This is a genomic window from Candidatus Chlorohelix allophototropha, assembly GCF_030389965.1.
Classification (GTDB): Bacteria; Chloroflexota; Chloroflexia; order Chloroheliales; family Chloroheliaceae; genus Chlorohelix; species Chlorohelix allophototropha.
On sequence record NZ_CP128399.1, the window covers coordinates 1,841,016 to 1,897,269 of the forward strand.

The 56,254-nt window shown below is 46.5% G+C and carries 67 protein-coding genes and 1 tRNA gene (2 of these 68 only partly in view); 51 read left to right on the top strand and 17 right to left on the bottom strand.

What is annotated here, in order from left to right:
- The 31 genes from OZ401_RS08060 to OZ401_RS08210 form a co-directional block, all read left to right on the top strand.
- On the top strand, positions 1-464 hold the 3' portion of the coding sequence (locus OZ401_RS08060) for a hypothetical protein (protein ID WP_341467713.1). The gene continues 295 nt to the left of window position 1, outside the view; 464 of the gene's 759 nt are visible here — the last part of the coding sequence; its start codon lies beyond the left edge, outside the window; the stop codon is at positions 462-464.
- Positions 465-536: 72 nt separating this feature from the next.
- A complete protein-coding gene (locus tag OZ401_RS08065) occupies positions 537-1,553 on the top strand; it encodes a major capsid protein (RefSeq protein WP_341467714.1) in 1,017 nt (338 codons plus the stop codon).
- 54 nt (positions 1,554-1,607) lie between these two features.
- Positions 1,608-1,931, top strand: a complete 324-nt coding sequence (locus tag OZ401_RS08070; protein WP_341467715.1) for a hypothetical protein — start codon at positions 1,608-1,610, stop codon at positions 1,929-1,931.
- On the top strand, positions 1,903-2,130 hold the full coding sequence (locus OZ401_RS08075; RefSeq protein WP_341467716.1) for a hypothetical protein: 228 nt from the start codon (positions 1,903-1,905) through the stop codon (positions 2,128-2,130). The genes OZ401_RS08070 and OZ401_RS08075 overlap by 29 nt, the downstream gene beginning before the upstream one ends.
- A 79-nt stretch (positions 2,131-2,209) precedes the next feature.
- Positions 2,210-3,088 (top strand): hypothetical protein, encoded by an 879-nt coding sequence (locus tag OZ401_RS08080; RefSeq protein ID WP_341467717.1) that lies wholly within the window; start codon positions 2,210-2,212, stop codon positions 3,086-3,088.
- A 13-nt stretch (positions 3,089-3,101) separates the two neighbouring features.
- A complete protein-coding gene (locus OZ401_RS08085) occupies positions 3,102-3,332 on the top strand; it encodes a hypothetical protein (RefSeq protein WP_341467718.1) in 231 nt (76 codons plus the stop codon).
- A gap of 2 nt (positions 3,333-3,334) precedes the next feature.
- Positions 3,335-3,874, top strand: a complete 540-nt coding sequence (locus OZ401_RS08090) for a hypothetical protein (RefSeq protein WP_341467719.1) — start codon at positions 3,335-3,337, stop codon at positions 3,872-3,874.
- Positions 3,874-4,521 (top strand): hypothetical protein, encoded by a 648-nt coding sequence (locus OZ401_RS08095; RefSeq protein WP_341467720.1) that lies wholly within the window; start codon positions 3,874-3,876, stop codon positions 4,519-4,521. The genes OZ401_RS08090 and OZ401_RS08095 overlap by 1 nt, the downstream gene beginning before the upstream one ends.
- Before the next feature lie 3 nt (positions 4,522-4,524).
- A complete protein-coding gene (locus OZ401_RS08100) occupies positions 4,525-4,974 on the top strand; it encodes a hypothetical protein (RefSeq protein ID WP_341467721.1) in 450 nt (149 codons plus the stop codon).
- 17 nt (positions 4,975-4,991) lie between these two features.
- Positions 4,992-6,467, top strand: a complete 1,476-nt coding sequence (locus OZ401_RS08105) for a hypothetical protein (protein ID WP_341467722.1) — start codon at positions 4,992-4,994, stop codon at positions 6,465-6,467.
- A complete protein-coding gene (locus tag OZ401_RS08110) occupies positions 6,467-6,787 on the top strand; it encodes a hypothetical protein (RefSeq protein ID WP_341467723.1) in 321 nt (106 codons plus the stop codon). The genes OZ401_RS08105 and OZ401_RS08110 overlap by 1 nt, the downstream gene beginning before the upstream one ends.
- Entirely contained in the window at positions 6,784-7,248 is a 465-nt protein-coding gene (locus tag OZ401_RS08115; RefSeq protein WP_341467724.1) for a hypothetical protein, read from the top strand. The genes OZ401_RS08110 and OZ401_RS08115 overlap by 4 nt, the downstream gene beginning before the upstream one ends.
- Positions 7,245-7,676 (top strand): hypothetical protein, encoded by a 432-nt coding sequence (locus tag OZ401_RS08120; RefSeq protein WP_341467725.1) that lies wholly within the window; start codon positions 7,245-7,247, stop codon positions 7,674-7,676. The genes OZ401_RS08115 and OZ401_RS08120 overlap by 4 nt, the downstream gene beginning before the upstream one ends.
- Positions 7,673-8,137 carry a hypothetical protein gene (locus OZ401_RS08125; RefSeq protein ID WP_341467726.1) on the top strand — a complete coding sequence of 155 codons (465 nt, stop codon included), beginning with the start codon at positions 7,673-7,675 and terminating at the stop codon, positions 8,135-8,137. Before OZ401_RS08120 ends, OZ401_RS08125 begins: the two co-directional genes overlap by 4 nt.
- A complete protein-coding gene (locus tag OZ401_RS08130; protein WP_341467727.1) occupies positions 8,134-8,760 on the top strand; it encodes a hypothetical protein in 627 nt (208 codons plus the stop codon). The genes OZ401_RS08125 and OZ401_RS08130 overlap by 4 nt, the downstream gene beginning before the upstream one ends.
- Positions 8,761-8,771: 11 nt before the next feature.
- Positions 8,772-9,026: a hypothetical protein gene (locus OZ401_RS08135; RefSeq protein WP_341467728.1), complete on the top strand. Its 255-nt coding sequence runs from the start codon at positions 8,772-8,774 to the stop codon at positions 9,024-9,026.
- Positions 9,010-10,452: a phage tail tube protein gene (locus tag OZ401_RS08140; protein ID WP_341467729.1), complete on the top strand. Its 1,443-nt coding sequence runs from the start codon at positions 9,010-9,012 to the stop codon at positions 10,450-10,452. Before OZ401_RS08135 ends, OZ401_RS08140 begins: the two co-directional genes overlap by 17 nt.
- A gap of 192 nt (positions 10,453-10,644) precedes the next feature.
- Complete coding sequence (locus OZ401_RS08145; protein WP_341467730.1) at positions 10,645-10,890, top strand: hypothetical protein; 246 nt, start codon at positions 10,645-10,647, stop codon at positions 10,888-10,890.
- A 25-nt stretch (positions 10,891-10,915) separates the two neighbouring features.
- Positions 10,916-11,470 carry a hypothetical protein gene (locus OZ401_RS08150; protein ID WP_341467731.1) on the top strand — a complete coding sequence of 185 codons (555 nt, stop codon included), beginning with the start codon at positions 10,916-10,918 and terminating at the stop codon, positions 11,468-11,470.
- 8 nt (positions 11,471-11,478) lie between these two features.
- A complete protein-coding gene (locus OZ401_RS08155) occupies positions 11,479-11,610 on the top strand; it encodes a hypothetical protein (RefSeq protein WP_341467732.1) in 132 nt (43 codons plus the stop codon).
- Complete coding sequence (locus OZ401_RS08160) at positions 11,603-16,501, top strand: phage tail tape measure protein (RefSeq protein WP_341467733.1); 4,899 nt, start codon at positions 11,603-11,605, stop codon at positions 16,499-16,501. Before OZ401_RS08155 ends, OZ401_RS08160 begins: the two co-directional genes overlap by 8 nt.
- Positions 16,501-18,681 carry a hypothetical protein gene (locus OZ401_RS08165; RefSeq protein WP_341467734.1) on the top strand — a complete coding sequence of 727 codons (2,181 nt, stop codon included), beginning with the start codon at positions 16,501-16,503 and terminating at the stop codon, positions 18,679-18,681. Before OZ401_RS08160 ends, OZ401_RS08165 begins: the two co-directional genes overlap by 1 nt.
- Before the next feature lie 3 nt (positions 18,682-18,684).
- On the top strand, positions 18,685-19,884 hold the full coding sequence (locus OZ401_RS08170) for a hypothetical protein (RefSeq protein ID WP_341467736.1): 1,200 nt from the start codon (positions 18,685-18,687) through the stop codon (positions 19,882-19,884).
- A 1-nt stretch (position 19,885) separates the two neighbouring features.
- The gene (locus tag OZ401_RS08175) at positions 19,886-20,518 is read left to right on the top strand and encodes a hypothetical protein (protein WP_341467737.1); all 633 of its coding nucleotides are present in this window, start codon (positions 19,886-19,888) and stop codon (positions 20,516-20,518) included.
- 23 nt (positions 20,519-20,541) lie between these two features.
- Positions 20,542-20,979 (top strand): hypothetical protein, encoded by a 438-nt coding sequence (locus OZ401_RS08180; protein ID WP_341467738.1) that lies wholly within the window; start codon positions 20,542-20,544, stop codon positions 20,977-20,979.
- Positions 20,972-21,196 (top strand): hypothetical protein, encoded by a 225-nt coding sequence (locus tag OZ401_RS08185; RefSeq protein ID WP_341467739.1) that lies wholly within the window; start codon positions 20,972-20,974, stop codon positions 21,194-21,196. The genes OZ401_RS08180 and OZ401_RS08185 overlap by 8 nt, the downstream gene beginning before the upstream one ends.
- On the top strand, positions 21,197-21,427 hold the full coding sequence (locus tag OZ401_RS08190; protein WP_341467740.1) for a hypothetical protein: 231 nt from the start codon (positions 21,197-21,199) through the stop codon (positions 21,425-21,427).
- 39 nt (positions 21,428-21,466) lie between these two features.
- Positions 21,467-22,261: an N-acetylmuramoyl-L-alanine amidase gene (locus OZ401_RS08195; protein ID WP_341467741.1), complete on the top strand. Its 795-nt coding sequence runs from the start codon at positions 21,467-21,469 to the stop codon at positions 22,259-22,261.
- 464 nt (positions 22,262-22,725) lie between these two features.
- Complete coding sequence (locus OZ401_RS08200; RefSeq protein WP_341467742.1) at positions 22,726-22,947, top strand: hypothetical protein; 222 nt, start codon at positions 22,726-22,728, stop codon at positions 22,945-22,947.
- A gap of 43 nt (positions 22,948-22,990) precedes the next feature.
- The gene (locus tag OZ401_RS08205; RefSeq protein ID WP_341467743.1) at positions 22,991-23,161 is read left to right on the top strand and encodes a hypothetical protein; all 171 of its coding nucleotides are present in this window, start codon (positions 22,991-22,993) and stop codon (positions 23,159-23,161) included.
- 589 nt (positions 23,162-23,750) lie between these two features.
- Complete coding sequence (locus tag OZ401_RS08210) at positions 23,751-24,101, top strand: PleD family two-component system response regulator (RefSeq protein ID WP_341467744.1); 351 nt, start codon at positions 23,751-23,753, stop codon at positions 24,099-24,101.
- Between the two features lie 106 nt (positions 24,102-24,207).
- On the opposite strand, the gene OZ401_RS08215 is transcribed toward OZ401_RS08210, so the two are convergent.
- Positions 24,208-25,860, bottom strand: coding sequence for a hybrid sensor histidine kinase/response regulator (locus tag OZ401_RS08215; RefSeq protein ID WP_341467745.1), 1,653 nt, complete (start codon positions 25,858-25,860; stop codon positions 24,208-24,210).
- A 712-nt stretch (positions 25,861-26,572) separates the two neighbouring features.
- Here OZ401_RS08215 and OZ401_RS08220 point away from each other — a divergent pair.
- Entirely contained in the window at positions 26,573-26,941 is a 369-nt protein-coding gene (locus OZ401_RS08220; RefSeq protein ID WP_341467746.1) for a response regulator, read from the top strand.
- A gap of 48 nt (positions 26,942-26,989) precedes the next feature.
- Here OZ401_RS08220 and OZ401_RS08225 read toward each other — a convergent pair whose 3' ends face one another.
- The 7 genes from OZ401_RS08225 to OZ401_RS08255 are packed head-to-tail and all read right to left on the bottom strand — an operon-like array spanning position 26,990 to position 30,059.
- Positions 26,990-27,160, bottom strand: a complete 171-nt coding sequence (locus tag OZ401_RS08225) for a hypothetical protein (RefSeq protein WP_341467747.1) — start codon at positions 27,158-27,160, stop codon at positions 26,990-26,992.
- Complete coding sequence (locus OZ401_RS08230) at positions 27,144-27,596, bottom strand: hypothetical protein (protein ID WP_341467748.1); 453 nt, start codon at positions 27,594-27,596, stop codon at positions 27,144-27,146. The genes OZ401_RS08225 and OZ401_RS08230 overlap by 17 nt, the downstream gene beginning before the upstream one ends.
- A gap of 1 nt (position 27,597) precedes the next feature.
- A complete protein-coding gene (locus tag OZ401_RS08235; protein ID WP_341467749.1) occupies positions 27,598-28,152 on the bottom strand; it encodes a hypothetical protein in 555 nt (184 codons plus the stop codon).
- 55 nt (positions 28,153-28,207) lie between these two features.
- Positions 28,208-28,882, bottom strand: coding sequence for a hypothetical protein (locus OZ401_RS08240; protein ID WP_341467750.1), 675 nt, complete (start codon positions 28,880-28,882; stop codon positions 28,208-28,210).
- A gap of 10 nt (positions 28,883-28,892) precedes the next feature.
- Positions 28,893-29,609 (bottom strand): helix-turn-helix domain-containing protein, encoded by a 717-nt coding sequence (locus OZ401_RS08245; RefSeq protein WP_341467751.1) that lies wholly within the window; start codon positions 29,607-29,609, stop codon positions 28,893-28,895.
- Positions 29,609-29,857, bottom strand: coding sequence for a hypothetical protein (locus OZ401_RS08250; RefSeq protein WP_341467752.1), 249 nt, complete (start codon positions 29,855-29,857; stop codon positions 29,609-29,611). Before OZ401_RS08250 ends, OZ401_RS08245 begins: the two co-directional genes overlap by 1 nt.
- The gene (locus tag OZ401_RS08255; protein ID WP_341467753.1) at positions 29,850-30,059 is read right to left on the bottom strand and encodes a helix-turn-helix domain-containing protein; all 210 of its coding nucleotides are present in this window, start codon (positions 30,057-30,059) and stop codon (positions 29,850-29,852) included. The genes OZ401_RS08250 and OZ401_RS08255 overlap by 8 nt, the downstream gene beginning before the upstream one ends.
- Before the next feature lie 179 nt (positions 30,060-30,238).
- Here OZ401_RS08255 and OZ401_RS08260 point away from each other — a divergent pair, with 179 nt between their 5' ends.
- The 16 genes from OZ401_RS08260 to OZ401_RS08335 all read left to right on the top strand — a co-directional run bounded on the left by OZ401_RS08260 (position 30,239) and on the right by OZ401_RS08335 (position 39,350).
- Positions 30,239-30,523 carry a hypothetical protein gene (locus tag OZ401_RS08260; RefSeq protein WP_341467754.1) on the top strand — a complete coding sequence of 95 codons (285 nt, stop codon included), beginning with the start codon at positions 30,239-30,241 and terminating at the stop codon, positions 30,521-30,523.
- 14 nt (positions 30,524-30,537) lie between these two features.
- Entirely contained in the window at positions 30,538-30,822 is a 285-nt protein-coding gene (locus tag OZ401_RS08265) for a hypothetical protein (RefSeq protein ID WP_341467755.1), read from the top strand.
- Positions 30,823-31,275: an LPD29 domain-containing protein gene (locus OZ401_RS08270; protein WP_341467756.1), complete on the top strand. Its 453-nt coding sequence runs from the start codon at positions 30,823-30,825 to the stop codon at positions 31,273-31,275. It abuts the gene before it with no gap.
- On the top strand, positions 31,272-31,790 hold the full coding sequence (locus OZ401_RS08275; protein WP_341467757.1) for a hypothetical protein: 519 nt from the start codon (positions 31,272-31,274) through the stop codon (positions 31,788-31,790). The genes OZ401_RS08270 and OZ401_RS08275 overlap by 4 nt, the downstream gene beginning before the upstream one ends.
- Complete coding sequence (locus tag OZ401_RS08280) at positions 31,772-32,050, top strand: hypothetical protein (RefSeq protein ID WP_341467758.1); 279 nt, start codon at positions 31,772-31,774, stop codon at positions 32,048-32,050. Before OZ401_RS08275 ends, OZ401_RS08280 begins: the two co-directional genes overlap by 19 nt.
- A gap of 174 nt (positions 32,051-32,224) precedes the next feature.
- Positions 32,225-32,383: a hypothetical protein gene (locus OZ401_RS08285; RefSeq protein ID WP_341467759.1), complete on the top strand. Its 159-nt coding sequence runs from the start codon at positions 32,225-32,227 to the stop codon at positions 32,381-32,383.
- Positions 32,384-32,536: 153 nt separating this feature from the next.
- Positions 32,537-32,722 (top strand): hypothetical protein, encoded by a 186-nt coding sequence (locus OZ401_RS08290; protein WP_341467760.1) that lies wholly within the window; start codon positions 32,537-32,539, stop codon positions 32,720-32,722.
- On the top strand, positions 32,715-33,221 hold the full coding sequence (locus OZ401_RS08295) for a hypothetical protein (protein ID WP_341467761.1): 507 nt from the start codon (positions 32,715-32,717) through the stop codon (positions 33,219-33,221). The genes OZ401_RS08290 and OZ401_RS08295 overlap by 8 nt, the downstream gene beginning before the upstream one ends.
- A 65-nt stretch (positions 33,222-33,286) precedes the next feature.
- Positions 33,287-33,547 (top strand): hypothetical protein, encoded by a 261-nt coding sequence (locus OZ401_RS08300; RefSeq protein ID WP_341467762.1) that lies wholly within the window; start codon positions 33,287-33,289, stop codon positions 33,545-33,547.
- A 12-nt stretch (positions 33,548-33,559) separates the two neighbouring features.
- On the top strand, positions 33,560-34,216 hold the full coding sequence (locus OZ401_RS08305) for a Rad52/Rad22 family DNA repair protein (RefSeq protein WP_341467763.1): 657 nt from the start codon (positions 33,560-33,562) through the stop codon (positions 34,214-34,216).
- A gap of 149 nt (positions 34,217-34,365) precedes the next feature.
- Entirely contained in the window at positions 34,366-37,143 is a 2,778-nt protein-coding gene (locus OZ401_RS08310; RefSeq protein ID WP_341467764.1) for a class I SAM-dependent DNA methyltransferase, read from the top strand.
- A 159-nt stretch (positions 37,144-37,302) separates the two neighbouring features.
- Positions 37,303-37,785 (top strand): hypothetical protein, encoded by a 483-nt coding sequence (locus OZ401_RS08315; protein WP_341467765.1) that lies wholly within the window; start codon positions 37,303-37,305, stop codon positions 37,783-37,785.
- A 416-nt stretch (positions 37,786-38,201) separates the two neighbouring features.
- Positions 38,202-38,447, top strand: a complete 246-nt coding sequence (locus OZ401_RS08320; protein ID WP_341467766.1) for a PIN domain-containing protein — start codon at positions 38,202-38,204, stop codon at positions 38,445-38,447.
- Positions 38,448-38,462: 15 nt separating this feature from the next.
- On the top strand, positions 38,463-38,675 hold the full coding sequence (locus tag OZ401_RS08325; RefSeq protein ID WP_341467767.1) for a hypothetical protein: 213 nt from the start codon (positions 38,463-38,465) through the stop codon (positions 38,673-38,675).
- Positions 38,676-38,690: 15 nt separating this feature from the next.
- Positions 38,691-38,939, top strand: a complete 249-nt coding sequence (locus OZ401_RS08330) for a hypothetical protein (protein ID WP_341467768.1) — start codon at positions 38,691-38,693, stop codon at positions 38,937-38,939.
- Between the two features lie 24 nt (positions 38,940-38,963).
- On the top strand, positions 38,964-39,350 hold the full coding sequence (locus OZ401_RS08335; RefSeq protein WP_341467769.1) for a hypothetical protein: 387 nt from the start codon (positions 38,964-38,966) through the stop codon (positions 39,348-39,350).
- A gap of 78 nt (positions 39,351-39,428) precedes the next feature.
- Here OZ401_RS08335 and OZ401_RS08340 read toward each other — a convergent pair whose 3' ends face one another.
- From OZ401_RS08340 to OZ401_RS08350, 3 genes are all read right to left on the bottom strand, one after another.
- The gene (locus tag OZ401_RS08340; protein WP_341467770.1) at positions 39,429-40,514 is read right to left on the bottom strand and encodes a tyrosine-type recombinase/integrase; all 1,086 of its coding nucleotides are present in this window, start codon (positions 40,512-40,514) and stop codon (positions 39,429-39,431) included.
- A 59-nt stretch (positions 40,515-40,573) separates the two neighbouring features.
- Positions 40,574-40,646: transfer RNA gene (locus tag OZ401_RS08345), tRNA-Lys, on the bottom strand.
- A gap of 140 nt (positions 40,647-40,786) precedes the next feature.
- Positions 40,787-41,062 (bottom strand): hypothetical protein, encoded by a 276-nt coding sequence (locus tag OZ401_RS08350; protein WP_341467771.1) that lies wholly within the window; start codon positions 41,060-41,062, stop codon positions 40,787-40,789.
- Positions 41,063-41,179: 117 nt separating this feature from the next.
- Here OZ401_RS08350 and OZ401_RS08355 point away from each other — a divergent pair, with 117 nt between their 5' ends.
- The 3 genes from OZ401_RS08355 to OZ401_RS08365 all read left to right on the top strand — a co-directional run bounded on the left by OZ401_RS08355 (position 41,180) and on the right by OZ401_RS08365 (position 48,574).
- On the top strand, positions 41,180-42,334 hold the full coding sequence (locus OZ401_RS08355; RefSeq protein ID WP_341467773.1) for an IS3 family transposase: 1,155 nt from the start codon (positions 41,180-41,182) through the stop codon (positions 42,332-42,334).
- Positions 42,335-42,830: 496 nt separating this feature from the next.
- The gene (locus OZ401_RS08360) at positions 42,831-46,046 is read left to right on the top strand and encodes a polysaccharide deacetylase family protein (RefSeq protein WP_341467774.1); all 3,216 of its coding nucleotides are present in this window, start codon (positions 42,831-42,833) and stop codon (positions 46,044-46,046) included.
- Positions 46,047-46,078: 32 nt separating this feature from the next.
- Positions 46,079-48,574, top strand: coding sequence for a glycosyltransferase family 39 protein (locus OZ401_RS08365; RefSeq protein WP_341467775.1), 2,496 nt, complete (start codon positions 46,079-46,081; stop codon positions 48,572-48,574).
- A gap of 17 nt (positions 48,575-48,591) precedes the next feature.
- Here the strand turns inward: OZ401_RS08365 and OZ401_RS08370 are convergent, their stop codons facing one another.
- From OZ401_RS08370 to OZ401_RS08395, 6 genes are all read right to left on the bottom strand, one after another.
- Complete coding sequence (locus OZ401_RS08370) at positions 48,592-50,868, bottom strand: hypothetical protein (protein WP_341467776.1); 2,277 nt, start codon at positions 50,866-50,868, stop codon at positions 48,592-48,594.
- A gap of 92 nt (positions 50,869-50,960) precedes the next feature.
- Entirely contained in the window at positions 50,961-51,665 is a 705-nt protein-coding gene (locus OZ401_RS08375; protein ID WP_341467777.1) for an HAD family hydrolase, read from the bottom strand.
- A complete protein-coding gene (locus OZ401_RS08380) occupies positions 51,658-51,972 on the bottom strand; it encodes a hypothetical protein (RefSeq protein WP_341467778.1) in 315 nt (104 codons plus the stop codon). Before OZ401_RS08380 ends, OZ401_RS08375 begins: the two co-directional genes overlap by 8 nt.
- Positions 51,973-52,036: 64 nt before the next feature.
- The gene (purF, locus tag OZ401_RS08385) at positions 52,037-53,527 is read right to left on the bottom strand and encodes an amidophosphoribosyltransferase (protein ID WP_341467779.1); all 1,491 of its coding nucleotides are present in this window, start codon (positions 53,525-53,527) and stop codon (positions 52,037-52,039) included.
- Positions 53,528-53,611: 84 nt separating this feature from the next.
- Complete coding sequence (gene purD / locus OZ401_RS08390; RefSeq protein WP_341467780.1) at positions 53,612-54,901, bottom strand: phosphoribosylamine--glycine ligase; 1,290 nt, start codon at positions 54,899-54,901, stop codon at positions 53,612-53,614.
- Between the two features lie 461 nt (positions 54,902-55,362).
- Positions 55,363-56,254, bottom strand: the 3' portion of a protein-coding gene (locus tag OZ401_RS08395; RefSeq protein WP_341467781.1) for a cation diffusion facilitator family transporter. Its footprint extends 68 nt past the window's final position; 892 of the gene's 960 nt are visible here — the last part of the coding sequence; the start codon falls outside the window, past its right edge; the stop codon is at positions 55,363-55,365.

Consider the following 56,254-nt stretch of genomic DNA (forward strand, 5'->3'; position numbering starts at 1 on the left):
GTAATGTGGCTGTAACCGGGACTGGTCCAATCAACCTAACTCCTATCCGGGTCGAGTTGGTAGGCGCATTGGCAAACACTGTGACCACCGCAATCACCGCAACTTCAGCAGGTTTAACAGGTGGCACTTCTCCGACTGTAGTAGTAACCACCGTCCGCAACGGGTCTGTTGGAACACCCGGCACATACAAGCCCTACAACCTTGCAAACACCGATGGAAGTCAGGTAGCCAGAGGCTTCTTGATGTACGACATAACCACTGACGCAAGCGGCAACATAACCATCACCTCGACCAGTGGACAAACCGGGAACGATTTACTGATGACCAGCAAAGCGACCCCTATGTATGTATCTGGCACTTTCTATTCCCAAGACCTAACCGGGTTTGACCCTAATGCAATGTTGACGCTCGGCGCACACCTGATTGAAGGTAACACCTCCAACGGGATTGTACGAATTGGCTAGTAAGTAGCTGAACGACACGAATTACCGGGCGCAAGTAAGTAGCTTGCGCTCTCGCACGAAAAGGAATTTAAGATGGCAACATTTTCTTATCCTACGCAATCGGAGCTAACTTTAGTCGCTCAGAACTTGCTACCCAGACTGACTAAAGACCGACCCATTTTCGATATATTTCCGACCCGTGATGTGGATGCTCACTACATTACGTGGGAGCAGCAAGACAACTATATCGGGCTTCAACAAATACGTGGTCTGAACGGAGACCCGGCTAAGGTGAAGCGAGTCGGCGCAAAACGCTATACCGCAGAACCAATGGTGTTCGGTGAGTTCCTTCGGGTTGATGAAGAAGAACTAACCATACGCCGCAGTTATGGTACGTGGAACCAACCGATTAGCATTGATGACCTTGTGATTGCTGGACAAGAGCAGCTTATGCTTCGCCAACTCGACCAGATTGAAAACATATGCTGGCAGTTGCTAACCACCGGGTCATTCAGCGTAGTTGGTCCAGACAAAGCGATAATAGCGAGTGATAGCTATACCACCCAGACCTTCACGGCTGGTACAACGTGGGCGACCACCGCTACTGCTACACCCTTGCAAAACTTTAGGTCTATCCAACTTTTGAGTCGTGGTTATAGCGTGAACTTCGGTACACAAGCCACAGCTTATATGAACCGCACGACCTTCAACTACTTAGTCGCTAATACCAACAGCGCGGATTTATACGGCAAGAGAACGGCTGGTTTGGCTACCGTGTTAGGTATCAAGGATATTAACCTTGTATTGGCAAACGAGGATTTACCACAAATCCAAATCTATGATGCTGGCTACTATGACGATACTAACACCTTCCAATTGTTTATCCCTTCTAACAAGGTGGTGGTAATCGGGCAAAGACCCGCTGGACAAAAGGTTGGAGAGTATCGAATGACCCGTAACGCCAATAATCCTAACCTTGCGCCGGGTATGTATCAGAAGGTGATTGACCAAGGCGAGGATGCAGTACCTAGAATGATTGACGTTCACGCAGGGCATAACGGACACCCTCTGCTCTTCTATCCTTCGGCTATCGTATTGATGAACGTCTAGTAAGCAGGGCGTATGCCCGGTTAATCCGGGCATATGTGCCGGGTGGAGAAAGCTATGCCTAAATACGTGGTAGCCCACTCCTTGCTAGATAAAGTAAGCCCCTTGACTGGCGATTTGCTAGTTTTTGGAGAAGTGGTTGACGAAACTGCTTTTACAGTGGAGGAGCTTGCACAATTTATCAATGCAGGGGCGATAGTGGCGCAAGGTGGTGAGGTTGTCTCGGCGCAAGCGGTGGTTGAAGAACCAGTTCAAGAACCGCTTGTCGAACAGCCCGTAATCGAGGAACAATCTGCTACACCTGAACCAGTGGTTGAGCAGGTAGTACAAGCCAATGAGGAGGCTTCAATAGATGGCAGCGACCCTACAGTACAAAGTTAAGCACACTATGTTGAGCAGTGTGAAGAACGCAAAAGACCCGGAGAGCAATCACCGGGAAGGCGACATAGTGACGATGGATGAACTAGGCGGCGTGGAAGTGGTAAAGCGATTGCTTGAATTAGGGGCAATCGAGAGTTACGTTGACGTAAATGCGTTGGTTCAAAAAGAGCTTGCGGCTGCAAGTGGTGATAAGAAGTAATAACCAGTAGCTAGAGCTACCACACGATTAAAACCGGGTGAGAGGAAACTCTCACTCTCGCACGAAAAAGAGCGTAAAAATGGCACAAAAGCTATTTGTAAAAGGGCGTGAAGGTTTCGGTACTGGCACTGTAACTACCGGGTCGGGTACGTTCAAAGCGCGATTGCTCACCCTTGCCACTACCGCAAACCTTGTCAAAGCAATCACGGCTTGTACTGGCGCAGCTTCACCGATTACCTTGACCGTTGGCTCGACTACAGGTTGGGCGAACGGTAACTATGTGTTAGTGCGTGGCATAACCGGCAACACTTGCGCCAATGGTGTATGGGTGATTGCCAACCTAACAGGCACTACCTTTGACCTACAGACCGTCCCACGCATAGGTGGGGCGCAACTTGCTTCTACCGGGAATGGTGCAGCCACAGTAACCAATGCTACGGTTACGAACCTCTCGTTATCTTCCGCTTCCACCGACCTATCAGCAGCCGCAGGTGGCAGCACCGACCAGACCCTTACATCGGTTGGCATTACCAACGGTATCTTCACATCGGCTAACCCTTCGTGGGCGAGTGTGGCAGCTAACACTGTGATTGATGCGATTGCCGTATTTCAATCAGCCCCGACTGATAGGCTGGTTTACATCACGGACGGGAAGATACAGGTTCGAGTCGATGCGGCGGCTTCAACTTCTGCTACAACCTTATTTGTCGAACCGCTCTATGCGCCTATACCAAACTCGTCAACCATCCCATTGAGCAACGGAGTGGTAGCCACCTTGACCGCAGGGGCGAACGCTGGCGACACCTCCTTAACCGTGAGTGCGTTATCGGCTGGCGTAGCAATCGGGCATACAGGTGACGTAGCTTTTACCAACGGTGGCTTACCTGTGACGCTCGGCTCACAACCGACCACCTTCAACTACACGGTTGATGCGACTAATGGTTGGTTCTTACTGTAAGGAGAAGCGATAAATGGGTAATAAAAGGGAGCATATGAGCAATCAATACTTTGTGAGCTACCTTGCTAATCCCCAAGAGGATGCGACGGTAGCCGCTTCTCTACCATTCCATTTAGTTGTGACCATCCAACCTACGGGGGACGTGGTGAGCGATATTTTGACCGAGCTAGAAAAGTTACATATTAACCAGCGACTTACTCTAATTAGCTTCCAAGCTATCCGGGCGCAACAAGGAGACAACTAACAATGGCTTACGGTTGGTTCATTTGTCCAGCAATCCTAACTCCTAATCGCAATGGAGCAGGGTTTCCACCTGATATTCAGTGTGGGATGCAGAAGTATAACGACCAGATAGTGGCAGATAATCCGGGAGCGGTTAGTGAGAATTGGGCTGAGTCGGAGCAAGCCTACAAACATTTTATCGTCAAGGTTCGCGCTACCCAGACCACGCTTGATTTAATCAATGCCGATACCGGGTTTATCTTCTTCACGGCTTCACTTGATAGCTTGATAACCCAAAGCAATGCCGCCTTGACTACACTTGAGAACAAGCTCACCGCAGCCTATCCGAACGGGCTTGGTATCCCTTTAGCCGATATACAAGCGACCTTCGGTAGCACTGGCGCAAGTGTGAGGACGCATACTTACCGAGAGCTTCTTAACTTTATCGCAAACTACCCAAGAATTATACCAACGTGGGATGGGACTCAGTTTGTGTTCGATACGGTTAATGGGGCAAAAGCCGTGTGTCAATCCATTCTAACAGTTGACAGTCGGGTGGTGTAATGGCTTTTCCGACCACAGGAGTGCTTGACAATTTTACCGGGACTGATGGGACAGCTTTACCTACTTACTCGGCTAATTGGGGTGGCTCATTTTTCGGTGACACAAATTTACAAATCCTAACCAACACTGCCAACTGCCCATCAGCCTCATGCGGTAATTACTGGCAAGCAACACAATTTGGTCCAGACTCGGAAGCCTATGGCACTATTGCCCTTACTACACCAGACGATGGCTTCAGGCTATTTGTGCGATGTGGTGGAACAAGTCTAAATACTGCCCTAAATGCGTATCAGGTTAGAGTTGGAAACGTCAATCAAACAACCTTGCAAATAAGTAGAACAGACGCAGGGACAACTACCGTATTAGGGGCGAATATAGCTATTACTGCTCTTGGGGTCGGAGATATGCTCGGCATATCGGTAGTAGGTAACACCATAACAGCTTATATCAACTATGCGTCTGGTGGTGGTTGGGCTTCGGTTGGTAGTAGAACTGACTCGACCTACAGTGCTGCCGGGTATATCGCACTTGAAGAATGGCATACCACCGCTAACTATGGACTTGATAATTTTGGTGGTGGAACGGTAGTAGCGATACCCTTGCTCAATATAGACCCGATTATGCAATCAGCAGTTTACAGGATGTGATAAATGGCGCGTGGTAAATACAGCTATTCAATGTCGGCTCAAACGGTTAGTACGGCTATAACCATATTGGAAATAACCGCACCCTCGACTAACGCCTTGATAATTCATCGGGCTTGGATATTTGCGGCAACGACTACAGCAGGAGTGGTCGAAGTTCAGCTACTTAGAAAATCGGCGGCTTGTACTGGCACAGCCTCCCCGCCTACTCCTGCACCACTGGACGCAAGCGCCGCATCTGGCGCAACGGTTCGCTGGAAAGCTACAGCCGAAGGAACGGCGGGAAACATTCTTTACGACTCCGGTATGCGGTTAGACGGGGGCGAGTGGGTTTATCTGCCTGTACCAGAAGAACGGATTATCGTGCCACCGAGCGGGATTATTGCGTTAAAGTTTGCGACCGCACCAGCCAGTACGAATTTCAGCGCGGGTATCATTTACGAAGAATTAGGCTAGAACCTTAGAGGGACGCTATGCCTGTATATCGCCCGGTTACAACTCACCAACCGACTAGACCCGATATTGCCGTTTTATCGGGAACGGCTACGCTGACGATAACAGGCACAGGGTTAGTCGAAGCCGAAAGTTACGGGGTCGGGATTGCGCTCGGCTCAATCACTGCTACCGGGATTGGGCTACAAGAAGCAGATAGACCGGGCGTTGGTAGTAGCACTTTTACAATCACAAATAGCGGGACTGGACTAAGCGAGAGCGAGAGACCCGGCGTAGGCACTACTTCCTTAATCGCACCTGTAGCGGGTGACGGTTTACAGGAAGTGGAGAACTACGGGGTCGGCGCAATCGCTCTGGTAGCACCTGTTACGGGTGATGGCTTACAAGAGAGCGAGAGACCCGGAGCGGGTCAAGCACTCGGCGCAATCACTGTAACCGGGATTGCGTTACAGGAGAGCGATAGACCGGGCGTTGGTAATAGCACCTTAGTAGCACCTGTTACGGGCTATGGCTTACAAGAAGCAGGTAGTTACGGGGTCGGAGCAGACAGCCTAGTAAGCACCCCGACTGGCTACAGTTTACAGGAAGCCGATAGACCGGGCGTTGGGATTGCAATTGGCACAATCGCTACATCCGGGACGGGATTGCGGGAAGCAGATAGCTATGGCGTAGGAGTAGCTTCATTATCAAGTGCTACCACTACCATAACCGGGATTGGCTTACAGGAGACCAATACTCACGGGGTCGGCGCAATCAGTCTAGTAGCACCTGCCACCGGGATTGGATTAGTCGAAACCGATAGACCGGGAACAGGCAATAGTACCTTTACAGTAACCATAACCGGGTCTGGATTGCAAGAGACCACCTATTACGGGGTCGGCAATGCTTTAGGCTCAAATACTGTAGTAGGCATAGGGCTAAGAGAAGCGGATAGACCGGGCGTTGGTAGCACTGCTCTTATACCAACTTCTACGGGGGTCGGGTTAAGCGAAGTCGAGCGGTACGGCACAGGTTCAATCAGCTTGTCTATGACCGCAAGCGGGGTCGGGGTAAATGAGGGTGATAGACCGGGAGCAGGAGCAGCGCAAGGGGCAATCACCGATTTAGGCACTGGCAATCAGGAGACCACCTATTACGGGGTCGGAAACGCAAGCGCGGCTGGTGTATCAACCGGGTCTGGTTTGAGGGAAGCGGAACGGTCTGGGATAAACGGCAACACTTCGCAGACCATAACCATTACGGGTGTATCACTTGACGAGCTAAGGATAAACGGGGTCGGTGTAATCACTTATGTGGTATCTGGCGCAATCGGTAAAGGATTACAGGAAAGCGATAGACCCGGAGCGGGGCAAGTAAACCTAATCCTTTACACAGCCAGTCAGCTTAACACCGTTGGAATGAAGAACGTCACCGGGACGGTAGGCGAGAGCTTAACCAAGACCTATACCGGGAGTGTGGTAATCAGTAGTGGCACAAATCAGAAAGAAACACCGTAATGTCGGATTTTACTATTAGAAAAGGCGACACATTACCGATACTACAAGCCACCTTAACTACTGCCAGTGGAACAGCAGTGGATTTAACCAATGCCACTTCGGTATCGCTAAATATGCGTCTAGCTGGCACAACTACGTGGCTGACCAACGCTGCCACGATTGTAGCACCTGCCACAAATGGAGTAGTGCAAGCGCAATTAACCAGTGCGAACACTGCTACGGCTGGATTGTACCTTGCCAAATGGGTAGTGACTTTTGCGGGTGGTAACACCGAGACCTTTCCAAGAAGATATTTTGCAATTGAGGTAGCTACATTATGAGCGTAGAGGATGAGCAGCTAAAAGACCTAATAGTGCTAACCGTCAATGATGTAGCGGGTGGAGTGGTGGAGAGCAACATAACCTTGATTTGGAATATGTATGCCGACAAGGGCAAGATAGCCAATGCGCCGAGATTGCAATACTACTACGCGCTGAAACACGCCATACAGGTAATGATGGGTTCGGTTAGGGCTAAGGTGAATATAGTAGTAGGTCAGCAGAAAGCGGAATACAGTTCACAGTTTACCAACCTGAAATCAATGCTTGATGACACGGTGAGAGAGATTGCGAAAATCGAGAAAGAAGCAAGGGTGGTTCGTTCTCCTGCCATTGCAGCCCTTACCAACGTCAACCCGATTACGCCGAATAGTGACCCAAGAACTATCAACCTACCAGACCCGAATGACAGGCAATTGCGAGGAGACCCGTTATTACCTACTGATAGACGAGGGCAGATATGAGTCTGTTAATAACCAATAATCCGGGAATAAAGGCTTCGATTTATCGGGGAACACCCTTGCAATTGGTTTACGGAGCGGTGGACGTAAATGTGCAACCTTTTTATCAAGTGCAATTCGATGTGCCGATAATCGGAGCTAACATACCAGCAGCCAACCCGCCTACTCATACGATGTACCTTGACCTACCTGCCAGCCAAGCTACTTTTGCGCCGAGAGTGTTAGAGGACGCAGTATATGTAACAGGTAGCACTGGCGGCAATTTGGACGGTTATTACGCCATTGTAAAGTACGGTGGCGCATTTATCGGGCTGGACGGTGGTCTGAACCATATGACACTGCTAACCAGATATTTAGGCGTAAAGAAGGCTGGCGATATAACCGGGATTGATAATAGCGGCAATGTGATTATCAGGACGGGTGGACGATGATTAGCTTTACAGTGGATACCACACAACTTGAAAAGACCGTCTTAAAGGTCAAAGGAAAGCAAGCAAAGTGGTCAAAAGAGTACCTACCCAGACTGGCAGCACTGATAGCGGCTGATGCCAAGTATGAGGTACAGGTAGAAGCACCTGTGAGGAGCGGCGTGTTACAGCGCGGGATTAGCACTCAAATAAAACTAGGTGCGACCAGTGCCACCATAAACGGCTACAGTTCAGCACCCTATACCCGGTTCGTGATTGAGGGTACAAGACCACACATTATCAGAGCGGTAAACGGGAGAGTATTGCACTGGCAAAGTGGTGGAGAAGATAGGTTTGCCGCCTATGTCCATCATCCGGGAACGAAACCGAACGACTTTGTAGAGCGAGGTTTGAGGAAGATTGAGCCATTGGTAGAGGAGCATATGCGCCTAGTCGGTGAGGAGCTATTGGATTTTAACGTATGAGCGCAGAAGCTACAAAAAGATGGCTACTCGGTAGGTTTACCAGTAGCTTGACCGCAGCGCCAGTGACGTATCCACAAGACGCTTGCGCCGGGATATTGTACAACGCTGGCAGAACCAGTGCGAATACTACGGTGTATAAGGACGCGCCGAACCTTGAATTAAATCTGGCGGGTGGGTCGCTGGCAATCATCTTAAACGATACAGAGGAGTCAGAAGAACCCTTGACCTATGGTGGGGCATACGGACAGAACCTTAATACCAGTGACTTTATGCTAGAGGTGTATTGGATAGCAGATTTCACGGGAGACCCGGTTCACAGCGTGTCACCAGCCTACACTTCGCAAGCGGTGAGCGACCAGTATTTTAGGAAGCTACTTGAGGCAATAAAGCAGACTTTGCGCCTTGCTACCTATGTGCTATTGAGCAATGGGGCGCAAGTGCAAGCGCAGAACTGGAATTTAGTTGACCCAGACAGTGGACAGTTGAGTACCTTGATGGGTGAGCAATACCCGATGAAAACCTACAAACAACCTGCTAGGCAAGGTGAGAATAGCAACAATCTGGTATATGCCGCTCTAATCGAGTTTGGATACAAAGAGACCTTGAGACCTATCGGCAATTAGAGGAGCGGCGTATGAAATTAAAATTTATTGGAACCAGCGACTATTACTTCCCGGATATGGCAAATGCCGATTGGGAAGGCGGCGATGAAAGCGAAATTCAGAAGCGATTGCTAACCGGGTTATGGGTAGAGGATAAGCCAGTGGTGGAGACAACAGTGGTCGAGAAACCAACGGCGACACCTCCTCAACCGACTGTGAAACCCGTAGTACCTGCAATACCTGTTACTACTGATAAAGGAGTAGAAGACAATGGCAATAGGGAGTAGAAGACAAACAAACTTTATCAATGAAAGTGCCGGGTGGGGAGCAATTAACGCTACGGTTCAGACCGCTTCAATTGCCACTGCCACCTCACTATTGATAAACAACACGGGTGGAGCTACCTATGGCGTACCGAACGTAGCAGTAGGTATGACAGTTTACTTTCAGGATGGCACAGGTGAGCCACCTCGCCTAATCAGTGCTATAACCGGGACAACCGTACTAACTTTAACAGTGCCAGCGATGACCTTTGCTCACGCTGTAAATGCAGCAGTTTGGATTGATTACGCGCCTAACACGGCGTTACTGCTATCTAGCTTGAGCGTCAATCGCAATCCGAAGAACTGGTCGGATACACCTTACTCTGGCACAAGGGCTAAAAATATCTTCCGTGTTCCGGGTCGGTTAGAAGTAACCGGGACGATGGGCTATATGCTTAGACCGAACGTAAATGTGCCGATACTGGTAAAGGCATTTGGACAGGACAATCAAGGTGTAATAGGGACAGTGCCGGGAACACCTGTAACCACTACCTTGAACGGGGCAACCACTGTCGGGGCGACCACCGTTATAGTAACCAGTGCTACGGGCTTGATTGTTAACACAATTATTCAGATTGATACCGGGACGAGCGCAGAGTGCAGAAAGATTACCAACGTAGCTACCAATACGCTCACACTGGACGTAGCCTTGAACAATGCTCACGCCAACTCGGTAGCAGTAGCTAAGGTGATTGCGCCCTACACTCACACCATACCGAGCGCAAGTTCGAACCTTGATAGCATCATACTTGAGGACTATGTACCTTATGATGACTCGACCCAGACCACCAAAATAACCACCAATAGCTACTTCATACCGGGCATTATCTTTAGCAAGCTGACGGTGAACGCGCCGACCACGACTGGTATTCAAATCTCGGCTGATTTTACAGCGCAAGACAAACAGACGAACACTGCCAGCAGTGGTATAGCCATCCCGAATGAAGCGACCTTTACCTTCAATCAGGAGAGCGTGTTAGTCAACGGGACTCAGAATATGAGAGTGACGGTAGGTAAGTTTGATTTCACCAACGACCCGCAATCACGCTATACCAAGAGTGGCACACTCCGACCCTTTGCGATTAAAGCGGGTATGCAGGAAGCAAAGGGGGAGCTTGATTTCTACGAGGATGCGGCAACGCAAGCGACCTTCTGGGCGAACTTTACCGCAGCCACACCATTGGCATTGATATGGAAGGTAATTGATAGCATCGGAGAATACATCCAAATCGCATTTCCTAAAATCGTTCTCGATACTTGGAGCGATGGAGACTTCTCACCTGCCGACTTGATTGATGCTAAATCGGCTTGGACAGCGCAATTAGATTCGGGGGCATCCAACGTGCAAGCGACCTTGACGGTAGCAAATGCACAGTACCTACCTTATTAGAGGATAAAAAAAGACCGTCCGGGTTAGGGAACGGTCAGTGGAAGAACTTGGATTCAGTTTTATCTATTACCAGTTGATTTTTAATAGGTTTGTGGGAAATCCACAAGACAATTATAGCCAGAGTGTTATTTTTTTTCAATATGGTGTTCACATAGATAAACGTTATGTTAACACCGATAAAGGAGAAATGGGATGGCTAAGAGCTTTACCCATAACACGAACGCAGGTGGGGGCAATGCCACGTTGGTAGTAGGCGGCACTGCTACCGAGCAAGCGCAAGCCCACAGCGACATACAGGATGGGATTTTTTGGACTTACTTACCAGTGATGACCAAGATAAATTCCACGACTTGGCAATTCCCGGCTGTAGCTTCCAAGACTGGACACGTCAATCAGTGGTTAACCAGTGGAGTAGCTAAGAGCTACACCATTAACTAATCGGCAATTAAGAGAGGATTGAAAGATGAATTACCGCAAGAACAGCATTGTAACCTTGCAAAACTTTCCGGGTGACGAAACACCGGGAGAAAATTGGGTCAAGCTACAAAAGCCCACCGGGGAGCATATGTTGCAATTCCTTGACCTGAACGGAGCGGTGAAAGAGGTCAACGGGGTCGAAATGCAATTATCTCAGACCGATGCGATGCTGATGATAATCCCTTCTTGCATACTTGGCTGGTCGTTCACCGATTACGAGACCGGGCAAATATACCCTGCCACCTATGAGAACATCAAGGGCTTAGAAGCCAGCGATTTTAACTATCTGATAGCCGAGTTTGGCAACCTACTCAACACTGCTAAAAAGCTAGAACCAGCCGCGATAGGCACACCACGCACTGATTTAACGGCAACGGAAAAAAACTCATCCTTGCCGCTTTCATCCAACGAGAGCGGACAATCCGAGACCAGCGACAGTTCATTACCGACAATCCCGGAAAGACCGTCAGAGGATGGGAAATCCCCAGAGTTTGGTATCCCTGTCACGGAGGAGTCAAACGCGACTGTAGCGGGTGGCTAGGTGATTTAGTGCTGGCTGAAAAGTGGCACATCCCGCCTTGGCAGGTAGCAGACCGAAAGCCCGTCGCTACTTGGAAGGTGGTCTATAGGCTTTTGGAAATGTTTCTCGCGCAAGTGCAAAGCGAAGTAGGTTATGGCTAGTTCGACAAGTATCTTTTCATTACAGGTTAAGAGTGAAGGACTAGAGAACCTAAACATTCTAGCCGAGACACTTGAGGGCTTAAAATCCAAAGCGCAAGGGTTTGAGGCTGCTACCAAGAATATGAGTAGCAGCCTATCCATCACCAAGAGTATCACCACTGAAACCGCGACCAGCTTACAACAGCTTGGACAACACGCAAGCACCGCAACAACCGGGATTGGAAACCTTCACGGCTTCACCTTGAATTTACACGCGCCATTAGAACACCTTGCCTTTTTAGCGCGAGAAGCGGGAACGGCTTTATTAGAGCTTGGCAAACAAGGTGCGGAAGGGTTGATACATGTCGGAACCGAAGTAGTCTCCTTAGCGGGTGATTACGAAGCCAATATGAACCGCTTGAAGTTCATCACGGGCGCAACCGCAGACCAGATGACGCTACTAAGCTCAAAAGCGGTAGAGATAGGTAAGACCACTACCTTTAGCAGTAAATCAGCCGCAGAGGGTATGGCTGAACTGGCGCAACGGGGCTATAACGTGCAACAGGTTTATGACCTGATTACACCCGCCGCGAAAGCGGCAATGACCAATAACGTAAGTCTAGCCCAAGCAGCCGAAGGCTTGACCACCGTATTGCACTCAATGGGCTTACAAAGCACCGATGCCACTCACGCATTGGATGTAATGAGTCGAGCTAGTCAAATGGGCGCATTGAACTTTGCGGATTTCCAAAAAGCAATGGCGAACGTGGGAACGGTAGCCCATAGCGCCCACCAGAGTTTTGAGGAGACCACCGCTGCCCTTGAGGGTATGGTCAACACTGGTATGTCGGCTGACCGCGCCTCGCAAGCCCTTCGCTTCACCTTAGTCTCACTTGAGAAACCTAACAAGCAAGCCGCCGAAATGTTCAAAGAGTTGGGTATCAACATTTATGACGCAAGCGGCAATATGCTTCCCTTCTCCACCCTTGTAGATGAAGTCCAGAAGAAAACCGCAGGGATGACCGAAGCCCAACGCAACTTCTCGATGGCAACGATGTTTGGGAAGAACGGGCTACTGGCAATGAATGCAGCGATGCAAGCCAGTGTGCAAGTTACCGATGCCACCGGAACACACATCCTACACGGAGCAGACGCTCTTAAATACTGGACTACCCAACTAGAGAACAGCAATGGAACGGCTCAGAAGGCTACCGATACCATTATGTCCGGGTTCAATGCCAGCTTGAAGAATATGAAAGGTTCTTTGGAAGAAGCGGCAATAGCGGTAGGACAAACCTTGCTACCGGGATTAACCAGTCTGGTAAAGGGTGTGACGGAGGGTATCAATAAGTTCATTGACTTTGAGATGAAAACTCATCTAGTCGGGAACACCTTAAAAGCGGTAGGGGATTTGATAGGCGCGTTCGTCAAGCCTGTCATAGATGCGATTAGCAAAATGGTGGAGAGCATAGGGAACGGCGCAAGCTCTATGAACGGCTTTATGAGCGTGTTTGAGAGCTTAAAGCCAATCTTTAGCGAAATAGGGCAAGCCATAGGCACTACCATCCAGAATATTGTCGGCTACATCCAAATCATAGTCGAGGCTATTCAGAGCAATATGCCAGCAATCCAGAAGCTAGGCAATGCAATCGGGGATGTTTTCAAGCTAATCGGGCAAGCCGTTGGCGAGGTGGTTAAGTTTATCTCACAGAATATGGACACCTTCATATCCATATTTACCAGTGTGGCGAACATTATCGGGCAAATAGTAACGGGAATTATTGCAGTGTTTGAAGCCTTAAAACCTGCTTTAAGCACTGTATTTGATTGGATAGCTTATGCACTAGGAAAAGTCAACGAGGCGATTGCAATCTTCGGGGTGGCGTGGGATAGAGCAGGTACTACCGTCAAGCAAATATCCTTCCTAATCGAAATGGCATTTACACAGGTTCAGAATTGGATAATTGATGCCATAAACGGGATTATCAGAGGGATAAACACGCTCATTGATGGAATGAACATTGTCGGGGGAGCGGTAGGTATCCACATTGATAAAATCGGGGAACTTGAACACGCCGCTTTCAATGCCGAGGAGTCGCTTAACCGTCTAGGTTTGGCTGGTAATGATGCCGCAGGTGGTCTGGACAAGTCAAGCTCGGCAAGTTATGTGGCAGCGCGGGGCTATGATGCGGCTGGTAATTCTGCTAACAATGCCACCAATGCCATAAAGAATTTGACTTCTGCTCTAGGTAATTCATACACCTTCCCGCAAAATTCCAGTAGCTTACCGGGTAGCAGTGCAGACGAAAACCCGGAAGACGGTTCTGGTCCAATAACCAGCAGTTCCACGAAAGCCAGTGACCCCTTACAAACAGCGTTGGATTTAGCTTCCAAGCTGGCTGATGTAGGTAAGAAAATATCCGAACTAAATTCCTTCTCAGGAGTTAGCGCGGAAGCCTTAGCCACCTTCAACGGCAATATGCAACAAGTGGTGCAGGACTTTGTAGCCTCAGCAATGTACTTCAATTCCCAAGCCTTAAAAGGTGCAGCCGATTACCTTGAGACCGCAAACAAGGTCGCTGACGTAATCGGGAAGATGGCAGACGGGCTAAATAAGCTACGGGATTACCAATCCATTTCCTACGACCACATACAAGCCTTTATGGGTGACGCTCAAATAATGGTTGGGGCTTTTATGCAAGCGGGATTCCGCTTCTCGGTAGAAATGCTTCAAGCAGCCATCCTATTTTCAAGTGCCGTGTCGCAGGTAGGAGAGGCTATTGGAAAGATGGCAAATGGGTTATCCGGGATTGGCAAGTATAGCTCGGCTAGCCGAGAGTCAATGTATGGGTTTGTCGGCGATGCGAGGATTATTGTTGACCTGTTTGTAAGCGCGGGATATTCCTTCTATGGCGATATGCTCAAAAACGCCACCTTATACAGCGATGCCGTAGGTAAAGTCGGAGATGCTATTGCGAAGATGGCAAACGGCTTGACCGCACTTAGCAAGTATAGCTCATCCAGCCAGATAGCAATGTACCTGTTTGCTCAAGACGCGAAGATTATTACCGGGATATTTGCCAGCGCGGGCTATGAGTTTGCTACCGGGATGCTCACCAATGCCAACAACTACAGCGACACGGTAGGCAAGGTCGGTGACTCTATCGGGAAGATGGCAAACGGACTAACCACCCTTAATAACTACAGTTCGTTATCGCTCCAACAGATTTACTTCTTCACTCAGGACGTGCGATTGGTCACGGCAGCATTTGTCAGTGTCGGCTATGAGTTCAATACCCAAATGCTTACCAGCGCCGATGGCATTGCGACCACAACGAGCAAGGTAGCCGATGTTCTCGGAAAGATGGTCACAGGGCTAACAGCCGTTGGGGATTACGGGTCGGTATCCATACAGCAGATGAACTACTTCATCGAGGATATGCAGACAATCACCGAAGGGTTTGTCGTTGCCGGGAGCGAGTTCAATACCCAAATGCTTACCAGTGCTGATGGCTTTTCTTCTACGGCTTCAAAAGTGGCTGATGCTATATCTAAGGGAGTAACCGGGTTAAGCGCAATCGGTGGTTCTGGCTCATTGTCAGTACAGCAGATGAACTACTTTATTGAGGACATACAGACAATCACCGAAGGGTTTGTCAATGCCGGGAATGGGTTCTCCACCAAAATGCTTGCCAGCGCGGACGGATTTTCTTCTACGGCAAGCAAGGTGGCTGATGCTACGGGCAAGGGCGCAACCGAACTGGTCAAGCTCAACGACTATATTCCCGTAAGCCAGCAAGCAATCCGGGATTTTGGCGCAGACCTTGTATTGATAGTAGCTCAATTTGTGATTATGGCTAGCCAATTCAAGACCGATGGCTTAACAGCCGCAGGTATATTCAGTGACAACGCCAGCAAGGTAGTTGATGCAATCGGGAAGGGCGCAACCGGGTTCGCTGCCTTACAAGGGTATAGCGGCATACCAAAGGAAACGATGCAGAAGTTCATCGCCGACCTACAGATAGCAATCCAACTGACGGTACAAATGACCGCAAATATGAACACGCAAATGTTTACGCAAGTGCAAGCATTTGGTGAGGCAGTGGACAAGCTATTCACGGGCTTCAAGAATGCGGTGGAGACCTTCACGCTATTGGGCGATGCGAAATATACGGGTGCGCCAGAGAAGGCAATCAGGAGCTTGATTGCGGGTATCAGCTTAACCGTAACACTGGCTGGTCAAATGGCAGACCAGACCAGTAAGGATTTAATGGCAAAAACCAGCCAGTTTGGGGAGGCGATTAAGCAGATATTTGACGGGCTAAAGAGTGCGTTGGATACCTTTACAGGCTTGACCAATATGCCAGAAACACCCGCCGATAGGATTAAGACCTTACTCAGTGGCATACAAAGCGCGATTGAGCAGATGGCAGCGATGAACGAGAGAGCCAACAACCTACTAGGTTTGGCTTTGAGCTTTGATGACAAAATGCAGAGAGCGGCAACAGCCATCACAGCGGGTCAAAATGCCGTTGCTATGGCAGGTGTGCCGAGTGGTGCGCCGAGCGGTAGCAGTGGTGCGGCAAGTGGCAAGTTTACAGGTGGGGCTTGGATGGGTCGCGCTACGGGTGGCACTGCTTTTCCTTACTTTATGGCAGGGGAGAACGGAGCAGAACCTATCTTTTTAGGAGCGCAGAACGCTTATGTAATGAACAATTCGATGGCACAGAGCAGGGGATTAGTGGGTGGCAATGGTGGCAGCACATCCAACCATCAAACTATCAACATAACTTTGAACATAACCGAGAGCAAAAATGCCAGAGCTACCGGGAAGGAAGCGAAAGACCAAGTTTTGATGGCATTAGGACAGAGGTCGGCTTTACTGGCAAGTCAGGGAGGAATAGCTAACTAATGCTGGACTTAGAATTTTGGAGACCAGAACCGAGCTTTTTAGTACCGACAGGTGGTAGCACCTTGATACCGCTCAATGCGTCTTGGGGCGGCAATAACATAACCTTCTCAGTTTTGGATGACCAGACTTTTGATTTAGGAAGTCAACCACCAGACTTATTGCAAGCGGGTGGGAGCGGTCGGTATGGACAAGATATTTATGCTTACACCCGGAAGGACAGGCAAATACAGTTTACCTTATTCGCGCAAGCGGTAGCGGGTGGTGGTAACACGGCAGCGCAAAACTTGAAGCTCGGTGTATGGGCTTTACAAAGCACGTTGGTAGAAGCTACTCAATATAACGCTTCATCGGCAATCCACAATACGGGGCAAGTGCTAGGACAGCCGCTATTTTTGAAGTATCAACCTGACAATACTAATGCAGTGTATTTTTGGGTAAAGAGCGGGGCAGTTGACCTAAGCCAGTTCGATAGCCAGATTAGATTGCTACAAAACACTGCTTATGTACCTATTACACTCATAACCAGTTATGCGGCTTATGGGGATGTATCTTGGCTATACAACCTTGTACCGAACGGGGCATTTTCTAACGGTACGGATAATACGGCTTTTAACTGGACAGTGGTGGCAGGTAGTTCAACTGAATTTAACATAGTGCTTGCTACAGACCGTCAAAGCTATTATGCGAATGGCTCAACGGCTGGTGGGACGCTTTATATGAGTGCTGAACAAGCGTGGGGCTATTCAACCGATAGTCCATTTAGCTTGCAATGGACAAGCCCAACATTGGCAGCAGGTTATACCAGCATTGTAAGCCAAACCGTTTTTCTTAATGCCTACTCTACAGGGGATTTGTATTGGCTATCGTTTGAGTATAAGGATAACCAGTTTAATTCTGGCTTTATGCGAGTATATCTTGAATACTCCAATAATGGAACTACCGGCTGGACTAGCACCGGGACAACCATATCATTAGGTAACTCCCCAAACTGGACTAAATTCAGTTGGAATAGTGCAGTCGTTCAATCAACTTTGACGCTTGGAAACGCTTATTTAAGAGTGAGGATTGAGGGTAATAAAAACATTGTCGCGGGTAGCACTGGACAGATTAGGAAGGTAGCTTTATGGCACTTTCCAGCCACATTGCCGAGCAGTTTTGTAAAACTTCCCGTTGAGTATGTGGCGCAATCCACCACACAGCGTAGTCCGGCAGTATTGGTAAACTTGCAAGGTAATTTAGAGACCAATGCAATGTTGTTCGTTGCTAATCCTGTAACCAATGTTGGCGATACGAACAGTTTTGCTCATTTAGGGGCAGTGTATCAACAGTTGACATTAGGGGCTAGGAAAGTGCAAGGCGCGTCTATCTCCTTATACTCAAATCCTAATGCTACTGTTACCATTGCTTCAAATGCTACATCAAGTCCAGCATTATCAACCCTATTAAATGGCTTCTTCGATTTTGAGCCACGTCAATATAGGGTGCTATTGCAGATTACCACCGATTCTACGTGTGGAATACTATTTGGTTCTCTATCTTATAGTAGCTTTACAGGTCAAAATCTGACAACTATTGTACCTAATCCTTCATTGGTAGAGATACCGAACACAAGTAGCACAAGTACCTTTGTGGATTGCGGGACGGTCACTATTCCACAGCAACGTCTTTCTATCAGTATTAACAGTACCAGTGCAAACTCTTACATAGCACCATATATAAATTTCACTCGATTAGCTTCTTCATCCCCTCTAGCTACCGTGATAAATATCACCCTTACTTCAATTTATTTCATCCCGGCAGACCAACAGTTTTGGGCTGATATTAGATTTCAAGGTCTTACTATATCAGGTACTAACGGGGTGTCTGGTTGGGCGGCTAGTCCTACCTACCAAACCGGGCATAGGAACTTAGTAATCAATTCACTATTTTTAGAGCATTCAAACCTATGGCTAGATAGCACAGATAACAAAGGCACAAACTCTACCATCTTAAATCCAGCCTATACCTTAAACCCTATAAGGCTATATCCCTCGACTGTGACAAACCCTGCTCCAATGATGATAGGTGGCGCAATCAGGCAAGCGGATATTTCAGGGGCGCAGGGATTGCCTCAAAACAGTTTGGTTGACAATAACCCGGTGTTATATGGGGTCGCTTATTGTCCAGCATATGAGTTTTAAGCAATGCTAACCGTAGTAACTTTTGACAACCAAGCCCCTTCTAAAGCCTATGCCTTGACCGATGTGCTTGACATTGAGTTTACAACGGCTGCGCTAGGCGGGTTTGTGGATGCCACAATAACGCTCGGTAGGCAACCGGGAAGGGCATATCTAGGCATAGCTTACAACTACCATACGCTAATACTTGCGCCGGGTGGAGAAGTGATATTTGAAGGACGCATTCACGCCTTGCCGCAATCCATCCAAAATGGCGGGAGCAGTACCTATCAAATTACGGTGAGCGGCTATCTGATAAATCTTAATGAGCAAGATACTTGGATTCCAGCCTATACCACAGCCACCGACATAGCCACAATAATGCTGGCAGGTATAAGCGGATATGCGCCGATGCTAAATGCCAGCAGCGCCACCGTACCAGCCACCGGGACGAGTGTTCTCTACAAAACTGATAACACGGCTTCGATTAGGGCGCACCTAGACACCTTGATTAAATACGGGTCGAGTGGCAATCAGGAGCTATTGTGGCAGGTCTGGAACAATCGCACTTTTTACCTAACACCTCGCCCGTTGGTAACTTCGCCTTATTACGAGAGCAGCGTGAGAATGGTTGATAGCTGTGATTTGGGTATCAATGGCGATGCGTTTATGACCCGTGTGACGGTGAAGTATAAGACCGATACAGGCGTAACCACCTATACCAAAGATGCGACCAGTATAGCGGGTGTGAACTGGCAAAGTAGGTATGCCACGACTTTTGGTAGCAGTAACCCTTCTGCTTCTTCTGTAAATCTAGTTCGTGCGCCGGGAATCGTTGACCTCACCAATGAAGGGATTATCACGGACGCGCAAGCGCAACAGATAGCCACGACAGTAATGACCCGATACGCGCAGAACGGGGTTCAGACCACCGCTACTCACTTGATTTTTAGGCGACCAGACGCAATCAGAGATTATAGGTCTGGTGCAATTTATCCCTTGCATAAGGTGAGAGCGGGACAGTGGTTGATGATTAGAGACCTTCTGGGAGCGGATAGCTCACTTGCGCCGGGTCAAGCTGGCATATTTGTAATAGCTACCAAATACACTATGTCCACCCGGTCACTTGAGATAACGGGAGAGTACGGACAGAACATAGAGCATCTATTGAGCAGGTTGTTATCTTCGACTAAAGCCTATGTAAATCTAACGAACGCAGTAGGTTGATATGCCGCTAAACACAGGAATTGGCAAGCAGTATTCACAAGCGGATTTATACCTTCAACGAGGGACGGTAATAGATGGCTTTACCAGAGCCAATAATGCCACCTATCCGGGACGAGCGGATAGTGGACAAAGTTGGTATCCCTATCAAGGGACGTGGGGCATATCGAGCAATCAGTTATACAGTGCCAGCGATGCGACCAATGACCTTCTATTCCTAGATAGCTTCACTAACAATCCGACCATTCAATGCACTATATCTGGGACGCTCAATAGTGCGACTATTTACCGATTACCTTGCCTAATCTTTTGCGGGTTGGACAACAGTAATTTTTTACAGCTTAACCTGCTCAACGGCGCAATCAATTTAAGCAAGACCGATGCTGGAACTAATACGGTCTTATCCACTACGGCTACCACTACGGCTGATGGGACAAACTACACCTTGAAGGTAATCAAGGATGGATTGAGCATAACCGTTCTCAAGAACGGCACATCCTTAATTAGCCACACTTTAGCCAGTGCGAATTTCAAGTACCTACAGTGGACAAAGGTGGGCTGTTTATTACTCAAAGCTGGCGCACCTGCTACAGCGGCAAGGTGGTCAAGTTATACCTGTGTCGAAACGGCACATTAACCGATAGAAAGGAGGCTAGATAAATGAACAATTTACTAACCTCATCTGATTTTTATGCCTCAGTAGCGGCTGCACTTATAGGTATAGGGAGTTCTATTATCTCCTATAAGCGCAGCCGTAAGAAGATGGCGCAAGAGATAAAGACCTTGCAAAGTGATAACGAACGGTTGAGCAAGCGGGTGGAGCAGCTTGAGTATGAGAACCAAGAGTTACAGCAATCGGTCAAAAGACGGGACGAGGATTATCACAACATAAAGACTTTGCTAGATGAAGTGCAACAGGAGCGGGAGAACGAACGGGAGAGCTTTGAGTTAGAACGTCAAAGAGTGCAATCAAACCGGGATAGCTTGAGAGCCAATGTCACTTCACTAAAAAAAGAGAACCAGCTATTGAAAAAACTTGTCTCTGAAAAAGAGGCTGAAAACAAACTTTTACGAGAAAGGATTAGCAATTATGAGTAATGACACGAAGGTAGTAATCCCTTTATGGGGCGAGGTGGCAATCCAAGTTTTATTGCAATTGGTAACAGCCCTTTCAACGTGGGCTACATCCAACGACCCGACCATAGCAGCCTTGACCACTTCGGTAGCGGGTGTCCTGTTCAATGCCACGACCAGCTATCTTCACAAGAGCGGGGCAACCAAAGTCGCTAGCAAAAATGATACATCTAATAAGTAGATGGCAAAGCGGGTCATAAAATTCGCCTATGTGGTAGTCGGAAAAGATGAGCGTGGCAAGCCGATTGTTGACCGGGTGAGCTATGGCAACTATGAGGATTTTGAGTGTCCCAGATGCGGCTATCGGTATCAAGTAGAGTTCGGCAGGAAGCCGCCAGTCTGCTACTACTGTGAACCTAGACCTATGAGGATGCGCCATTATGGACAGACGGATAAGGATGGCAATTGCTGACTGGTTCTGGCGTTGCCTGATAAATAAAGGTAGAAGGTAATGTTTACGATACTTCAAAAACCAGTACAAAATTACTGGACGGGTAGAGCGGGAATGCAAGCGGTAGCTATCGTTGACCATATTATGCAAGGCACGTTGGCTTCCACTGACGAGTGGTTCAACAACCCGACCTCTCAAGCCAGTAGCCATTTCGGAGTAGGCAAGGATGGCACAATCCATCAATACGTTGACCTTGCTAACTCAGCGTGGGGCAATGGGATTGTTGACCATCCCGATATGAGTATCGGTTGGTTATCGAATGCAATTGGGCGAGGTATCAACCTTAATCGTATGACGGTCTCGATAGAACACGAAGGCAATACGGGTGACGTAATGCCAGAGGCGCAATACCAAGCCAGCTTATACTTGCATCAATACATCAGCCAGCAATTAGGTATAATCTTAGACCGGGAGCATATAATCGGGCATTACCAGATTGATAGTGTGAACCGTCCGAACTGTCCGGGAACGGGTTTTCAATGGAGCAGATTGATGAGCGATTTACAGCAGACAGGCATACCGCAGAGTAACCCAGACGGTGAGTATTTTCAAGAGACTGGCTATTGGATAGTCAACGTTTTACCAGACGGGACTAGAATAGGCTTCCTAGACTTCTTCAAAAATAACGGGGGCATCAACGCTTTCGGGCTTCCAAAAACGGGAGCATATTTCGACCCGGCATTGGGGCGCGTGGTACAGCAGTTGGAAGCCAGTCGGCTTGAATATCACCCGGAGAACCCCGACCCTTACAAGGTGGAGAGGGGCTTGGTTAATGACGAGCTTCGGGGCGTTTAGACTACTATCCATCTATTTCAGGGGGTAACTCCTGACAATCCTCCTCAAAAAAAGTGCTTTTCTGCCGAGAAGCACTTTTTTTTATTTTGCTGAAAAAGACAGTTTTTTACCCAAAAATAGCCCTTATAGATTTACTAAAACTAAGAATTGGTAAATTTATCCGATTTTTAAGGCTTAATCCGCTTGAATGGCTTTATGGCGCAAGTGAAGCTATTTTTGAGACCTTTATGTTGATACCTTTTCCCCTTGCAACAGCCCTTCACGGGCTTTGTGATTGGTGGGTTCTAAGCGTTGACAAGCCCGTGAAGCGGGGCAACGGTAAACACCCACATAATGCTAGTAACAAATACTGACGGGCTTTGTATCGCGTGTTTTGAAATTCGTGTGTAAATCTATTGTATTTTGATGTGAACAGTTATATAATGCTAGTAACAAATACAAGTTTACTGATTAAGAAAGGATTTATGACTATGAAACTTACCAAAGAACAAGCCGAGCAACTTGACCTGTTTTTACAGGATTGCGATGAATATCTTGAATACGCCGATGACCCGGCGATGTATATCTGGGACAAGTTTTTTAACAGCCCAGAGCAGCGGGAAGCCCGTGAAGCCGAAGAAGCGGAAAGCCGCTTAGAACTGCTTGCCGCCCGTGTGGTGCGCCGTAGCAATCGCACCCGCCAATAGGGTGCGATTTTTATCCAAGCTGATTATAGAAAGGGCTAGGACAATGTTGAAATATAAAGTAGAAGATACCAAATTTGAGACCTACCGGGAAGCCTGTGAATACGCGCTGACCATTGGTAGTGGAACTGCCATCCAAGAGTTAGTAAGAGGAACGGGGAGCTATCAGACAGTAGCCCATGTTAGTTGGTTACATACAATCCAAGAGGTATATTAAGATGAAAAAAGAAGTAAGCACAAGGCTCTGGTTCTAATTCAAAACCACTTTCTCTTCTGCGGTAAAGGCTCATCAATTGTAGACTTTTTCTCTTTGATAGAACAGTACAGCAACACCCTGAATAGTTAAGATAGTACACACTCTGCAAATTCGTTACATTTTTAACAATATTTAAACGCTTTTTTACCTTTATTTACTGCTAAGCATCTTATAATATGTTTATAAGATAACGATGGTGACTGTGTTTCGTCTCTTTTATTCTGTATAGTTTAAAGATAAGGAGAATAGAGGCATGGTAATGATGTGCGGTAAAGCCCAATTCTAGGTTCAATCAATAAAATTTTCTGACATAGAGAAACTAGTTACAGCATTTTGCTATACTACGTACTACTTTAGTTTATACACCCTAGTTTATTAGACATATCTTATTTTCAGCCTACTGCATCGTTGCAGCAGGTTGGCTTTTACTGCCTATCTCAATGGCGCGATAGGTAAGTTTTTCGCCACATAAATAAAAACAAGGGGTGGTGCTAACCCATCACCCCTATATTTTCTTGTACTCAATATTATCACATAGGGAATAGGTGACATGGTAGTTTTAGTTATAAATGAGACTGCTATTCTGCGAAAAGCCCTACGCAGATTCTTTGAACTACAGGGCTACACTATGATTGAAGCTGGGAACTTTGGTCAAGCTTATTCTATGGCAATCGAATACAAACCACAGTTTGTACTAGCTGATAACCTTATAGAAGCAACATTGTGCCTCAATTTTTTCCAGCTTCTCCAGTCAATTCCCGGTATGGAAATGACTGAGTTTGTAGTATTTACTGACTATGATGATGAGTTTGAAACTGCCGCCAGTATCAATCTAAAAGCAACTATTACCAAGCCCAACATATTGCCTAAGATGAGAGAGCATTTCCCACCCTTACATTAGAATAAACACCTCCTAACTTCCCCTCATTTTAAGCAGTACAACAAAGAGCCGAGCATAACCACCCGGCTCTTTCATCTTTTATAGGGTTGCACTATAAAGAAATATATTATGCCAGCATTGCGTCCAACTTCTCGCGCAGTTCCAAAAACTTGAAAGGCTTACTCAGCGCACCCTTAAACCCATATGCCTCAAAATTGCTCAAAATCGGGTCATTGGAATAACCGCTCGTAACTATTGCTTTTACTTGAGGGTCTATCGCTAATAAGTGTTGGATGGTTTCCTTGCCGCCCATCCCACCCGGTATGGTTAAATCCAATATCACCGCTTGGAAAGGATTAGCGCTCTCCAACGCTTCCCGGTAGAGTTCAATTCCCATTGCGCCATCAAGAGCGGTTACAACCTCATACCCCACAAGACCAAGCACTCGTTTCAATAATACGAGAATATCATTTTGGTCATCTACAATCAGAACTTTGCCTCCATACATCGAAACCAGCTTTTCCCCAGAATCTTTCTCAAAAGGTGCAACCACTTCTCCAGAAAGGGCTGGCAAATACAGGAAGAAAGTAGCGCCTTTGCCAAGTTTTGAAGTCACCCCCAGAAAACCCTTGTGCTTACTGATAATCGAAAAGGAGGTCGCCAGTCCCAAACCGCTTCCGCTGGACTTGGTAGTAAAGTATGGTTCGAATATTTTAGTTAAGGCTTCCTGACTGATACCGATACCATCGTCTTGGATGGAGACCTTCACGTAATCAACCGTTTTTAATAGCATTGGCTCATCCTGCCTAACGACACTGTTCGCCAGCACATTCTCAGCGGTAATCGTAATAATGCCACCTTCCGGCATTGCTTGGTCGGCATTGATAATCAGGTTATTTATTACTTGGCTTATCTGATTGGTATCAATATTCACTACCCATAAATCCTCCGGTAAGGCAAAGACACAGCGTACATTCGACCCGTGCAAGGCAAAAATAGCTGTTTCTCGCACCAACTCCTGTAGCGACGAAATTTTTTTGATGGGTGCGCCCCCTTTGGAAAAGGTTAGCAACTGGTGGGTTAATTCCTTAGCTCGGAAAGTTTGGCTTTCGGCTTCTGCCAGCAAGTCCTCTACTTTAAGCGATTTCTGGTCTTTGGTTGCCAGCTTAGCCAACCAGATATTCCCAGCTATCGAGGTCAAAACATTGTTAAAATCGTGGGCAATACCGCCAGCCAGTATTCCCACACTTTCCAACTTTTCGGCGCGGGCTACTTCTAATTCCAGTTTACGTTCGTGGGTAACATCTCGAAAGACCAGCACTACCCCCAATATTTGACCAGTAATCGTATCAATAATCGGCGCGGCGCTATCAGCGATGACCCGTGAATTACCTTCTTGACTAATCAAAAGGGTGCTATTAGCCAAGCCCCTGATAAGTCCGGTATCCAACACCTTTTGAACCGGGTTCTCCACCTCTTTGCCGGTTTTCTCACTGATAATATGGAATACTTCTCGTAGGGGCTTGTTTTGTGCCTCGGCAATGTTCCAGCCTGTAAGGGTTTCGGCAACCGGATTCATCATCACTACTAACCCTTGCGTATCGGTGGTAATCACCCCGTCACCGATGCTACGTAAAGTTATAGCCAGCATTTCTTTTTCTTTGAGCAACAACTTTACGTAGGTTTTGCGTATCTCCGCTTCATTTTCCAGTGCGGTAATGCGCTGCTGCAACCGTTCTAGTTCCTTATGAAGTTGCTGGTTAGAAATATCGTAATCCATATAGATGCCACCTTTTTCCTGCTTTTGCACACAATATCAAGGGTTTATAAATATAGGTGGAGCAACTCACTTGCTACTAAAAAATGGATTGAGAATAAGTGCAGGAGTTAGAATGGAGTGTAAATTGAAAGCTATAAATGTAAGCCAGTTAACCAACTCTTATTTGTACATTTAAATTATAGCACGTTTATAGCTTTTAGTACGCCTCGTCCACTTCTTCATTTGGGAAGTATTTATTAAAGTGTATGTATGCAAAGTATAACTGGAAAAATAGATATACTATATCCCTTTCTATTTAATTAAATTTATGGTATGATAAACTATCAATAAAACTTTTGTGAGAAAATCCTTGAACGTTGTTTGCCTAACTATTTCTCCTAACAGTAGGAGTGTAGATGCTTGTATGAGTTAATGAGCAGAATTAGGCTCAGTTAGCGCAGTAATTCTAGCTTAGGCAAAGAATCTTAGCAGCATATTTTTAGAATACATCCCTCCCCCACCTTTATTTTTAGCACCACAAATAATTAGACAAATCTTAAATTTAGCCTACTTCTTGGGGAAGCAGGTTGAATTATTTAGCTTATCGCAACGGCGCGATAGGTATGTTTATAGCCACACAAATTAAACAAAGGGGTGGCTCTAACTAGCTCCCCCCTTTTTTGCACTGGGTTTTAATTAGATTTAATCAGGTTGGGGTGGAGGACTATTGGCGATGATGGTTCTAATTGTTAACAATGACCATGACTTCAGAAATATCGTCCGAATAATCCTGAAACCGTATAATTACGATGTAGTGGAAGCAGTCAGCTACAATGATGGGTTCTGGAGAGCGGTGGAGTTCAAGCCCCAGATTGTGTTAGTGGATAATATTATTACCTCTAAGTCCGGCATTGATTTGTGTAAGGATATTCAGTTAATTCCCGGTATGGAAGCTACGGAATTTTTAGTTTTTACTGACTTTGATAATGAGTTAGAAAAGGTTGTGGATAGCAGAATAATTGGTGTGATTAAAAAGCCCTACATACTTTTTGAGATGAGAAAAATATTGCCCTTCCCCTCTATTCAACAGCAGGCTGGTTAGGCTTGTATTTAGAATATTGACCCCTTTACTAAGCAAGTTCCCCTTTCCCTAAGCAGTACAAACAAAGAGCCGGGTGTGTAGCTCATCCGGCTTTTTCATCTTTACAAAAAATCCCGACCCAACCACGTTAGGACATACTGGTGGCAAAAGACGAGGGGCAGGAAGAAAGATAACGAAAAGAGCCGGGCTAACATCCTCGCCACTAATGACTATCTTCAACTTGCTTCTCCTGCATAAACTTAATCTGGTCATCGGTCATCTTGCAATCAAGTTTTGCATCTAGGATTTCACCGTCTGGATATACCAGTACGTCCCGATTATTGCGTGTGGCAAGATACACACCTGCGGCAAGGGCTTGCGCTATGAGCATTTGGCTTTGCGTATTGATTGCGCGTTCTTGCGCCCGGTCTGCATAAAGGCTTGCGCGTTCTTGCGTCCTGTCTGCACTAAGCATACGCAAGGTTTGCATATGGTATTCCCGGTTTGCGTGTTCGTTGCGTAAGAATTGCGTAAGCATCCAACCGACAAACGCAAAGCTGGCAGTGGCGCAAAGCATAACCAGTAATAGCGCAAAGTTGGCAATCGGGGCTACTACAATGGCAAGCACCACCTCGACCAGTACGACCCCTGAAACTATATATACCAGATTTCTCATACTACTCCTTTTCACTGGCAATCGAGATAAACATTTCTCCAAGTGCGCCTACGGCTGCGGCAATGGTGGTGATAAATATCCCTTGCAAGGTGAGCGGCGCATACTGTGATACTTTCAACAAGTGCATCAAGCCCACCGTATTGAACACCGTATTCAGGATGAAGAACAAAGATAGGACTACCATTGCCAACGGTGAGTGTCCTTTAGTGAGAAGCGCAATCTGACTACCTGTGAATATCGCGGCTGGCGCAAGGTCTATCCAAACAGTATTGACTGTCGGGAAGGCTACCAACATAAACAGGTAGGTTAAATAGGCATCCATTAGTAGTAGCACGACCCCGAAAATAAAGAGTCTAATCCGGGTTATAGGAGTCAAGCGTCCACGTTCTGGACGTATAAGTAACCAACTAAGTGGGTTTACACCTTCACCCGCCTTCTTGGGCTTTGTAGCGCGTCTGGCGGGAATCGGTATATTTGGGGTCTGGGTAGTAGTATCGAAGTCCAGTGCTGCCACACTGCTTTCGTATCTTTGCGCTCCCGGTAATTTGCTGCTCATCTATTTACTCCTCAAAAGTATTCAACGAATTCAACCTATTCAATTGTTATTCAATCTATTCAATTTGAACCTGTGATTGAATAGAATAGGCTGGATTTACTACGGTAGAAGGGGAGGGTGGTATAGTTTGCATCACTGCTTGCCAGTAGTTTTGCACACCACTACGCATTGCCAACTCCCCTATTGCGTCTATGGTCTGGTCGAACGATTTTAATTTGCGCCTACTTGCACGTCCTGCGCCTTCTGGTTTGGTGATTGCGCCCACCTCCTCTAGCATCTCAACCAGATTGCGGTATTCGGTGCGACTGTAACCACGACCTAACCAAGTGGTTTCGCCTATTGCGCCTTCCACCATTACACCCTTGATAAAAGCGTAGAACCGCTTGCGCTCCTCTAGTAGCTCAAGTGGTAGGTCTTGCGTATTAGGCGCAAGCGGCTTGCGTATGTCTTGCGGGTCTTGCGTATTCGGAGTAGTGGTAGGCGCAAGTGGCTTGCGTATTGCTTGCGTGTCTTGCGTATAGCCTTCTACCTGATTGATAGCTCTTGCGTAATAGTGCAAGCTCGTCATAAAAGCGGTCAAGCCAATGAACGCAATGGCAACAGGTGCGAACTGCAATTCCGCTATTGATAGCGACAGTACGAAAAAGTAGATGCACATTGCGGTAAGCCATAGAAACAGGATTGCTATCCTGCCATCTTCACTGTCTAAATTGCGTATTACTTCCTTCATCCCGATTACCCTAATCTTTCAGGTAGTTCTGCACCGTCCGAAGTGCAATCCCTAATTGCTCGGCTATCTGCTTCTGGGTAAGCCCTTGCTCACGCAAGCGTCTTGCGCCTTGTTTTGCGGTCTCACCCTCACCCGGTAAAACTTGATAGCTCGGCTGCTCATCCTCAAGTAACCCGGTAACTTGTCCATCCAATTGCATAACCTTCTCAGCGATGGAACGCACTTGATGACCCTGCTCATCCAACAGCCCGGAGAAGTAGGCGAACCTGCTCTCGATTACACCACGCAATTCTCTTAGCTCATTGAGCGGGTCAACGGTGGTCGGAGTAGGTTGTGCTACCACAATGGGCTTAAAAAATCCCGGTTTGATTGCGCCTAAAAAGGCGAGGGATAGCGGGAAGATTGCGCTCATCGCCCAACTCCACAAATTACCTTTATGCGATGCGTAATAGGCGACATTCAACCCATAACCGCTTGCCAGCAAGCCGAGTAACCAGAGACCACCGAACACCCTTTGATAGCCCTTCAAACTGGTATCGGAGGCGATAAAAGCCGCATAAGCAGTGCCAGCGTCCAGCCCGATTGCTAAGAACCAGCTAAGTCCCGCTACTTCCTCAAACTGTCCTAGTATGTCTTGGCTATGCCAGATAGTCAGCGCGAGGAATAAAAAGATTAGTAGGTCGGCAATCACTCTTTTAGGCTCTAGCTCTTTTAGCTTCTCCACCACTAATTACCTCGACTTCTCAAAGAGCGGTTCAGTTCCACCCGTAGCTCTATCGTAAGTAGTTCCCGGTTATACCTGTCTGGATGCGGCATATGACCAGCTAAGGCTATGCAAGCTGCCAGCTTCACCATTGCGGTCAGTAGTTGGTCTGGTTTCATAGGGGTCGGGTTCATTTGCTGTATCGCTTGCACAAGGTCTGCCGTTTCTTCTGATGCGCCACGCAAGGCTTTATAGAATTCTTCGTCACTCATTTAGTAGCTCCTCAATCTCGACTTTCAAGGCTTTTGCCAATTTCATCAACGTGCGGTTCTGTGGACTTCTTTTACCCGTTTCAATCCCGGAAATAGTTCCCTTGTTTACACCTGCAAGCAGACTAAGCTGCTCAATCGTCATATTGGTTTTAGCACGTTTTAATCGGAGTCTTAACCCGATTGCACTCGTTGGACTGTTCATCACCATTAACACTCCGTTCACTATCTCACACGGTAATTATACAAAATTGTCAACATATCGCAAAATTTGAGCTTAAAAATGCGTAAAAATTCATTTTTGTAAATCTATTGACTTCATATGTGAACAGTAATATAATGCTAGTAACAAAAGATTTACTGATTACAGAAAGGACAACCAAAATGTTTAGAATACCTGCCGGGACACCTTGCGTAGTGACCAAAGACAATATGCCTTTAAGCATTGACCAAATGCGCCACCACCAGACCAACTACCTACAATTTTTTGAAGTGGAAGAACTGATTGCCGACCCAACCGGGATTGGACATTGCGCCAAACCGGGTGACGGTAGCGAAGCGGGAGAGCTTGCCAAAAAAGGGTTATACGTGTTTGCGCCGATTTGGAATGACAACCTACGTGGATGGGTGATTGCGGTGAGCGCAGCCCGTGTGCAATACGTGGATTAAGAGGAGCAGGAGCGATGACTAAGATTTACCCTGCCGGGAGACAAGGTGTTATTGAAAAGCTAGAAGCGGGATGGACCATCACCGAGAGCGTGGTAGCCCATCGCTACCTAAATAAAATAACCCACGAAGCATTTTTTGCGGGTGGGATGAACACGGGTGAAGGTAAGGTGAACTATCACACCTTTAAGAGTTTGGTTGAGAGCGGGTTCATTAAGCCCATACGCACCCAGACGGTTAAGGGAGCAACATTTACCTGTATAAGCACTGATTATGTAATAGCTGATAGAAAGGACAAATAGATGACAACCAGAGAACTAAGCACAGCCGCACAAGCGGCTAAGCTGATACGAGCAGATATGAAGTCGGAATACCCGGATTTGAAAGTCAGAGTGACTTGCCATAACTTTGCGGGTGGGGACTCGATTACAGTTGAGTTCTACGACCAACCACCCGAAGTTGAGGAAGCCATCAAGAAGTTATTGCATAAGTATGAGTTTGGACACTTCGATGGGATGACCGATATGTACGAATACAGCAATTGGAATGATGCACTGCCTCAGACAAAGTACCTGCACATTGATAACAATCGAAGCCCTGAAATGGATGCCAAGCTTGAAGCCTTTGCATTGAGTTTGTATGGAGAAGATAGCCCACAAACTAAGAGCTATGAGATACATACCACGATGCACAGACTGTTCAGAGACACCTATCCTTATTTTTGGAAAGCATTTAAGAATGGAGAAATAAAATGATTGATATAACTGCCAATAACTACGGTAAGACCGAGCCTAAATTTGTTTTCGCAAAGTATGAGGGCAAAAGGGTTATACGCTGCCAGCGATGCAAAGAACATATCCAACCTGCCAGTCAGTATGCCTTTGTATCTTTCCATAACAATAGGTCGGTTGGATGGCATCCCGATTGCGCTAATGAAGAAGTCGATGAAAGGAAGAACCAGAACCGCTTAATCCAACAAGAAACCCTTAGAACTCTAGGGTTTAGCAATGAGGAGTTATGGACGCTTGACCATATCCTGTTACCACCTATAAGCGGCACAGACAGAGCGATGCAGAACTTCTCGCTGAAATCCTTTTTACAGGTGGGCTACACTGCTCGTTATCACCTAGAGAATATAAGCCCGGAGGCACAAGCGTATTTTATGCAAGAGAGGGCAGCACTGCTTAACCGGGTGAAAATCGAGCTTGCAAGGTTGGAGAAGGAATTAGTAGAAGCAGAAAGGATAACCGAATGGCAATCATTGAAATGAACCCGGTATCCAAACCGCCAAGCGAATGGCACAAAGAGCTACGAGCAGTAGCTTATACCGGGTGGTTCACCCACGAACCACACAAGGAGAAGATGGACGGTTATTGGTGGCAAAAGATTTTTAAGTATTTGGTAGAGACCAATAAGATAGCTTTCAATCAAACCGCGATGACCGCACGATTGACCCCCGAAGGCGAAATGGCACTGCAAGAGTATGACAAGCAATTATATCAATCGCACCGACCAAGAACATCCCGGTAATTAACCAGTGACCTTTCTTAATCAGTCAGCAGGTGGTAATAGCCATCTGCTTTTTACTGTGTCTTTTTAATTGGGTCTTTTTAATTAGGTCTTGTTATGTGTTTGTGTGACAAACGGGTGGTGGTTTGCCACGCAGACGGGTAGGCGTTTGTGTGGCAAACGGGTGGCGTTTGTGTGGCAAATGGGTCTAAGCTCAAAAACCGGGATTTTTTAAGCGGTTTTCTACCATTTAGCAGTGTATTTATACCTATTTCTCCTACAACTACCCTTCACGGGCTTTGTGGTTTATGGGTTATAGCGGTTTTCAAGCCCAAGAAACGCGATTGCATCTAAAACCCTATGTTGACCGGGTAGCAGATTAGACCCGCTTCACGGGCTTTGTATTGCGTGTTTTAGTTTATATTAGTGAATGTATTGACATTCTATGTGAACAGTTATATAATGCTAGTAACAATATTTACTGATTACTAGAAAGGACAATTACCGATGACCAAGACCTTAAAGCCCGTAATTTACCTGAACCCGATAACCTTGCGAGTAACCGGGTTGACCAAGCAATACAGTACCTTAAAGCGCGCCGTAGTGGATTTGAACGCTAGAGGGTATATCGTAACTAGCAAGGTGCAAGCCGGGAATTTGGTTTGTGAGCTAAGAGGTGAGCGCAATGCCTAGAACCATTGCACAATTACAAGCCGAGCTTGAAGATGCGATTGAGCGGGATAAGACCCGCAACGACCAGATTGCCAACGGTGAGAAGGAATACTCCGACTGTTTTTTATCGGATTGGGCTAGCCAGTTGAACATATCCAAACTACAAAGAGCAATTTGGATTGCTGAGAACGGTGGAGAGGATTGGTTTACCGAACTGCTAACACTGGACGATAAGCCCACCTATGCCAAGCTGTGTAAGACGCAATATGGGTATGCTTGGAGACTACCGAACGGGGTCTGGGTAGGACGCAGCCAATCAATCAGCCCGGAGACACAGGAGAAGTACCTTGCTAAGAAGGGCTTCAAAGAGGAGCAAGTATTACACCTTGCCAAAGCAGTAATTAAAGGAGAAGGCTCAGCCTGTTATGTAGGTAGCCGCAAAGTCTATACCAAAGATTGCCAGTGTGGATACTGCCGTGATGTAGCCAACTATTACCAGATAGAGAATGATGATGACTAATTTTTTTTACCGGGTGGTTCACACTGGTAAACAAATAGATGACATAGGTGAAAGGATGGGGCATTATGACCACTGAAACCAGCGTAAAAGTGCCAATGATGTACGAAATAATACTTGCCAGCCATATGACCGATTTGTACCTGAAAAGCGATATGACCGCAGAGCCAGCAGATTTGATTGACCCGGCAATTGCCAAGTCAAAAGTTATCAGTGTTTTACCTGATGAAGTGAAAGCAGAACTGAAAAGGATTTTCCTTGAGGAGTGGTTGGTGGACGGTAGCTTCCACAACTACGTAGCCGACACCCTGAACGGGGACGTGATGTGAGGAGGCATAGAAATGTTGCATAAAGACCAGATAGCACTGCTTAGAGAACCGTTGGATAAGAAGCGGGTGAAGTCTCGCAAGCAAGGCGGGAAGCAAGTAACCTACCTGCCGGGACACGATGTAATTGACACGGCTAATCGGATATTCGGTGAGGATGGGTGGGGCTATACCATTACCAGCCAAATCCAAGAAACCATAACCGATATGAACGGAGTGGTAACAGGTGTTCTCTACACTGCCACCGTAAGACTTGAGATTGATGGCTGCAAGCCCGTTGAGGATGTAGGCACTGGTTTTGTCTATGCAAAGGAAATGGGAACGTTTGCCGCTCGTAGCAAGGGTATTAAGCAAGCAATTACCGATGCACTGAAACGCTGCTTCCGGGTAAAGGGAGTGCAATTCGGTAATGGTCTATATGACGATGACCCGGTGTATGAGCAGGATGAAACAGGAGAGCGCAAGCAACAATACAAGCGTGACACCTCGACCAGCAACACCACCAAACCTGCTCTATCAGTGCCACAGGTTAAAAGCAACATTAGTGCCATCAAGAGTATTGCGGAGCTTGATAACTTCTATGCCGTTATTATGGACGCAGGCTACCAACCCGGAGAAGTAGCAGCCTTGAAGAAAGCTTTCAACGAGCGTTCTCAACAAATAGCAGTATAAAGTTTAAGAAAAGGAGAAACTTTCAATAAACATTCTCAACAAAAGGTAGTATAAGGCTAAAAAAGATTGTATTATAAGGTCAAAGAAAAGAAGCACCTAGCCAGCAGTACAGTACAGTTAACCCACAATAAGCAGACACAGGTAATACAATGCCAATTATTAGCTGGAACGATATTCGCAGTAACGCTGTTGAGTTTTCTCAGGAATACAAAGACGCTACCCGTGAGAATGCAGAAACCCAATCCTTCTATAACGACTTTTTCAAAGTTTTTGGTGTCACTCGCCGCCGTGTGGCTTCGTATGAAGCACCCGTAAAAAAGCTCGGTGCGAAACACGGACGTATAGACCTTTTCTGGAAGAGGACGCTCCTAGTGGAGCAAAAATCTGCTGGCAAAGACCTAGAAGTTGCCTACACTCAAGCCCTTGATTATTTCCCTAACTTGACAGAGGAAGAATTACCTCGCTACATCCTAGTTTGTGACTTCCAGAATTTCGAGTTGTATGACCTTGACACCGATACCGTACATAAGTTCAAGCTGGAAGAATTGCACACTAAGGTTGAGTTGTTCGGGTTTATCGCAGGATACCAGAAGCGGGAATTCAAAGACCAAGACCCGGTAAATATCAAAGCTTCTGAGCTTATGGGAAAACTCCACGACATGCTCAAAGCTACGGGCTATAGTGGTCATGACCTAGAACAATATTTGGTGCGCCTGTTATTCTGCTTGTTTGCAGACGATACCGGGATTTTCGACAAGGACACCCTAAGTTTCTATATCGAAGAACAGACCCGTGAGGATGGCAGCGATTTAGGAATGCATCTCAATTCACTTTTTGCCACCTTGAACAAACCCTATGAAACCCGTCAAACAAACCTGAGTGAAGCTCTAAAAGCATTTCCATATATTAACGGCAATCTGTTTGCCGAGCGTCTTGAGCCACCGGCATTTGACCGCGCTATGCGTGAAACCCTGATAACCGCTTGTTATTTCGATTGGGGAAGCATCTCACCCGCGATTTTCGGCTCACTCTTTCAATCAGTAATGGATAAAGACAAGCGGCGAGGTATGGGAGCGCACTATACCACCGAAAAAAACATCATGAAGATTTTGAAGCCGCTCTTTCTAGATGCGCTTTATGCCGAGTTCGAGAGTGTGCGCTATGAGAGCAAGAAGCTTCAAAACTTCCATAAAAAGCTGGAAACTCTTACCTTCCTTGACCCCGCTTGTGGCTGTGGTAACTTCTTAATTCTGGCATATCGAGAATTGCGTTTGCTCGAAATCGAAGTGCTGAAAGCGTTAAATCCTGATAATGACAAAGCTCTAGAAAAGCAGTTAAAGTTGGACGTTAGCCAATTTTCCTCACGTATCAATGTTGATGCATTCTATGGTATCGAGATTGAGGAATTCCCTGCTCGTATTGCAGAAGTCGCTATGTGGCTAATAGACCACCAAATGAACCTGCGTCTGTCGGAGGCATTTGGACAATATTATGCGCGTATTCCTTTGAAGAAATCCGCTCACATTCATAATGCTAATGCCCTGAAGTTGGATTGGAACACCGTCATATCAAAAGAGCAGCTATCCTACATTCTCGGCAACCCGCCCTTTGTAGGTAAACATCTTATGTCTTTAGAGCAAGGCAAAGAAATTGATATTCTTTTTCATGGTGTTAATGGCGCAGGAGTTTTGGATTATGTTACGGCATGGTATCTAAAAGCGGCGCAATATATTCAGGATAGCCGTATTGTGTGCGGCTTCGTTTCAACCAATTCTATCAGTCAGGGTGAACAAACGGCTATTTTGTGGCAGGAGCTTTTCAATCGCTACCATATCAAAATTCACTTTGCTCATCGTACCTTTGCGTGGAGTAGTGAGGCAAAAGGTAAGGCAGCGGTATATTGCGTTATAGTGGGCTTTGCGGTGTATGACATTGATACCAAGTTACTTTATGATTATGATACCCCGAAATCAGAAGCCCACGAACTCAAAGTAAAGAATATCAATCCCTACTTAATTGAGGGCGATGATTTTGTTATTGACAAACGTAGAAGCCCTATATGTAATATCCCGTCTATGTTATATGGCAATAAACCAGTAGATGGCGGGAATTTAATTTTATCAGATGCGGAAAAAGAAGAGCTACTTAGTAAAGAACCCTTAGCCCTTAAGTGGATAAGACCTTTTATTACTGCTGAGGAATTTATTAACGGTAAAACCCGGTGGTGTTTGTGGCTAGTTGGCATACAACCAAATGAATTACACCAATTGCCTGAAGTAATGAAAAGAGTTAAGTTAGTTAAAGAAACCCGGTCAAATAGTGTGGATGAAGGGGCTAGAAAATTAGCCAGTCGTCCAGCGGAATTCAGGGATACAAAAGTATTCAAAAAATATATGATATTCCCTCTCCATTCATCCGAAATAAGGCAATATATTCCTTTTGGTTATATTGATTTTGATTGTATCGTAGGCAATAGCTGTTCATTTATTCCTAATCCTGACTTATTCCAATTCGGCGTACTCACCTCGCAAATGCACATGGCTTGGATGCGAACGGTATGTGGAAGAATCAAAAGCGACTACCGCTATTCAAATACCATTGTTTACAACAACTTCCCTTTTCCGCAGAACCCAACCCCAGAGCAGGTAAAAGATATTGAGAAAAAGGCGCAAGCAGTATTGGATACTCGCGCCCTGTTTCCTACTAGCACCCTTGCCGACCTGTATGACCCGCTCACAATGCCGCCAGCGTTGGTCAAAGCCCATCGGGTATTGGACAAAGCAGTAGATACTGCCTATCGCAAACCGCCATTCGACACAGAGCTTCAAAGGGTAGAGTATCTTTTCAATATGTATAAGACCATCACCGAGCCGTTACTCACCGCAATAGCTGAGTCTAACAAGAAGAAACGCCAGCCCAAAAATTAGACCAGCTTAATGCACTGGCAATAGAGAGTCGAGTAAAAGCCCGGTGAAAACCGGGTCTTTTTATTGCATTTTTATATTTATATGTAAATCTATTGACATTCTATGTGAATAGATATATAATGCTAGTAACATATAAATTACTGATTACAGAAAGGATTTATGACAATGACTAAGAAGATTGAGACCCAGACACCCGCTAAAGCCCCGATGAGCTATACAGAAACTTGCGCCATCGCACTGAAACAAATGCTAGAGCAGTATGAGTATGACGTAGCTTTTGCCGAGAAGCAGATAATGAAAATCAAAGCCGAAGTGAACCTGAACGTATCGGATATGATACAGTGGGACGGGGAGAAGCTAATCCGACATGATGTACAGCGTGGGATTGCCCAGAGGATGGTAGAGCTAATAAGCTTTAATGGACTACACATAGAGGAGCGGATTGAGCGGATAATTGCCGATGGAGAGGAATTTTTGCAGAAGGTGTTAGACCAGAGGATGTGGGAACACAATAGCACTAGCCAATTCTCCAATGTGGTAGCACAAGCCAGATTATCAGCCCGTGTTACCTACACCCAGAACACGGTTTTAACAGTAGCGCGAACCTACCTACAAATGATTAAGGAAGCCAAAGCCGCCTAGAGCAAGTAAACCAACGCAGACCCCCAGACCCGGTGAAAACCGGGTTTTTTTATGCTCCTCCGACCACCTGCAATTCTTTTACCAAAAACAGTAAATCCGTAAATTTACCCGATTTTAGACCCCTAAAACGCTTCACAGGCTTTGTAAAACACCTGACGGGATTTTTAAGGGTGGTATGTTTGTACCTTTTTCACCTGTAATCGGCACTGACGGGCTTTGTGATTTGTAGGTTATAAGCGTTCACAAGCCCTTGAACACCGCTTGCTATAAATACACATCTAATGCTAGTAACAAACCTTCACGGGCTTTGTATTGCGTATTTTTATATTCATATGTAATCCTATTGTATTCTAATGTGAATATAGATATAATGCTAGTAACATTTACTGATTTACTGATTGAAAGGATTTATGACGATGAAGAAGCAATTGACCGAAGCCCAACGTGAGCAACGCCGCAATGCTGGACGCGCCTTAGCAGCCAAGCGTGGTAGTGAGCATATGAAAGCAATCGCGCGAAGGGGCTATGAGAAAGCCCTTGATAGCACTGACGGGATGTTCCACGTATTAGGTGGACGTGCCGCCCAAGCCGCGCAAAACGCCTATATGATACGTGCCGGGTTTTTCCCAAACCAGACCCTTGCACAATGGGGTTATCGGTAGAGAGGAGCAGGAGCGATGATTGAACCGTTGGTTGACTTTTTACGCCCACTACCTGAATGGATACCGAAGGTCGGTGACTTAATAGTTACCGACCTACCCTTTAGCGGTAGGTGTGGTGGACGCATTTTGAAAATTGAGGGTATCTATGCCCGGATAGGTTTCATTGACGGGGACGTAGCCGGGATGTGGATACCAGTGGAATTAGACAAACTTTTACCTGCCATCTGAAAGGAGAGCAAAGAAATGATAAAGGTTGAATTCCAGACCCGGATTACCTATATGTGCTTCCACGTTGAAGGGATGGACAAGGAGCAGGTTAAGCGGGTGGTCGAGGAACACATTGACGAGTCAGGGGGCTATGCACACCTTATGCTTGCCCTCAAAACTGATAGAGGAGAGCTACCCGGCTGGACGATAGCAAACGAAGTGAACCATCCTGCGCCGAAATATTTTGTAATCGAGGAATTGAATACAGTTGAAAATACTGTATAATGCTAGTAACAAAGGAGTGGAAATATGATTGAAATTAAAAAATGTCGAGTTTGTGGAATTACAAAGCCCAATACACCAGAATACTTCTATCTAAACAAAGGGAAGCTACTTAACACCTGTATTGAATGTCGTAAAGAGTGGAAGCCTCAAACCTTCGTGCCTGTCGAGGTCGAGGGCTTGCCAGTACAAATGGTACAACCCTTAACCGTCCGTAATGGACAGACCCTTTTCATTGGATACCACATAGACAAACTGAAAGCCAAACCAATTTGCTATATTGAAGCAAGCGGGATGCCTGATGAATTCAAGGGCTTGGTCAAGCTACCAGAAGTCTTTGTGAGTGCAGCAATATATAACAATTGGAAGGAAAGCCTACCGACATTGGATGAAGTTTTGGCAGTTGCGCCTTGATTCCCGGTAGGCTAAAATGATTCTTGATTCGGATAGAAAGAAGCACTGGTAAATGTCGGGTTTGCCAGTGCTTCTTTTTTATCGCCGATGCTTTACAGGTCTGCCTTTCTTGGCAATCGAGACCACACCCTTGTCATTGAGCCTTCTCAACGGAGAATTTGCGGCTTGCACACCCGACAGGTAATTGTCGTTGCGATGGATATACATTTCGGTGGTCGTGATACTGCTATGCCCCATCAATTCTTTCAAATCAATCAGTGAGACCTTCTGTTGTGCCATTGTGGTAGCAAAAGTGTGTCGGAGTTTATGGGCGTGAAAATCCACACCCGTAGCGGCTTCCAAACGCCTTATAAGGCTACCGAACCCGGCATAGCCAAGCGGTAACATCTCGTCAGTAACCCATAGCGCGTAATTATCTGGTAGGTCGGATAAGACCTTCTCTGCTAAGTATTGCGTCAAGGCGACCCGACACAAATCGCTGAAGCTCACTACTCGCCTATCGGTTTTACCTTCCACTATTGCCCGGTTATGGTCAAGGTCTAAATCTCCTCTCTTGATGGAGAGCAATTCCCCTCGCCTAATCCCGGTATCAACCAACATTGAGATGATGGCAAGGTCTCTGCGTCCGGTGAAGGTATCCAACCGCTCTGGTTTGGTTAGCTCATTGAACAACTTCTCTAGCTCTAGCTCTGATACAGTTTTGATAACCTTGTTTTGCTTGCGTGTGGAGAAGCTTGCGGCTCTATTGAAGGGCGTATGCTCCACATAGCCACGCTGCTCCAACCAATTGAAGAAGGTCTTCACAGTGCGTCCATACGAGGCAATAGAAGCAGGTGACAAATCCTTGCCGCATTTGTTATTGGTGGGCTTGACGATGCCCCATCGGTCTGGATGATGTTCTCGGAGATATACCACAAATTCGGTGGCTTGCGCGGTGGTAACACATTTCGGGTGCGCCCCTATGTCGTGGTAATAGTTGGTGCAATCCTTCCACCACCAGAAAAACTTGTTTACCTTGTCTCGGTAGTCCAAAATAGTTTTATCGGACAATCCTGTGGCTCGGCAAAAATCTATCCATTGATTGATTAAACTGTTAAATGGACAGGCAGAATTGCCTCTTTTGGGGGAGGGGAGTTTTGTCGTATCAGTGGGTTTCTGTTTCATATATTCCCTCTAAAATCAGTGGGAATAGGAAACGTTTATCGCATTGTAGTGGCTTGAGATGGGTCGCCAGAGACTTGAACTCTGAACCCACTGATTAAGAGTCAGTTGCTCTGCCAATTGAGCTAGCGACCCAAGCGAGGTACATAGTAGCATATTCCGGCATAATCGTCAATACTAAAAAATGAGCTGTATGAATTCAGAGATACTATCAGAAGGTAAGCAAATTGAAGCGCTAAGCTCGATTTATATAATAGTTTTGAACAAAGAAAAGCTTAGACTACAGCAAAGTACTCAAAAGCTAATAGACTGATGGTAACGGGAGAACCGAGGTCTCGACTTACGGCTTCATAACTGGATAGCAATGGAGAAGACCGACTTGCAAAGACTGTTCCCCGACCATTAGCGCTAGTAGCGGCAATTAGGCTTGTTACAGCGCAGTTATGCGACTGGCTATCCGCGATAAGCTTACGCACGCGCTGAATGGTTGGGTGTCCCGTAAGTTCAATAGTGTATTGTGTAGCAGCCCTTTTAGCTGGACTAAGGTGCAAAAAATGATTACTCCTCCATGTGAAGCCCCAAAGCAAGCCTCAATAGGTCGGCTGTGTATAATGAACCAGAAGAACTGAACAACTAAAAAGGGTTTGGTAAGGTGTATACTTAAAAACATGACAACACCTAGAAAAAAGTATTCACCCACATTTAAGTCTCAAAGAGTGCAAGAAGTGCTGGAAGGTAATAAAACCGTTACCCAGATAGCTTCTGAATATGGTATTCATCCGAATATGCTCACTAAATGGAAACAACTGGCTCTAAAAGGTCTGCCACAATCCTTTGATGAGCGTACTCAGAAGCAAATCGCGCTGCTGACCGCACAGTACGAACAAGAAAAAGAACAACTTTACGCCGAAATAGGTCGCCTGACTACACCGCTCAGGTGGTTAGGAAAAAAAGTGAAGCAGGCTTTGCCCAGGTCGGTCAGATTAAGCCTAATCGAAACCCAAAAAGCTGAACTCTCACTCTCAAAACAAAGTGAGTTGCTAGGAATTAGCCGTTCCAGTTTGTACTACCGCTCAGTAGCACCAACCGAACGAGAAATTGAGCTCAAACACCGAATTGATGAGATTTACACCGTTTACCCTTTTTATGGATATCGGCGAATTCATCAACAATTACTGCGGGAAGGCAAGCACCTCAACCGCAAAACGGTGCAAAACTATATGCGGGAGATGGGGCTAGAAGCAATCTATCCTGGTCCTAATCTTTCGAAACGAGATCAAAAGCAGCGGGTATATCCCTATCTCTTAAGGAACCTGGCTATAACCAGACCCGCTCAGGTATTCGGTACCGACATCACATATATCAAGCTCAAACACGGTTGGCTTTATCTGGTGGCTGTCATCGACTGGTACAGCAGATATGTGGTAAGTTGGGAATTATCTGATACTTTGGAAATCGATTTTGTGCTTAGAACTACCGAGCGAGCGTTGGCGAAGATAAAACCGGAGATCTTTAACAGTGACCAAGGTAGTCATTTTACCAGTCCTAAATACACTGCTTTGATATTGGGCGCAGGTGTAAAGTTAAGTATGGATGGACGTGGGCGAGCACTAGATAATGTTTTCACCGAAAGGCTCTGGCGTTCCTTAAAATATGAGTGTGTTTATTTAGCACAATTTGAGAACCCCAAAGAAGCAAAGCTAGGGATTGGTGAGTATTTCGATTTCTACAATAATACTCGACCTCATCAGGCTTTGAAATATCAGACACCGGCTCAGGTTTATTTCAATACCGTGACACCAGTAATTATGTTAAAGAGCTAAAAAGAGTTACTAGCTATTTAACATTATTAGTTCTATAGAAAGGACTGTATCACTCCTTAACCAAGCTTTTATTTTTGTCTTGACAAACTGGGTCATTTCAGTTTACCAGCATATCTTATTACTATAGAGCAGGCGTAGCATCTACAACGAAGCTGCCTGACCTGCTAGAAAGCAATTATTTGAGTCTGCCATGCAAGCGGCACATCAGCGCGGTTACTTTGCTCGGTGTAGTTTATACTGTATTGGCTTAAGATTTTTGTGGTGGTTTTCAAGCCGAACAAATTGATTTAAATTCGCTTAGCTTGTTTTTAGACATTTTCTCTTCTTTCTGCCGATAGTATCAACTCTTCCTTGATGATACCACTCTTTAACTCCTTTTCCGTCTTCCTTCAAAGTTTCGACACCCACATATTTCTTGAACTGTGGAAAAGCGACCCAGACTATGCTATTATTCCCCTGACTATTTTGGAGCAAAATTCGTCTTTATTAGGCTATTTTGAAGACTAAACCTAAAATCAATAGTTCCTATTCTGAACCATCTGCACAGGGACTTCCCCCTTATCCGATTCCGAATGCACGACGTAGTCACAAACTTATGTTTGCCTATGCCTCGCTACTGGCGTTGCTTTACTTTGTAGCGGCGCAGCCTTTAGCAGATTCAACTGCCAATTCGCGCAGTCTATGGGGTTTGGCTTATGCGCTTGGCACTGAGCAAACTTTTATTATTGATAGCTCTGCTGCCGGGTTGCATGGTTCGCCTTTGCTCAAACCGGGAGATTTTTCCAATTCCGCTTACTTTGAGGGACATTATTATTCAGGTAGCGCACCGGGAGCCGCTATTGTGGTGCAACCCTTCCTGCAAATCGGGCGGCTGTTTGGCAACCCTGAGGCTTGGGGAATAGCATTAACTGCTTTGCTGGGAGCCGCAACCGTTTTGTTAATATATGCGGGCGCGCTCAAGCTCGGTTCGTCACAGCAAAGCGCAAGGTTTGCGGGAGTAGCGTTAGGGTTGGGTTCATTATTGTGGCGGGCTTCGGGTCAATTCACCCCTTCAATTTTCTCTATTACTATATTAAGCGCGGCTTTATTACTGGTTCTCCCGCCGTTGCCTCGTACTCTGGCGCAACCTGTTAATAGTGGGCAGGAACGTTTAGATAAATTCGGTAGTTTGTTGCTTGGGGCGTTGCTGGGCTTAGCTGTTACGATAGATTACCAGAATGTGCTTTGGCTACCGCTTTTTGTCGTATATATGTTTTTTGCCAAGCGTACTAAATTGAGTGGCTGGTTGGGCTTAGCGGGCGGCTGGGTTGCAGGGTTGTTGCCGCTACTTTTGTATAATACCGCTATTTTTGGTAAACCTTGGGCTTTTAGCTATGGGTTTCTTTTAGACAATAAACAGGCTACCAGTTTCAGTGGGCAGTTTTTAAACGGCTATAATATTAGCCAGTTCTGGCAAGCTTTTTTTGGTTCGGGACGTGCTTCGTTGGGAATATTTATACTGCTTTTTGGTGTTTGGGGGCTGGTGGCATTGAGTGGGCAAAGGGGTAAGCGCGGCGCAACAGTTCTATTGGTAAGTTTGAGCATAGGAATAGTATTTACTGGCTTAATGCGCCGTCCTGTAGGGGAAGGCGAAGTAATGGCGGATTTTATTGCGCCGCTTGTTGTGCCGCTTGCCTATGGAAGCGCAATCTGGTTTGAGCGATTAATGTTTCTCACCCGCCTTGAATATCGGGGTCTGCCTACCTTTTCAACTTTAGGAATTGCTTTATTTTATCTAATTTCCCCACCCGGTCCCAACCTATCTAATATACAGAACGTATTACCGATAGTACCGCTTATCTTGCTGGTCGCGCTGGTTAACTGGCTTTTTTTAAATAAAAAGAAACCTGCCTTTTTACAATTTCGATTTGATTTCAACTTCAAAGCCATTCTTGCCGGAGGTTTGATATTAATTGCGTTTTTTCCGATCTTTGTATTTCCAGCCGGGAAGGCTGTTTTTGCAGAAGGTCAGGGTAATAACCTACTTTATAATCCTGAATTAAAAATAGAAGCTAGTAAGGTGGTAGGTTGGTATGGGCTGATTTCAAACCAAGTGAAGGGTGCCGCACAATTTCAACCCTATCTGGTGCCGGTATTGGGAGGCAAGGTTTACGGACTGGAATTCCAAGCGAAAGGTGCAGGAAGGTTAAGGGTTAGCTGGATATGGAGCGATGAAGGGCACGAAGTCCTAAACAGTTTTGCGCATGACTTTGTTATTAATGATAAACCAACCTACCAAGATTTTCGGACTGCCCCACCTGCTGCAACTTACTTGCAATTAGTGTTTGACCAAACATCTGGCGAAATTGCATACAATCGCATTGCCGTTTTTGAGAATGGAGTGCGGGTCGAGCCGATGAAGAATTATGCTATTGCTGCCCTTTCCTTTAGTTTTGACTGGGAAAGCGCGATGGGCGGATTGGTGCATAGTCGGGGCGGTGGGACAAGTTCATTAGGTGAGTCTGGCGGGGATGCGCTGACCGATGAGAATAAAAAGGCAGTTTTGGACTACGCCGAAGAGCGTGGCATGGAGATGAGGCACGGTGCGGATAACCTACTGAGTATTTTTCAAAAATATGGGGTATCCGGCACTTTCTACGCTACAGGTTATAACTTGCTGGATGGCAATACCGATAAGCGGTCTTTCTCCAACAACCCGATTTATCGCTGGGCTAAGCCACCCTATTGGGAGAATGATTTCTGGGCGCGTAACCCTTGGTATGGCGCTGACCCTTATGGCACTTACCAGTCTGATCCCGCTTGGTATTTTGGGGATCAAACCACTCGGTTGCAGCAAGGCGGTCAAGAAATTGCCAGCCATACCTTTGGGCATTTGCTAGTACGCGCCGCTACTCCCGCCGACCTTGCAGTTGATTTGAAGGAGTGGCTCACGGCAGCGCATGATAAAAATCTACCGGCGCCGCGTTCCTTCGCTTTCCCTTGGAAGGGCAGCAACAGCCTAACTCCCGTATTTTATGATGTCCTATACGAGGCAGGCTTCAGATTTATCACTCGCACTTATAACCTCGATCAAGGTTACGAGCAAGACCCAAAAGACGGCTCTATCGCTTATCTAAACTCACAGCGGGATGCCAGCGGTAAGCCCTTGCGCACTGCTACCCCCCCGCCCGATAATTATTATTTTTATCTTGACCGGGTACATTATGCTTTGACCAATACAAAAACTGGCAAAACCGAGCGTACAACAGACTCGCGTTTTTTGGTATTGCATGATTATCAGTTATTATCTTCCACTGCCAGCGAGCAGGTTTCTAACAGTTTGATAGATGAGCTTTTGCGGCGACGCGGTGGTTATGGTAGCATTTGGACACACCCTGAAGCGGTGAGCAGTGAACAAGATAAAGCCGCATGGGAGCGTGTAGTGGCATATGCGGCGCAAATGCGTGATAAAGGCTTGTGGGTGGATGGCGTTGAGGCAATCATGCAATTCAGGGCTGATGCGCAACAAATAGGGGTTAAGAGCGAAGTTTCGGGCAAGCATATGAAGATAACTTTGAACAACCCGACTGCTCATTCACTAGAAGGAGTAACTCTGACATTGCCTGCACCCCTCAAAAATGCTCCCGGCGCGGTGAGTGTGCGAGGCGCTCAATTGGTTGCCCCTAAAATACCAGCAAATGGCTCTATCACTCTGGAGGTAGAACTCGCCTGATAAGCGCATTTTTAAAGAAATATAGAGCCGGATTGCTTTTTGGCTTGCTCCTACTTGTCGGTTCAACCGCATTGCTCACTCTAGCGTACTCACTTAAAAGTGAATTCAGGCTGGCAATTGGAGAGTTTGGGGATGCCCCCTACCTGAGTGGGTTTAACAGTGATGAACCCGGCGCGCCCCGTTATCGCTGGACGGGCGGTAGCCGTATTACTGAAGGACAAACTTCCGCGCTGGTTAATTTCCCCTTCCTTCCGGCGAGTGGCGTAGAGAATCGGGTGAAAATCCAAGCGGGCGCGGCTTCGGCTAAAGATTCCGGACAAAAGAATCCCCCTGTAGTAACCATATTGGTGAACGGCGTAGAAATCGGCAAGGCGCAAATGCCGGAAGGTACGGTAAGCGACTTTGAATTTAAAGTTCCCGCTAATGTTCTGCGAGACGATTATTTTTTGGTAGAGTTGCGTTCTCCGGTTTTTAGCGCGGGTGGGCGGCAATTAGGCGTTAAGTTACAGGAAGTAACCCTGCTAACTACTCCTACCCTACGCATTCCACCTTTTGAAGTATGGTTTTGGACGTTGGTTTTTGCGGCGAGTGGCGGGTTGTTTGCGCTTAAAGTTGTACAAGTGTGGCGCAAGCGCACCGCTATTTTTATCGCAGCCTCGATAGGTTTGTTGTTTTTAGCGCCCTTGCTGCTTTTGCCCTATATTGTGCCTCGCAATATCAATCTGTGGTACGGACCATCAAACTCTACGCCCTATCTGATGCAGGTGGCGGCATGGGTAATGGGAAGCGTGGGGGTACTGGCATGGTTCAGAGAAATCGGAAACTGGCTCTGGGAATTTCCCGCAAAACTGGAAGAAGGCAACCTTACCCGTAATATTTTGCTGGGCTTCAGTGTTTTGTATGTGGTTTACGCCCTGCTGGTCATCTGGCAAATGGACTTTGTGGGGCATGCGGATTATGCCGATAATGCGGTGGTGGCGCGAAATCTGATACGCGGAAACGGGCTATCCGCCGATTATGCTGCTCAATTTTACACGCGCTATGACCTGCCGCGCCCTGCCGATACCTGGCCTATCCTGCAACCGCTGATGATTGCGCCTTTCTTCTTGTTATTTGGTTCAACCGCTTTTGCTGCCAAACTGCCAAACCTGATAATTGTGCTGGTTTTGACATGGGCGCTCTATCGTTGGGGTACGCGCTACTTCAACCGCAAAACGGGGCTGGTAGCAGGTTTATTGAGCCTGTCCTCACCTGTTTTCTGGGAAACGGTGGCGTACCCGATTAATGACATCGGTTTTACTCTCTTTGCCTTTCTCGGTTTGCTGAACCTATATCGTGCCAGTCAGTATCGCCAGTTATCCGGGGCAACGATCTCAGATACTGTCGCCGCTCGCCGTTCTATTCCTCGCCAAATTTACCAATGGCTGGTTTATCCCGCTCGAAAATATTGGTTGTGGGCGGGTTTATGGTGTGGCTTGTTACTATGGAGTAAACCAAGCGGAGCGGTAGTGTTGGTAGCAGCGGGCTTGTGGTTGCTTTATCAGAAGTATTTTAACCGTGAAATCAGAATCGAGTGGAAAAGCCTGTTACTGTGGGGTGTGCTGGCGTTGCTAGTTTTCTCTCCCTATATGGCACGCAGTATGATTATGAGCGGTAGCCCGATTAACAGCACCGAACGTTATGATGCTTGGTTGCTAGAATACACTCCTTGGGAACATATCTACGACCTGTATTATCCCGATAATCGCCCATTACCGGAACCGCGCTTGTTGTTAAATTATGGCTTCGATACGGTCTTAAAGACCAAATACACCCAATTCCGGGATGCCGCCGAGGATTTTATTCAAGGGCGTTATATTGCTCCGGTAGTATGGATTTTTGCGGTAGTGGGTTTGTTTGGGCTATCGCGGAAGCGATACGGGTTGTTGGCATTGCTGGCAAGCGGTTTCGTAATATACCTAATGTTCATAAACCTGTACTGGCATTACGAGATTCGCTATTTCATGGTCTGGTTGCCGTGGTTTTATCTACTAGGGGCTTATGGCTTGGGCTGGCTCTATGACAAACTGCACCAAAATGAGAATACTGCAAAAGTTGGTAAGTTGGGTATTTGGCTATTATTCGGTTCGCTTATGATAATGGTGCTACCAAATATTCCGCAAATTACCGATACCGGATATACCGGAAAAACTGGAATTGTGATAGCCTCCGATTGGATAAAACAGAACACGCCCGCCAATGCGGTTATAATGACTCGCTCACCTTGGGAACTGAGCTTCCATAGCGACCGACGTAGCGTCATGATTCCCAACAATATCCAAACGTTGACACAGCTTAAGCCGATAATTCGTGACTACAAAGTGCGCTATCTACAGCTTAATTATCTGGATACAGGTAACCCAATTTGGCGAGAGCGTCCTGCCATCTCGAAATTGCTCAATCGCGAACCCGTTCCCGGTTTTAACAAAGTCTATGAATGGGGCGATTTTGTGGTTTATGAGATTACCGACCCGAATTTGCTCAATTAGTCCAAACCGCCGTATAGCTAAGAAGCAAAATCAAGCTGCATTTTTCGGAAGAGCAAGCTCAAGGGGCGGTTATCTTGAGAAATTCCTAATTTGATGGGGCGATCAGCGGGTTCGGGGCTGAAAAGTCTGATCAGGTGATCGCCTGTGGACAACTCAAGTGTCACGGTAAAAGATTGCTGCGCCGGGTTAGTTTTAAGAGTAGTAACAGCCTTACCGTCCACTTCCAAAGTTAAGCTACGATCTCGCGCGAAAGCGATAGCATCGAAGCTTAGTACATAGCGTCCGGTTTGGGGCACAAACGCCGCCAGAAATCCCTCTTGCCCGTTCATCCAGCGTTGCCCACCTCCGTCTGTTTCTGCGCCATACCAGCCACGTGAGAAGGTCAGGAGGGGTTGCATCTGGGCGGGTGGTGGTACCGCACACACCAGCATTTGGGTATCCTCATACATGCAGCCGTTCTTAGTTGAGCCTACAACGCGCTCGATAATTTTTAATTGCTGGTTATAAACCGCATCTGAAAGCTTTTCACCATAATCGTACTTGTACAACACTAGATAGGCAAAGTGATTGTATGTGAGATAACTGCGCAACCTATCGCTTGTCAGATTAATCGCATCAGACGCACTTAGCTTGAGCGATTCTGCTTGCATAATAAAAGCCAGCGGAGAGGCGGCATAATCAAAAAATGGTGTGGGCTTTTCGTAAGGCGGTATTTCGGAACGCTCATTGAAATAAACCGGAGTACGCGCTAAATAGCCACTCAAAATAGGTCGTCCATGCTCGATCTGGAAACGCATATAGGCGGCTTTGTGATGATAGCGCATGTCAAAAGGCAACTCCAACAATGCGCCCGGTTGTTCCATTTGACCTGAAGTAAAAATAGCGGGAGTTGGTTCTACTACCCAATCGCTCCATTCAATCGGCTGCGGCGAAGAACCTAACACGAACACTAGCAAAAATATGCCGGAAGTCAGCTTTGCTACACCGGAATTCTCTAACCAGCCTCTAAAACTACCCTTTAACTTGAGTGATTGTGCCAGTTTGAAAGTTTTTAGGCGCGTTTCAAACCAGACCCAACCATAGCCGCTACACACCGCTATCACCAAACTGGCTGGAATCAACCAGCGCCACAGGTAATGTACTGAATTCAGCATCGGAATTTTGCTGATTAGCTCGCCTGACATTGGTATGCCCGTGTCGCTTCCAAAAAATACCAGCGTTGTACCAAGCGACAAAATTACCAGCACCACGAACATAAGACCCCAAACCCGTATTCCACGCTGCCTGATAACTCCAATTAAGCCCAATGCCATAACCGCCAGCCATACCAACGTATGGAGTAGGAATTTCGGTTCAAAGGGTTGGAGTTGCCACAGGGATTGCCAAGGGGCAAGAATGCTACCTAAATCCGCGCCGGGAATAATCTCGTTGGAAGTTTGGGTAAACACACCGGAAGTAGTTTGATGGCTGGTGCGGATAAAGAGCGGGGCATAGCTTAATACTGCGGGTAAAACCGCCAGTCCTACGCCAAGCGCAACTCCTAGAGCGTTATACCAACGTTTCTGAAACAAAATACGCAGCAAATGCCAGCTTGCTAGGAATACGGTTATAAAGGTGGCGAAAAGCAAATGGTATTGATCGGTAAAAGCTATTAATACTAAAAAGCTGGCGGAAAGCGTACCATAGCGTATTTTGTAACGTAAAGATACCAGCTTAAGATCAGCAGGGTCGGCAGGCGCTAATTGTTTCAGGAACTTCAACAGCCATAAGGTATAAAATGGTAGCCATTGTAGCTGGATTATAGTCAGTTGACCAAAATAAGTAGCGGGCGCTTGCCACGGCGAAAAAGCGTAAACCAACCCGGCTAGTAGCCCGGCTCTCCGGTTGTCGGTAAGGTAAGTTATCAAACAATAAGCGCCCCATGCTCCTCCCACCAAACCCACAAAGTAAAGAAAATTAAAGGTCGGCACAATTCCCCACAGTAATTGTACGGGTAAACTTAGAATTGAGCCGGTCAAATTGGTTGGGTAAATCGCTAGGTCAGTGCCACCGGGATAAAATAGCATCGGCGTAAAATAAGGAGTGGTATGAAAGTCTAGTAGCGCGCGTTTTACCCACCACATAAACCAGAAATTCTGATCACGATCCGGTTTTATTATGGCGGTTGTATGGTCGTTGAAGGATAGCACTAAGGGCCAAGTATAAAATATAGCGATTGCTAAAAAGAAAAGTATTACAGCCAAATGGATGAGATAAGGGGATTTTGATTTTATTTTGAGCCTGAGATTAATCATCTAGAATAGTTTAACCGTTTGAGGAAACAATAGGTTAGCGGTGTGGAATTATATAAGGAGGTTCTAAGTCTGTCAATTGTGGCTTACCTATACTAATCAAAAGAGGCAAACTTAAGGTAATCCAGTACCGCAGTTATAGTTGGTAACCGATAATCTACAACATAGTCCTTTTCAGGGTAACGATAGGCGTGACCTCGTTCTTGCTCTACTAAAGCGGTAATAAAGCCTGCCAGCTTTGCCCCTATCATTTCATTGTCCCCTCCGTCACCAACAAAGAGACATTCTGAAGCATTAACTTTTAATCGAGTTGCAGCTTGAAGGTAAATTTCCACTTCGGGTTTTACCAGACCAACCTCGCAACTCAGGATTGTCAAATCTGTTTTCTTCCGAATACCCATTTCGTTAACAATAGAGGGGGTAAGGTAACTACAATTGCTGATTAGCCCGATTATATATCCGGTATTTTTCAAATCATCCAGCATTTGTTCAACACCGGGGTAGAAATGCACCTGACTCGCCCGACTCTGCTGTTCGAACTTAGCCAGCACCGGGGCGATCTGTTCAATTTTTTCAGCCGGGAGTGCCAACTCTTTCAAAGTAAGTTGCGCGCGTTCCAGGCCTGATCTTATTTGACCGCGTAAAGCAGCATCGGTATAACTTCTCCAACTGTTCCATAATATTTCTGGTGGGACACCCACCATTTCAATTAGTTCGTGGAAGTTGGTTGTGCGCGGCTCATTGTAGATGAGAGTACCCCATAAATCGAAAATAACAGCTTTAACGGGCAACTTACTCATCTCCCAGCCTTATTCTAGTACGCGCACCACTTACCTGTTTTTCAAGCATCAATCGTTTGCGATATTCATGAAGCCATTGTTTGCCTTGAATCGCACGTAAGTTATCAGGGTTGATTGTCAGGCAATTATCTAGCGCGGTTTCTATATCCTCTGGTGAGTCTACCGCTCCGCTCATCCAGAGCCAGCCTTCCTCGCTAAGTTCGTCCTTGTCAAGATATTGCATGAGAAGTTCGCGCGCTTCTACCTGTTTACCGTTCAGTACAAGACGCGCACCATCAACAAGTAATCGCCGCGTTTCTACATCCATTTCTACACAACTTTCTAAATTTTAGACCGAACCTTATTTCGCTGTTATTCGCAAAATAAATAGCTTATAGGCTTTCCATTGCCAGCTTTGCACCGCCCGGTACATACTTAAAGTCAATCGGATAATGTCCATTAAAGCATGCGAGGCACAAGCGGTTTTTGTTGATGCCTGAAGCAGTTACAAAATTATCAGCGGAAAGAAAGCCCAGTGAATCGGCATCCACATGCTGCCGGATTTGCTCGACAGTAAGGCGGTTGGCAATCAGTTCTTCATAAGTACCAGTATCAATTCCCAATACACATGGGTGGAGAATTGGGGGAGCGCTGATTCGCAGATGAACTTCGCGTGCCCCACCGATGGTACGAAGCATACTGACAATGCCTCTGGTGGTATTTCCTCGTACAATTGAGTCATCTACTACTACTACTCGTTTACCTTCAAGGATTGGGCGAAGGGGATTCAGCTTTAGTTGTACACTACGACGGCGCATTTGAGGGTCGGGTTGTATGAAAGTACGCCCGATATAGCGGTTTTTAATAATCCCTTCACGGTATGGTAAACCGCTTTCCTGTGCATAACCGGCGGCGGCAGGAATACCGCTATCGGGTACGCCAATCACCAAATCAGCTTCGACAGAATGTTCTCGCGCCAGCCAACGACCCAATTCTTCCCGTACCATATAAACGTTACGCCCCGAAATATTACTGTCCGGACGCGCAATATAAAATAGTTCGGTGGCACAAAGGGCGGCTTGATGTTCTGGCGCTTCCCAACGCGGCAACCGGGAGATAGTTTTAGCCCCACTTTCGGACAATTCAAGGATTTCGCCCGGTTCAACATCAAACTCGTAACTGGCATCTACCGTGTCAAGTGCGCAGGTTTCACTGCATACAATCCAACCGCCACCATCATTTAGCTGCCCGACACTGAGGGGACGAATGCCAAAAGGATCACGTATGGCATAAACGTGGTGTTGGGTCATTACTGCAAGGCTAAAAGCGCCTCTCAGACGTTTAGCTCCGTTATATAGCTTTTCGTGCCAATTTGCGCCGGGCGCTAACGCCAATATATGAGTGATAACTTCGGTGTCGGTGGTTCCCCCTAATTTTACTCCGGCGTTTAACAATTCTTCACGCAACTCGGAAGCGTTTACCACATTGCCGTTATGTGCTACCACCACATAGCCCAATACCGGGTCATGTGCTTCGAAAGGTCCTGCATTAGCGAGGTTGCTGCTGCCTGTGGTGGAGTAGCGCACATGCCCTACACCCATATAACCCTGCAACTGGCTGAGGATGCGATCATCGAACACTTCGCTGACCAAACCCATACTTTTGCGTAGCCCTAAGTCTTTACCGTCCCAAACTGCGATTCCGGCGCTTTCCTGACCGCGATGCTGAAGGGCGTAAAGCCCAAAGTGTATCAAGCGCGCTATTTGTCGTTTTGGAGCTACAATACCAAAAACGCCGCACTCATCGCGCGGCTTATCATCCAGAGAATCTCTAATAATGGCATTATTAATTTGCAAAACACGTCTCGAGTTGCTCTTTGCCACTACTTACACCCCCATATTTAAAGCTATTAATTGTAAGTTTTTCTCGCCTTTTTGAATCAGCATGGAAAAGCTAACAACTTTGTATTACTCCTCTTCCCTCTGAGCGATGTCGTGCCGATATTGCATCCCCACAAATGCGCCCAAACCAGCATTAATGGCATTATACACTTTCTTACGGGCTAGTGAAATACTGCTCTCCGTTGAAATTATGTTAAAAACCCTGCCACCATTTGTCACGAGTTGCCCATCTGGGTTTAGCGCAGTTCCGGCATGAAATAGCTCTACCCCATCGAAATGAAGGTCTGCCCCGGTAATTGGGATGCCCTTTTGGTAAGTGCCGGGATAGCCTTCAGCTACCAATACCACTCCCACAGAATATTTATTGCTGTACCTGAGGCTAGAAGCTTCGGTTAGTCGTCCCTGTGCGGTTAGTAGTAGATATTCTAGCAAATCCGATTCGAGTAAAGGTAAAAGCGCTTGTGTTTCAGGGTCTCCAAAACGGCAGTTAAATTCGACCACTTTTGGACCTGCATCGGTAAGCATCAATCCGGCGTAAAGGATGCCTCGGTAATCAATGCCCTGCTGCTGGAAACCATGCAAAGCAGGCATCAGGATTTCGCGAAGTACTTGCGCTACCATCTTGCTACCCATCAAACGAGTAGGGGCATATACGCCCATCCCTCCGGTATTAGCTCCGGCGTCACCATCCCCAATACGCTTATAATCGCATGCGCCCGGTAGTGGAAATATAAAGCCGCTTTTGGTATCGCATAATGCTAGTACCGAGACTTCTGGTCCTTGCATATATTCTTCGACCAGCAATACTGCGCCGCTCTCTCCAAAGATGCGTTCTAGCATCACCTGTGTGGCAAATTGAATTGCTTCATTGCGATCCTCTGTTACCAGAACACCTTTACCCGCCGCCAATCCGTCTGCTTTTAGCACATAGGGACCCGGTTCTGAGTATAGGTAATTTATAGCATCGTTCAAATTATCAAAAGTGTGACGGGCTGCCGTTGGAATACCGTACCACGACATAAAAGATTTAGCCCAAGCTTTGCTGGCTTCAATCTGCGCGCCCTGTGCTCCCGGACCGAATACATCAAACCCTTCTGCCCTTAGTCTATCAGCCAACCCTGCCGCCAAGGGCGCTTCTGGACCTACAACTATCAATCCGGGTTTTTTTTCTTGCGCCAGTTTGATTAGACCTTCAATATCTTCGATACCCACTGCGACATTTTCGCTATTGGCAAGGCGGGCAGTGCCACCATTACCCGGCGCAAATATCAAATGGCGCGCTTCTGGCGATTGTCTCAATTTCCAGCCAAGGGCGTGTTCTCTACCACCACTGCCCACAATAAGAATATCAATCAAGAAACGCTCCTCCTTATATCCGGGATAGACAATATAGCCGCTTGAATTATATAAAATTCTGGAATTGATTTCATCACGTATGATATAGAAAGGTGGCGCAATTAAGGCTAATTGAGTAAATCCGATTTTTATCAATTATTACCAGTGATAACTGACAGAGGTTAGCACTATGATTAAGGAAACTATCAAGGTTGCCAGCAAAACCAGCAAGCCCATGATTTCAAGTAAATCCATATTTCTTCCAAGTCTCAACTAATAATTTTGCCATCTGTTTGTGCGTCGCTGATTAGTTGCCAAGTTAGGTGTAGTACCCTCACGGACATTTCTCGAATACCCAATGGGTGCAAAGAGTTACGTACTAAAAGCATTCTTGCAACATATCTGCTGGTTAAGGCATATAAAAGAGCAAGAGTCTAAATCAAGACTCTTGCTCAACCCATAGCACAATGTGGAAACGGAATTTATTTACTGGAACTGCAAAGATAGATTCCTTCTGATTCGGTGCAAATGCTTTGCGGCTCAATGTGGATTTGCACTGTTATACTGTTGACCGAATTGTGAATATCTTCTTCGAGCCAATTGCAGAGACGATGTGCTTCCAGTGCGGTCATTTCATCTGGTACAACCAGATGAAAGTCAATGTGGCGATCAGGTCCCGATTGGCGAGTACGTAACATATGGTAATTTACATACCACTCCTTGTAATGCTCGATTCTCTGGCTAATTACCCTGTTTTCCTCGTCTGGCAAGCTAGAATCTACCAAACCTGAAATGGAATGCAGCAAAATTTCCCAGCCTGCTTTGATTATCAACATGGCGACCAGCAAAGCAACCACCGGGTCAAGCCAGTTCCAGCCTGTTATCCAGACTAACGACAAGCCCACCAGCACTCCAACACAGGTTATAACATCGGCATGAAGGTGTGCAGCATCTGCCAGCAAGGCGATTGAGTCGGTTTCTTTAGCTACTTTCTTGAGGTACTTCGATACCAAGAAGTTGACCAACGCAGAAGCGCCCATAATGGCGGCTCCTAACAAAGGTTGCTCTATCACCGGGGCTGCGCCGAATTTATCCACCGCTTCCATAATGATTACCCCAGCGCCGGCAAAGATCAGCAACGATTCAATTGCGCCGCTCAGATTTTCGATTTTGCCGTGACCAAAGGGATGGCTTTTATCAGCAGGACGTGCCGCAATCCTGACTGCTATAAGCGCAATAATGGCGGCTATTAAATCCACGCTGCTATGAATTGCCTCTGAAATAACGCTGATTGAACCAATTGATAGACCAACTGCCAGTTTGGAGACTATAAGCGCGCTATTTGAGACAACACTCCACCGTGCCGCACGTTTG

Bases quoted from the DNA above. Each gene is read 5' to 3' on its own strand.
- OZ401_RS08130 (WP_341467727.1), top strand. From the start codon at position 8,134: ATGAGCGCAGAAGCTACAAAAAGATGGCTACTCGGTAGGTTTACCAGT.
- OZ401_RS08260 (WP_341467754.1), top strand. From the start codon at position 30,239: ATGTTTAGAATACCTGCCGGGACACCTTGCGTAGTGACCAAAGACAAT.
- OZ401_RS08075 (WP_341467716.1), top strand. From the start codon at position 1,903: ATGGCAGCGACCCTACAGTACAAAGTTAAGCACACTATGTTGAGCAGT.
- OZ401_RS08325 (WP_341467767.1), top strand. From the start codon at position 38,463: ATGATTGAACCGTTGGTTGACTTTTTACGCCCACTACCTGAATGGATA.
- OZ401_RS08140 (WP_341467729.1), top strand. From the start codon at position 9,010: ATGGCAATAGGGAGTAGAAGACAAACAAACTTTATCAATGAAAGTGCC.
- OZ401_RS08320 (WP_341467766.1), top strand. From the start codon at position 38,202: ATGAAGAAGCAATTGACCGAAGCCCAACGTGAGCAACGCCGCAATGCT.
- OZ401_RS08150 (WP_341467731.1), top strand. From the start codon at position 10,916: ATGAATTACCGCAAGAACAGCATTGTAACCTTGCAAAACTTTCCGGGT.
- OZ401_RS08100 (WP_341467721.1), top strand. From the start codon at position 4,525: ATGGCGCGTGGTAAATACAGCTATTCAATGTCGGCTCAAACGGTTAGT.
- OZ401_RS08170 (WP_341467736.1), top strand. From the start codon at position 18,685: ATGCTAACCGTAGTAACTTTTGACAACCAAGCCCCTTCTAAAGCCTAT.
- OZ401_RS08230 (WP_341467748.1), bottom strand. From the start codon at position 27,596: ATGAGAAATCTGGTATATATAGTTTCAGGGGTCGTACTGGTCGAGGTG.
- OZ401_RS08195 (WP_341467741.1), top strand. From the start codon at position 21,467: ATGTTTACGATACTTCAAAAACCAGTACAAAATTACTGGACGGGTAGA.
- OZ401_RS08355 (WP_341467773.1), top strand. From the start codon at position 41,180: ATGACAACACCTAGAAAAAAGTATTCACCCACATTTAAGTCTCAAAGA.
- OZ401_RS08330 (WP_341467768.1), top strand. From the start codon at position 38,691: ATGATAAAGGTTGAATTCCAGACCCGGATTACCTATATGTGCTTCCAC.
- OZ401_RS08220 (WP_341467746.1), top strand. From the start codon at position 26,573: ATGATGGTTCTAATTGTTAACAATGACCATGACTTCAGAAATATCGTC.
- OZ401_RS08090 (WP_341467719.1), top strand. From the start codon at position 3,335: ATGGCTTACGGTTGGTTCATTTGTCCAGCAATCCTAACTCCTAATCGC.
- OZ401_RS08315 (WP_341467765.1), top strand. From the start codon at position 37,303: ATGACAATGACTAAGAAGATTGAGACCCAGACACCCGCTAAAGCCCCG.
- OZ401_RS08310 (WP_341467764.1), top strand. From the start codon at position 34,366: ATGCCAATTATTAGCTGGAACGATATTCGCAGTAACGCTGTTGAGTTT.
- OZ401_RS08270 (WP_341467756.1), top strand. From the start codon at position 30,823: ATGACAACCAGAGAACTAAGCACAGCCGCACAAGCGGCTAAGCTGATA.
- OZ401_RS08240 (WP_341467750.1), bottom strand. From the start codon at position 28,882: ATGAAGGAAGTAATACGCAATTTAGACAGTGAAGATGGCAGGATAGCA.
- OZ401_RS08210 (WP_341467744.1), top strand. From the start codon at position 23,751: ATGGTAGTTTTAGTTATAAATGAGACTGCTATTCTGCGAAAAGCCCTA.
- OZ401_RS08255 (WP_341467753.1), bottom strand. From the start codon at position 30,059: ATGAACAGTCCAACGAGTGCAATCGGGTTAAGACTCCGATTAAAACGT.
- OZ401_RS08335 (WP_341467769.1), top strand. From the start codon at position 38,964: ATGATTGAAATTAAAAAATGTCGAGTTTGTGGAATTACAAAGCCCAAT.
- OZ401_RS08290 (WP_341467760.1), top strand. From the start codon at position 32,537: ATGACCAAGACCTTAAAGCCCGTAATTTACCTGAACCCGATAACCTTG.
- OZ401_RS08200 (WP_341467742.1), top strand. From the start codon at position 22,726: ATGACTATGAAACTTACCAAAGAACAAGCCGAGCAACTTGACCTGTTT.
- OZ401_RS08205 (WP_341467743.1), top strand. From the start codon at position 22,991: ATGTTGAAATATAAAGTAGAAGATACCAAATTTGAGACCTACCGGGAA.
- OZ401_RS08070 (WP_341467715.1), top strand. From the start codon at position 1,608: ATGCCTAAATACGTGGTAGCCCACTCCTTGCTAGATAAAGTAAGCCCC.
- OZ401_RS08190 (WP_341467740.1), top strand. From the start codon at position 21,197: ATGGCAAAGCGGGTCATAAAATTCGCCTATGTGGTAGTCGGAAAAGAT.
- OZ401_RS08080 (WP_341467717.1), top strand. From the start codon at position 2,210: ATGGCACAAAAGCTATTTGTAAAAGGGCGTGAAGGTTTCGGTACTGGC.
- OZ401_RS08120 (WP_341467725.1), top strand. From the start codon at position 7,245: ATGAGTCTGTTAATAACCAATAATCCGGGAATAAAGGCTTCGATTTAT.
- OZ401_RS08235 (WP_341467749.1), bottom strand. From the start codon at position 28,152: ATGAGCAGCAAATTACCGGGAGCGCAAAGATACGAAAGCAGTGTGGCA.
- OZ401_RS08375 (WP_341467777.1), bottom strand. From the start codon at position 51,665: ATGAGTAAGTTGCCCGTTAAAGCTGTTATTTTCGATTTATGGGGTACT.
- OZ401_RS08095 (WP_341467720.1), top strand. From the start codon at position 3,874: ATGGCTTTTCCGACCACAGGAGTGCTTGACAATTTTACCGGGACTGAT.
- OZ401_RS08265 (WP_341467755.1), top strand. From the start codon at position 30,538: ATGACTAAGATTTACCCTGCCGGGAGACAAGGTGTTATTGAAAAGCTA.
- OZ401_RS08280 (WP_341467758.1), top strand. From the start codon at position 31,772: ATGGCAATCATTGAAATGAACCCGGTATCCAAACCGCCAAGCGAATGG.
- OZ401_RS08115 (WP_341467724.1), top strand. From the start codon at position 6,784: ATGAGCGTAGAGGATGAGCAGCTAAAAGACCTAATAGTGCTAACCGTC.
- OZ401_RS08370 (WP_341467776.1), bottom strand. From the start codon at position 50,868: ATGATTAATCTCAGGCTCAAAATAAAATCAAAATCCCCTTATCTCATC.
- OZ401_RS08135 (WP_341467728.1), top strand. From the start codon at position 8,772: ATGAAATTAAAATTTATTGGAACCAGCGACTATTACTTCCCGGATATG.
- OZ401_RS08300 (WP_341467762.1), top strand. From the start codon at position 33,287: ATGACCACTGAAACCAGCGTAAAAGTGCCAATGATGTACGAAATAATA.
- OZ401_RS08180 (WP_341467738.1), top strand. From the start codon at position 20,542: ATGAACAATTTACTAACCTCATCTGATTTTTATGCCTCAGTAGCGGCT.
- OZ401_RS08380 (WP_341467778.1), bottom strand. From the start codon at position 51,972: ATGGATGTAGAAACGCGGCGATTACTTGTTGATGGTGCGCGTCTTGTA.
- OZ401_RS08250 (WP_341467752.1), bottom strand. From the start codon at position 29,857: ATGAGTGACGAAGAATTCTATAAAGCCTTGCGTGGCGCATCAGAAGAA.
- OZ401_RS08160 (WP_341467733.1), top strand. From the start codon at position 11,603: ATGGCTAGTTCGACAAGTATCTTTTCATTACAGGTTAAGAGTGAAGGA.
- OZ401_RS08105 (WP_341467722.1), top strand. From the start codon at position 4,992: ATGCCTGTATATCGCCCGGTTACAACTCACCAACCGACTAGACCCGAT.
- OZ401_RS08125 (WP_341467726.1), top strand. From the start codon at position 7,673: ATGATTAGCTTTACAGTGGATACCACACAACTTGAAAAGACCGTCTTA.
- OZ401_RS08165 (WP_341467734.1), top strand. From the start codon at position 16,501: ATGCTGGACTTAGAATTTTGGAGACCAGAACCGAGCTTTTTAGTACCG.
- OZ401_RS08340 (WP_341467770.1), bottom strand. From the start codon at position 40,514: ATGAAACAGAAACCCACTGATACGACAAAACTCCCCTCCCCCAAAAGA.
- OZ401_RS08145 (WP_341467730.1), top strand. From the start codon at position 10,645: ATGGCTAAGAGCTTTACCCATAACACGAACGCAGGTGGGGGCAATGCC.
- OZ401_RS08295 (WP_341467761.1), top strand. From the start codon at position 32,715: ATGCCTAGAACCATTGCACAATTACAAGCCGAGCTTGAAGATGCGATT.
- OZ401_RS08185 (WP_341467739.1), top strand. From the start codon at position 20,972: ATGAGTAATGACACGAAGGTAGTAATCCCTTTATGGGGCGAGGTGGCA.
- OZ401_RS08215 (WP_341467745.1), bottom strand. From the start codon at position 25,860: ATGGATTACGATATTTCTAACCAGCAACTTCATAAGGAACTAGAACGG.
- OZ401_RS08085 (WP_341467718.1), top strand. From the start codon at position 3,102: ATGGGTAATAAAAGGGAGCATATGAGCAATCAATACTTTGTGAGCTAC.
- OZ401_RS08275 (WP_341467757.1), top strand. From the start codon at position 31,272: ATGATTGATATAACTGCCAATAACTACGGTAAGACCGAGCCTAAATTT.
- OZ401_RS08175 (WP_341467737.1), top strand. From the start codon at position 19,886: ATGCCGCTAAACACAGGAATTGGCAAGCAGTATTCACAAGCGGATTTA.
- OZ401_RS08110 (WP_341467723.1), top strand. From the start codon at position 6,467: ATGTCGGATTTTACTATTAGAAAAGGCGACACATTACCGATACTACAA.
- OZ401_RS08305 (WP_341467763.1), top strand. From the start codon at position 33,560: ATGTTGCATAAAGACCAGATAGCACTGCTTAGAGAACCGTTGGATAAG.
- OZ401_RS08065 (WP_341467714.1), top strand. From the start codon at position 537: ATGGCAACATTTTCTTATCCTACGCAATCGGAGCTAACTTTAGTCGCT.